Source organism: Simplicispira sedimenti (assembly GCF_022760965.1).
GTDB classification, from domain to species: Bacteria; Pseudomonadota; Gammaproteobacteria; order Burkholderiales; family Burkholderiaceae_C; genus Simplicispira; species Simplicispira sedimenti.
Genome location: NZ_JAKVIJ010000010.1, coordinates 1 through 57,163, shown reverse-complemented (window position 1 = coordinate 57,163; position 57,163 = coordinate 1). Strand labels below are relative to the sequence as shown.

The following is a 57,163-nucleotide window of genomic DNA, read 5'->3' as shown; positions in this document are numbered from 1 at the left end:
TTGGCGCGCATGGAGGCCCAGTCCACCTTGCGCAGCGAGGTGATGCGCACCTCGTGCTGCACACCCGCCATGTCAAAACGCAGGGTGTCGCCCAGCTTCAGGCCCAGCGTCTTGGCCAGGCCCTCTTCGACGCTGGCGCCGTCCTGTTCGCCGGGCGTCCAGCGGCCGGCCACCACCTGGTTGTGCGGTGGCTGCTCCTGGGCGTTGGAGAGGTTGAATTCACGCTCCACCAGGCGCTGGGCGCGGTCTTCGGTGTAACTCTCGGGGGTGATGGCCCGGCCATTCACGGCGACCAGGCGGCCACGGATCATGGGGTACCAGTCGTAGCGGCGCACGCCCGCATCGTCCAGCGTCTGGCGGAAGGGTTCTGCCTGGTCGGGCTGGATGTTGATGACGAAGCGGTTGGGCGCATCGGGCGGCGTGGCCTGGCGCCAGCTGGCGATGAGGTCGGTGCGCAGCAGCACCAGCAGCACCAGCGCCAGCAGCCCCACGGCCAGGCTGCTGACCTGCACCACGGCATAGGCCGGGCGCGCGGCGATCTGGCGCGTGGCCAGCACCAGCCAGCGCGGTGCGGTGGCCTCATTCACACTGCGGCGCAGCGCATGCACGGCCAGCCAGCTCAGCAGGGCAAACAGGCCCGCCGCCACACCAAAGCCCCCCACGGCGATGAGCCCCAGCCGGAGGTCGCTGCTGACCACCAGCAGCAGGGCCGCAAAACCCGCCACACCCAAGCCCAGCACGGCCAGCGAGGCCGGGCGCAGCGCGCCCATGTCGCGCCGGATGACGCGCAGCGGCGGCACCTGGGCCAGTTGCAGCACGGGCGGCAGGCCAAAGGCAGCCAGCAGGGTCAGGCCCACGCCCAAGCCCAGGCCCAGCGGCCACAGGCTGGGCGCGGGCAGCCCACTTTCCACCAGCCCGGCCAGCAGCAGCACGAACACATGGTGCACGCCATAGCCCAGCAGCAAGCCGGCCAGGCTGGCAGCCAGGCCCACCAGCAAGAATTCGACCGCATAGCTGCCCGCAATGGCGCGCTGGCTCAGGCCCAGCACGCGCAGCATGGCCGATGCATCCAGGTGCCCGGCCGCAAAGCCGCGCGCCGCCAGAGCCACCGCCACGGCGGACAGCAGCGCGGCCAGCAGCGCCACGAGGCTGAGGAATTTCTGCGCACGCTCCAGCGTCTGCGTCATCTCGGGGCGGCCCGATTCGATGGATTCGAGCCGCACACCGCGCACGCCAGGGCGCTGCACCTCCTGCTCGGCCCAGGTGGTGAACTGGCGCACGGCCGCAGCTTCGCCGGCCACGGCAAAGCGGTAGGTCAGGCGGCTGGCCGGCTGCACCAGGCCGGTGGCGGCCACGTCGGCGGCGTTGACCATGACGCGCGGCGCAAAGGCCATGAAGCCTGCACCCCGGTCGGGCTCGATGACGATGATGCGCGCGATGCGCAGGCTCGCGTCACCCAGCAGCAGCGGGTCACCCATGCGCAGGCCCAGCGCGTCGAGCAGTGGCGCATCGACCCAGACCTCCCCAGGCGCGGGAATATCGCGGGTGTTGGCGGAAGCGCCGCCGGGCGCTGCGGCCACCTTCAGGTTGCCACGCAGCGGGTAGCCCGGCTCCACGCTCTTGAAGGCCACCAGGCGGGCAGCGCCGCCAAACTCATCCCCGGCGCGCCCCATGGTGGGAAAGCCCACCGTGGTCACGGTCTGCAGGCCCAGGGCGCGGGCGCGTTCGACAAAGGCCGCGGGCGTGGCGTTGTCGCTGGCCACCACGGCGTCGCCGCCCAGAATCTGCAGTGCATCGCGCTGCAGCCCACCGTTCAGCCGGTCGGCAAAAAAGGCCACCGAGGTGAGCGCGGCGACCGCCAGCGTCACAGCCACGGCCAGCAGGCGCAGCTCGCCGGCGCGCCAGTCACGCCACAGGGTGCGCCAGCCCAGAGAGAAAAGGGAAACGTTCATCCGCGCTACCTTAGCGCAAGTGGGGGAAGTCACTCCCAGCGCATGGCCGCAATGTCGTGCACCACGATGGGGTAATTCATCCACACCCCGCGCAAGCCTTTGCGCGCCACCGTGGCGACCTGGGGCGCAAAAATCCACGCGTTGACGGCGTCGTCGGCCAGATGGCGCTGCATTTGCGCAAACAGACGGCTGCGCTCGCGGGGGTTGCCCGCCAGCGCATGGCGCCCTGCCAGGTGGCGAAAGGCTGGGCTGTCGTAGCCAAAGTAGTAGTCGGGGTCGGTGTAGATGAGGTAGTCCAGAGATTCGACATGGGTGATCAGCGTCAGATCGAACTGCCCCTTGAACACCCCGCCCAACCATTGCGACCATTCCACCATTTCTGTGCGCGCCTCAATGCCGACCTTGGCCAGATCGGCGGCGATGAGGGGGCCGCCCTCACGGGCATAGGGCGTGGGCGGGAGCGTCAGCGTCAGTCGCAGAGGCAAGGCCACGCCCGCCTCTTTCAGCAGGCCGCGCGCTCGCTCGGGGGAATAGGGGTACACGCCTGCCAGGTGCACATACCCCGGATCGGTGGGCGCAAAGTGGCTGCCAATGGCACGCGCCCGGCCTTGCAGTACCTTGCGGATAAAGGCTTCGCGGTCGATGGCATGGGAGATGGCCCGACGCACGCGCACATCGTTCAGGGGTGTGCGCCGGTGGTTGATGGCCACCATGCCCTTGCCCGTCGAAGAGCCCACCAGCACCTGGTAGCGGCTGTCGCCCTGAAAGTGGCCTACGTCCTGCGTTGCCAGGTTGAAGAACAGGTCCATGGCCCCCGAACGGAACGCGGCCTCCTGGGCCTTGGGGTCTGGGATGAAATGGAACACCACACGCTCGATGGATGCCTGGGTCGGGTCGCGGTAGGTGTCGGCCCTGACCAGCGTGATGGATGTCCCACGGCTCCATTGCACGAAGCGGTAGGGGCCCGTGCCCACGGGGTGGCTGCTTGCCTGGGCAGCGCTGGCCGGGTGCAGGATCACCGCCGGGCCCTCGCCAAGGCGGAACAGCAAGTGAACATCTGGCCGCTCCAGGGCCAGCACCACGGTGTGGGCATCAGGGGTCTCGATGCGGGCGATGTTGTCGAACAAGGCCTTGCGCGCCTTGTTGGTGGAACCAGGGGCCTTGGCGCGCTCGAAGCTGAAGCGCACGGCCTGCGCATCCAACACCGCACCATCGTGAAAGCGCACCCCTCGCCGCAGCTTGAACACATGGACCAGGCCGCTGGCATCCTGGCTCCAGGATTGGGCCAGCAGGGGTTTGACCTGGCCGTTTTCGTCGATGCGGGTCAGGCCCTCCAGCACGTTGTAGTGCACCACCTCGCCAATCGAAGCCGCGGCACCCATGGTGGGGTCCAAGCCATCGGGCTCCAAGGAGAGGCTGATGGACACCGATGATCCCGCACGCTGCTGGGCGAGTGCACCCCATGGCAAAGCCAGACACAAACCCAGCCCCACCATCCACGCGGCGAGCCACCCAGGAGCACGGAAGAAGTGGGACAAAGCGCTTGTTCCTTGACGATTTCGCCCAGATGCTCGCACAAAGCGAGTCAAGGCACACAAATGGCTACAAAGTGTGACATAGAATGAATTTTGCCCATTGGGCCCTGACCTCGCCTCTGGAGCCATGCCCTCACTCCGTGTTCTGCGCCAACGCAAAGCTCCCCCCTGGTTCTGGTGGGGGCTGGGGTTGGGGCTGCTATTGCTGGCGCTGGCGGTGTGGGCGCTGCTGTCCACCTACCGTGAGCGCGAGCAGCGCTTTCGCCATCAGGTCGAGGGGGAGTTGCAGGCCATCGGCCAGTTGCAGGTGCGCAGCGTGGCCGAATGGCGTGAGCGCCAGACCTCCCAGGCCATGGGACTGGCAGACGATTCGGCCTTCGCCCAACTGGTGGCGCGCTGGATCCAGCTTCCGGGGCTGGAACAAGAGGCCCCCGTGCGCGAGCGCTTGCGCATCCTGGAGGAGCGCTCGCTCTACACAGCGGCCTACCTGATGGACGCGCGGGGCAACTTGCTGCTGACATCCGGGGGCGAGGTTTTGGGCCTGGCTCCACAGGCCGAGATCAATGCCCTGACACGGGCGCTGGCCCAAGACGAGCCGGTATTGGTGGAGCCACGCGGCGATGCGTTCTTTGCCTTCCCGTTCTTCAGCGTGCTGGTGCCGCTCTACGATGGCTCCACCGCTCTGGGAGGCATCTGGCTGGTGAAAGACGTGCGTGCCACGCTCTACCCCATTCTGGATTTCTGGCCCACCCGCAGCCAGACTGCGGAGTCTTTTCTGGTTCAGCGCACCGGGGAGGAAGTGTTGGTACTCAGCCCACTGAAGCACCGCCCCGACCCACCCATGACCCTGCGCCTGTCCATGTCGCACACCGACAACCCTGCCGTACAGGCTTTTTCGGGCAGCCGGGGCATTGTGTATGGGCGCGATGACCGAGGCCAGCCCGTTCTGGCCGCCGTGAACGCCGTTCCGGATACGCCCTGGGTGCTGATATCACAGGTCCATGTGAAAGAGGCCTTGGGTGGCCACTTGCAGCGCGAATGGCTGGCCCTGAGCCTGCCGGTGAGCCTGGTGGTGGTGCTGGCGGGCTTGGCCACCACCTACTGGCAATGGCGCGCACGTCGGCGCGAGAGCGCCCTCAAGCAGGAACTGGAACGCAACATGCGCTGGCTGGAAAGCGCCCAGCAGGCCGCCTCGGTGGGCTTTTTTGCCTGGGATGCGCAGAACCAGGAGTTTTTTCTCTCGCGCATCGCGCGCCAGATCTACGGCCTGCCCGCAACGGGCCGCATCGGGCTGCGCACCTGGGTGGATGCACTGCACCCAGACGACCGCAAGAGCGTGCTGGCACGGCACGGAAAATCGCTGGAAGAACGCCTGCCCTTGAGCGCGCAGTACCGCATCGTGCGCCCCTGCGACCGGCAGCAGCGCTGGATTCAGGTGTGGGGCGAGTTCGAAGGCCAAGCGACGCCGGGCGGCAATGCCTGGTTGACCGGAACCGTGCAGGACATAACCGAACGCAAGCAGACGGAGGAGCAACTCGCAAGCTACCGTGCCGCGCTGGAAACCCAGGTGCGCATGGACCCCTTGACCCTGGTGGCCAACCGCCGTGCGCTCGACGAAACCCTGGCCAGCGAGTGCAAGCGGGCCCTGCGTGGTGGCGCGCCGCTGGCGCTGCTGATGATCGACGTGGACCACTTCAAGGCCTACAACGATCACTACGGCCACGTGCAGGGCGACCAGTGCCTGCGCCAGGTGGCCCAGGCGCTGTCAGCCTCCGTGGGGCGGGAGGGGGAAATGGTGGCCCGCTATGGCGGCGAAGAGTTTGCCGTCTTGCTGCCGCACACAACGCTGGAACAGGCTGTGGAACAGGCCGAGCGCGTACGCCATTCCATCAGCGCACTGGGATTGGCCCACGCTTGCGCGCCCGGTGGTCAGCATGTGACGGTGAGCATTGGCGTGGCCTGCCTTGAGCCCCACCACCACGCACTGGCGAACCCATCCGCCGACGTCGGCGTTGCAGCGCATGCGCTGCTGGAGCAGGCCGACAGCGCGCTCTACGAGGCCAAGAAAGCAGGCCGGGACAGGGTGACCGCCTACACTGCGCCCCCCGTCCCACACGCCGTGGAGGCGTGAAACGCGTCAGGTGTTCTTGCTCACCGTGATGGTCGGAAACTTGGCTGAGAAATCCTTGGACTGCAAGGCAATGCGGGCTGCCACATCGCGCGCCACCTGGCGGTAGATGCCCGCCGCCTCGCTCTGCGGATCGGCCACCACGGTCGGCTGGCCACTGTCGGCCTGCTGGCGGATCTTCAGATCCAGCGGCAGCGCTCCCAGGTAGTGCATGCCCAGCTCCTGCGCCAGGCGCCGCCCGCCGCCCTCGCCAAAGATGTGCTCTGCGTGCCCGCAGTTCGAGCACACATGCACGGCCATGTTTTCCACCAAGCCCAGAATGGGCACACCCACCTTCTCGAACATCGTGATGCCCTTGCGTGCATCCAGCAGTGCAATGTCCTGCGGCGTGGTCACGATCACCGCGCCGGTAATGGGCACGCGCTGACTCAGGGTGAGCTGGATATCGCCCGTACCGGGCGGCATGTCCACCACCAGGTAGTCCACGTCCTTCCAGTGGGTCTGGCGCAGCAGTTGTTCCAGCGCCTGCGTCGCCATGGGGCCGCGCCAGATCATGGCCTGGTCCGGGTTCACGAGAAAGCCGATGGACATGACCTGCACACCATGGTTGACCAGCGGCTCCATGGTCTTGCCGTCCAGGCTGTCGGGCCTGCGGTCAATGCCCATCATCATGGGCTGGCTGGGGCCGTAGATATCGGCGTCCAGCAAGCCCACGGTCGCGCCTTCGGCGGCCAGAGCCAGCGCCAGATTCGCGGCGGTGGTGCTCTTGCCCACCCCGCCCTTGCCCGAGGCCACGGCCACGATGTTCTTCACACCGGGCAAGAGCTGCACGCCGCGTTGCACCGCATGGGCCACCACCTTGGTGACCACCTCGACTTGCACGCTGCGAACGCCCTCGACCGAGCGTGCCGCCGCTTCCAGGCTGGCGCGCAGCGCGGGCTCCTGGCTGCGTGCAGGGTAGCCCAGCTCCACCTGAAAAGACACTGCGTCGCCGTCGATGCGCAGATCGCGCAAGGCACGCGTGCTGACAAAATCCTTGCCGGTACCGGGGTCCTGCACGGCGCCCAGGGCCGCCATGAGCCCTTGTTCATTGATAGCCATCCGATGTACTCCTGTGGGTGCGGTAGTCTATCCAAGCGCCCCGCGACCCCACTGCCTGCATGACAATGCGGCCCCGCCCAATAGACCCGCCCAAGGAATCCCGTGAAGTTCAAGATGTCGCCCAACTCGCTGTTTGCCGTGCTGCTGCGCTCGCCGTGGTGGATCAGCTTTGCGCTGGTGGGCGTGCTCTCCTTGGCTGCGGTAGCCTTGCTGCCGCGTGACTATGCGTGGGCCGGTGCACTGGGCACCTTCCCGTTTTTTGTGGTCGGCTGCATGGCCGCCTGGCGCCAGTGGCGCGCGCCCAGCGCCGCGCGCGTGGCCGCCATGCACGCCCAATTGCAGACCTGGCCCTGGCGCGCATTTGCCGATGCGCTGGAGGCCGCGTGGCGTGCCGACGGCCATGGTGTGGAACGCCTTGCCGCAGGCGGCGCAGCCGACTTCGTGCTGACCAAGGGCGGGCAGACGCTGCTGGCCAGTGCCCGGCGCTGGAAGGCTGCCAACCACGGCGTGGAGCCGCTGCGCGAGCTGCACGCCGCCATGCAGGCGCGCGGCGCCCAGGGCGGCCTGTACCTGCTGGCCCAGGGCAGCCTGAGCGACAACGCCCGCCTTTTCGCGCGCGACCATGGCATCACCGTGGTGCAGGGCGACGCGCTGGCCGGTCTGCTGCTCGCGGCGCGCTGATCTGCGGCATCCGCGCAACGTCCATGGGGTTTCCCCAAGACCGGGGGCCCGCGCCCTCACGCACACTCGGGACAGGCTCCGTCCATGGAGTCGCGTGTACCTGCCTGCCCCACCATGCCGCTGCCACCCACCGACCCATCCGCACCACGCACCGGGCTGCTGCTGACCGGCGGCGGCGCACGTGCTGCCTATCAGGTGGGCGTGCTCGAAGCCATCGCTGATCTGCGCCTGGCCTGCGGTGCAGGCAAGGAGCCCAACCCCTTCCCCATCGTCACAGGCACCTCGGCTGGCGCCATCAACGCCGCCGCGCTGGCCTGCGGCGCCGACCAGTTCGACCGCGCGGTGCGCCGCATCGCGCGCGTGTGGAGCAACTTCCACGCACACAACGTGTACCGTGCCGACTCCATCAGCGTGATGCGCAGTGGCGCGCGCTGGCTCACGCTGCTGTCGCTGGGCTGGGTGCTGGCGCGCTGGCGCCGCATGCGCCCGCGCTCATTGCTGGACAACGATCCGCTGGCACATCTGCTCGTCAAGATGGTGCCGCTGGTGCGCCTGCCGCGACTGATCCGCCAGGGCCACCTGCAGGCGCTGGCCGTCACCGCATCGAGCTACAGCTCGGGCGAGCACGTGACCTTCTTTGAGGCCGGGGAGCGCCAGGACCCCTGGGTGCGCTCGCAGCGCCGCGCCGTGCGCGACCGCATCACGCACGAGCACCTGCTGGCTTCGGCGGCCATTCCCTTCGTGTTCCCGGCCACGGCGATCGACATCGAAGGCCACACCGAATACTTCGGCGACGGCTCCATGCGCCAGTCGGCCCCCATCGCGCCGGCCATCCACCTGGGCGCCGAGCGCGTGCTGGTGGTGGGCGCAGGCCGCATGCACGAGCCCAAGGGCGACGTGACGGCGGCGCTCTCCACCGGCTACCCCTCGCTGGCGCAGATCGCCGGCCACGCGCTGTCGAACATCTTCCTCGACGCGCTGTGGGTGGACGTGGAGCGCATGCAGCGCATCAACCAGACGATCTCGCTGATCCCGCCCGAGGCGCGCGCGCGCAGCAGCCTGCGGCCCATCGAGCTGCTGGTGATCGCGCCGTCGGAGCGCCTGGACGCCGTGGCCGCGCGCCATGTGGCCGACCTGCCCACCCCCGTGCGCACCATGCTGGGGGCTCTGGGGGTGTCGTCGAAAAGCCAGGACGTGCGCAGCGCCGCGCTGGCCAGCTACCTGCTGTTCGAGCAGAACTACACGCGCGACCTCATGGCCCTGGGCCGGGCCGACACGCTGGCGCAGCGCGCAGCCGTGTGCCGCTTCTTTGGCTGGACGGACACGGGCGCCGAGCTGCCCCAGCGCCCCAAGGCCTGACCTGGGCGCAGCGACCCAGGCACGCGCTCACTTCTTCAACCAACCTAAACCCTTGGCGTGCAAGCTCTGCACGTACAGGCGCTCGGGCGTTTCGGTGATGGCGGTGGTTTCGGGGTAGGCGCCCGTGGGATCCTGCAGGTCGGCCACGACTTTGCCGTCCTCGGTGAAGGCGATCACATGACCGTAGGCCTTGGGGATGGGCCACAGCGCGCGCGGCAGGCGCAACGTCAGCGCGCGCAGCCAGGGCTTGCCGGCCATGCCGTCGATGGTGGGGTTGCGCGGCTTGGCGAAGCCCAGCCAGATCTTGCCGTCCAGCCCGCGCATCAGGTTGTCGGGGTAGCCGGGCAGGTTGTCCAGCAGCACCTGGGCCTGTGCATTCCCACCCTGGGCGATGTCGAGATCCTGCGCGCCCACGGCGATTTTCCAGACGCGGTACTTGCCGGTTTCGTTGACGAACAGGTGCTGCTCGTCGCTGCTCAGCGCCACGCCGTTGGCGAAGCTCAGGCCCCTGGCCACCACGCGCACGGCGCGGCTGGCGGGGTCGTACTCCAGCACGCGGCCGGTGGCGGACTGCTCCAGGATGTCGAGCACGCTGGCCTCGAAGGTGCCGCCCCAGTCCTTGGGCGCGAAGCGGGTGGAGGCGTCGCTGAGGTAGATCTTGCCGTTCCTGGCCACCACCACGCCGTCGGCGTAACGGATCGGATCGTCGCCGATGCGGTCGGCCAGCACCTGCACCTGGCCCTGCGGCGAAACCGACAGCAGGCCCTTGACGGCATCGGCCGCGATGAGGTTCCCGGCCGCGTCGAAATCGAAGCCCAGCACCCGGCCGCCGGTGTTGATGAAGACCTCCTGCGCCGAGCCGTCCGGGCTCATGCGCAGGATGTTGCCGCTGAGCACCGTGGTGTAGAGCTTGCCGTCCTTGCCGATGGCGATGTGCTCGGGGCCGATCTCGCCGCGCAGGTCGATCATCTGCAGGTTCGCCAGGCGCTGGTTGGGTGCGTGCGGCCCTTGGTAGCCCGGCGCGGGCGGGGCCTGCCAGGCCACGGGGGCGATGGGCACGGGCCAGGCCAGCAGATAGGCCAGGCCGGCCACTACCACGGCTCCCAGGCCGATGAACAGCTTCTTGAACATGCGCGTCTCCTCCAGGGTGTTTCTGGCGCGCATTGTGCCCAGGGCTGCCAGCCCTTGCCCAGCCAGCGCTGACGCCTGGGCGACGGACCCGTAAAATTACAGGCTCCGCCAAAAAAGGCGAATCCGCTTTTGAGAGCCGCTCCATGCCCGCACGCAAACTCTTCGTCACCACCGCCCTGCCCTACGCCAACGGCAACTTCCACATCGGCCACATCATGGAATACATCCAGGCCGACATCTGGGTGCGCACGCAGCGGCTGCTGGGCAACGAGGTGAACTTCGTCGGCGCCGACGACACGCACGGCGCGCCTATCATGATCGCCGCCGAGAAGGCTGGCAAGACGCCGCAGCAGTTCGTGGCCGACATCGCCGCCGGGCGCCAGCAGTACCTCGACGGTTTCCACATCCAGTTCGACAACTGGCACAGCACCGACGCGCCCGAGAACCACCAGCTCGCGCAGCAGATCTACCTGGACCTCAAGGCCAACGGCCTGATCGAGACGCGCACCATCGAGCAGTTCTTCGACCCCGAGAAGAACATGTTCCTGCCCGACCGCTTCATCAAGGGCGAGTGCCCCAAGTGCCACGCCAAGGACCAGTACGGCGACAACTGCGAGGTCTGCGGCGCCGTCTATGCGCCCACCGACCTCATCAACCCCTATTCGGCCCTCTCGGGCGCCAAGCCGGTGCTCAAGCACTCGGAGCACTTCTTCTTCAAGCTGTCGGACCCGCGCTGCGTGGCCTTCCTGGAAGACTGGACGCAGGACGGCCGCCTGCAGAGCGAGGTGGCGAACAAGGTGCGCGAATGGTTCACCGTGCGCACCAACCCCGACGGCAGCACCAGCGAGGGCCTGGGCGACTGGGACATTTCACGCGACGCGCCCTACTTCGGCATCGAGATCCCCGACGCGCCGGGAAAGTATTTCTATGTGTGGCTCGACGCGCCCATCGGGTATCTCGCCTCGCTGAAGAACCTGCTGGACAAGCGCGGCCAGGACTACGAGGCCTACATGGCCGACCCGCAGCTGGAGCAGTACCACTTCATCGGCAAGGACATCGTCACGTTCCACACGCTGTTCTGGCCCGCCACGCTGAAGTTCAGCGGCCGCAAGGTGCCCGATTCGGTGTTCGTGCACGGCTTCCTCACGGTGAACAACGGCGAGAAGATGAGCAAGAGCCGCGGCACCGGCCTGGACCCGCTCAAGTACCTGGGCCTGGGCATGAACGCCGAGTGGCTGCGCTACTACCTGGCCACCAAGCTGAGCAGCCGCAACGAAGACATCGACTTCAACGCCGAAGACTTCATGCTGCGCGTCAACAGCGACCTGATCGGCAAGTACGTCAACATCGCCAGCCGTGCGGCCGGCTTCATCAGCAAGCGCTTCGGCGGCCAGCTCGGCGAAGTCTCGGCCGACGGCGATGCGCTGCTGGAGCACCTGCGCACCGTGGCGCCCACCATCATCGAGCTGATGGCCGAGCGCGAGTACGGCAAGGCCCTGCGCGAGACCATGCTGCTGACCGATCGCGTGAACGCCTACGTGGACCAGAACAAGCCCTGGGAGCTGGCCAAGCAGGAGGGCATGGAAGGCCGCCTGCAGGACGTGTGCACCACCTGCATCGAGGCCTTCCGCCTGCTCACCATCCTGCTCAAGCCCGTGTTGCCGGCGCTGGCCGCGCAGGTCGAGGCCTTCCTGAAGGTCCAGCCCTTCACCTTCGCCGACGCGCAGACCGCGCTCGGCAAGGGCCATGGGATCGGCGAATACAAGCACCTGATGCAGCGCGTGGACGTGAAGCAGCTTGAAGCATTGTTCGAGCCCCCAGCCCAGACGGTACAAGCGCCAGCAGCTACCGAAACCGTAGCACCCGGCGGCGAGGAACTGGCCCCCACCATCACCATCGACGACTTCGCCAAGATCGACCTGCGCATCGCGCAGATCGTCAACTGCGAGGCCGTGGAAGGTTCCACCAAACTGCTGCGCCTCACACTCGACGTGGGCGAGGGCCGCACGCGCAACGTCTTCAGCGGCATCGCCAGCAGCTACCAGCCCGCCGACCTGGTGGGCAAGCTGACCGTAGTGGTGGCCAACCTGGCCCCGCGCAAGATGAAGTTCGGCGTGTCCGAGGGCATGGTGCTGGCGGGCAGCCATGCGGACGAGAAGACGAACCCCGGCATCTATGTGCTGAACCCGTGGCCCGGCGCCCAGCCTGGCATGCGCGTGCGCTGACTTCAGCGAGCCGAACACACACGGCTTGCCACTGGCTGACAACCCGGCCTAGCCGGGCTACGGACTTACGGCAATTGCAGCGCCGCACGCGCGGCCTACACTGGGGTGCCGAATGAACCATCCAGCCCCCCAGCGCACGATCCGCACGCACGACCACTGCCCCTGCAGCCCGCCAGCACCGTTGCACTGATCGCCTCGATCCCTGGTTGCACCGGTCTGGAGTTGTCTGCATGTCTGTCTCGTTCGCCTTCCGCCCACGCATTCTGGATGCCCTCAAGGGCTACACACGTGCCCGCTGGTTTGCCGACATGGGCGCGGGCATCACCGTGGGCATCGTGGCGTTGCCGCTGGCCATGGCCTTTGCCATCGCCAGCGGGCTCAAGCCCGAGGCCGGGCTGTGGACCGCCATCATCGGGGGCTTTCTCGTCTCGCTGCTGGGTGGCACCAACGTGCAGATCGGCGGGCCCGCCGGGGCCTTCATCGTGATCGTCTATGGCATCGTCGAGCGCCACGGTGTGGCGGGCCTCCTGATCTCCACCACCTGCGCCGGTCTGTTGCTGTTTGCGCTGGGCTTGCTTAGGCTGGGCAACCTGGTGCGCTTTGTGCCGGTGAGCATCGTCATTGGCTTCACCAACGGCATTGCGGTGCTGATTGCGCTGTCGCAGGTGAAAGACGCGCTGGGCCTGTCCATCGCCAAGATGCCGGGTGATTTTGTGGCGCAGGTGCAGGTGCTGGCTCAACACATCGGCAGCATCAATCCCTACGCCCTCGGGTTGGCGGGCGCCTGCCTGGGCGGGCTGTTTCTCTGGCCCGTGCTGTTTGTGCGGCACAACACGCTGCTGCTGCGCCTGGCCGATGGCAAGACCGTGCGCTCGTTTGCACGCATTCCCGCTCCGGTGGTCGCGCTGGTCTCGCTTACCGCACTAGCGAGTTTCACGAACATGCCAGTGGAAACCATTGGCACACGCTTTGGCGGCATTCCACAAAGCCTGCCCAGCATCGAGCTGCCGACCTTGTCATGGGACACCGTGCGCCAGCTCGTGATTCCCACGCTGACCATTGCGCTGCTGGGCGCCATCGAGTCGCTGCTGTGCGCGCGCGTGGCCGACCAGCTCGGCACGGGTGAACACCACCGCAAGCACGACCCCAACCAGGAACTGATGGCGCAGGGCGTCGCCAACTTTGTGGTGCCGTTTTTTGGCGGCATGCCGGTCACGGGCACCATTGCGCGCACGGTGACCAACCTGCGCTCCGGTGCCACCTCGCCCATCGCGGGCATCGTGCATGCGGCAACGCTGTGCGCCATCGTGTTGCTGGCTGCACCGCTGGCGCTGCACATTCCGCTGGCGGTACTGGCAGGCATCCTGCTGTATGTGGCCTGGAACATGGGCGAGTGGCACGAGTTCGGGCGCCTGCGGCATTTCAGCAACCACTACCGGCTGCTGATGCTGGGCACCTTCTTCCTGACCGTGGTGTTCGACCTGACGGTGGCGGTAGAGGTCGGCCTGGTGCTGGCCTGCGTGCTGTTCGTGCGGCGCATGAGCGCGCTGTTCCGCGCCGACCCCTTGCCGCTGGATGCAGAAGCACCCAGCACGCGCCTGGGCTGGAGCCTGCACGGCGCACTGTTCTTTGGCGCGGCCGCCAAGATCGACCCTCTGGTGCAGGCCATCGAAGCGGCGCCGCACGGTGTGCAGGTGAGGCTGGACATGCGCCACCTGTTTGCGCTGGACACCACCGGGCTTGATGGCCTGGAGCAAATCCTCAAGGCGGTGGCCCAGCGTGGCGGCCACCTGACGGTACACGACCCACAGGAGCAGGCACGCTCGCTGATGGAGCGCTCGGGGTTCATCGCCAGGCTGGCCGGGCAGGGCCCGCCAGCAGCACCCGCTTCAGGACAGGAGCCGCTGTCGGGTACTGCCTAAGGCCGCAGCAGCCACGTAGGCGGCGGGCGCAGCCACAGGCTGCGCTGCGGCGGCATCCGCATCCACCTGGAACACGGCCACCGCCTGCACCAGCTCCTGGGCCTGGGTGCTCAGGCCGGTGGCTGCGGCGGCGATCTGCTCCACCAGTGCGGCGTTCTGCTGCGTCACATGGTCCATCTGGGCAATGGCCTCGCCAATCTGGGCCACGCCCGAGCGCTGCTCGGCGCTGGCGCTACTGATCTCGCCCACCAGGGCCGTGACCCGGCGAATGGACTGCACCACTTCCTGCATGGTGGCGCCTGCCTTGTCCACCAGCTCCGAGCCCTGCGCCACGCGCTCCACGCTGGCGGAGATCAGGCCCTTGATCTCGCGCGCAGCCTCGGCGCTGCGCCCGGCCAGGGCCCGCACCTCACTGGCCACCACGGCAAAACCGCGCCCCTGCTCACCCGCGCGCGCCGCTTCCACGGCGGCGTTCAGGGCCAGGATGTTGGTCTGGAAGGCAATGCCGTCGATCACGCCGATGATGTCGGCGATCTTCTGGCTGGAGGTGTTGATGTCGCGCATGGTGTCCACCACCTGCCCGACCACGGCGCCGCCGCGCTCTGCCACGGCACTGGCATCGCGCGCCAGGGTGTTGGCCTGCTGGGCGTTGTCGGCGTTGTGCACCACCGCATCGCGCAGCTCTTGCATGGAGGCCGAGGTTTCCTGCAGCGCACCGGCCTGGGCCTCGGTGCGGTTGGACAGGTCCATGTTGCCTTGCGCGATCTCGGTGCTGCCGCCCAGCACGTTTTGCGCCCCCTGGCGCACATGCGTGACCACACGCGCCAGCCCGCCCTGCATGTCCTTCAGGGCCAGCAGCAACTGCGCCACCTCGTTGCGGCCCTGCGCATCGATGGGCTCCTGCAGCTTGCCCGCGGCCACCGAACGGGCCACACGCACTGCCTGGCGCAAAGGTCCGGTGATGGAACGAATGATCCACCAGGCCAACAAGCCCCCCAGCACCATGACCACCAGCGTGGTGGCCAGCAACATGCCGCGCACGCTGTTGGCAGCGCGCTCGGTGGCGCCCGTGGCCTGGCCGAGTTGCTGTTGCTGCTGCAGCAGCAGGGCGTCCATGGCGCTGAAATAGGCCTGCTGGGCGGGGTGCATCTTGCCCACCAGCAGATCCTTGGCGTCAAACACCTGGCCTGAGCCCGCCAGCTCCTGGGTTTCGTTCTGCAGCGGCTCATAGGCCCTGCGCGCAGCCTGCACCTGCTGCAGCGCGGCCTGCGCTGCGCTGTCGTCCGCCAGGAGCTTTTCCAGCTCGCCAAAGCGCTGGTCAATGCGCTTTTGCACGCGCCCTATGCTCTGGGCCTCGGCCAGGATGGCGGCGGTGTCGCTCATCAGAATCATGTTGCGCACGCTGCTGGAGATGGTCTGCACATCTTCCTTGATGGAGCTGCCCACCACCATGCGCGGAATGCGCGCGTTGGCCACGTCACCAAACAACCCGGTCATGGTGGACACCTGCACCCAGACCACCGCCACCATGGCAAGAATCATCAGGCCCAGGATCCCAAAACCCAACTCCAGCCGGGTGGAAATCCGCAAATCATCGATGCGCATGGTGTCGTCCTCCTGGCGGTAGGCACCGCCCCATGTTGGCAAAGCCGCCGCAGCCACCCATCACGGCGGCCCAGGGCTCCCTGCAGGCTCTCTCAGAACCTGCGTTCAGCGGCGAAAGCGCCCGCCGGTGCCGACGATGGAAAGATCGGCAAAGTCCAAACCTGTGTGGTCGCTGGGGCTGTAGTCCAGCACCAGGCCGCCCAGGTCGAGGCGGCCCAGGTTGTCCAGCGCCTGATGCAGGCTGGCGCGGCTCGGCTTGGCGCCCGCGCGGCGCAGGCCCTCGACCAGCACCTTGGCCGAAGCAAATCCTTCGAGCATGGCGGGGCTCACCTCGTCCACCCCCTTGGCCTTGGCCAACTGGGTGGCCTCCTTGACCAAGCCAAAGTTCAGGCTGGCAGGCATGACCTGGCTGACGATGACGCCCTGCGCCTGGTCTCCCAGCAGCTTGATGAAGCCCCCGGAGGCATTGTTGGACAGCGTGAGGTACTGCCCGCCCACACGGGCCGCCTTGAGGCTGCGGATCCCCTCCACCACCGCGGTGCCCGAGCCGATGATGAGCACGGCCTGCGGCTCCGCCGCCTGCAATGCAGGCAACAGCGGCGCAAAGTCGGGCTTGGTGCGGTCGAACTTGGCCACGGCCACGGGCTCCAGCCCGGCCGCCTTGAGGCCGTTGCGCGCGCCCTGCAGACCGTCGGCACCGAAGCTGTCGTCCACGTGCACCACCGCCACTTTGCGCACGCCAATGGACGTGAGGTGCGCCATGGCACGCTCGGCCTCGCGCTGGTAGGTAGCGCGCACATTGAAGATGTAGGGCTTGACCGGCTGGTGCAGCACCATGGCACCGGTGGACGGACCAATGAGCGCCACCCGATGCTGCTCCAGCACCGCATTGATGGCCTCGGTGTGCGGTGTGCCCCGGCTCATGAACAAGGCCAGCACGCCACGCTCCTCGATCAGGGTGCGGGCATTGGCCTCGGCCTTCTTGACGTCGAAGGCGTCGTCCAGGGTGATGATTTCGATCTTTTCGCCGCCCACGCCGCCCTTGGCGTTGACATGGTCCAGGTAGAGCTGCGCGCCCTGCATGGATTCCTTGACCGTGGCCGCCACCGTTCCGGTGACGCCCACGGTCTGCCCGATGCGCAATTGCGCGAAGGCGGCGCTGGCAGCCAGGGCCAGCGCACACGCCACCACCAGGGTTTTGACGTGCGGCGCGGTCATGGCTACATCATCCCCAGCATGCGCGGGAACCACAGGCTCAGGCCCGGCCAGTAGGTGACCACCGCCAGGAAGCCCAGCATGGCCAGCAACCAGGGCCACACGGCCACCGTCAGCTCGGTGATGCCCATCTTCGTAATGCCCGAGGCCACGTACAGGTTAAGGCCCACCGGCGGGTGGCACATGCCCACCTCCATGTTCACCACCATGATGATGCCGAAGTGCACCGGGTCAATGCCCAGCTTCATCGCGACCGGGAACAGGATGGGCGCGAAGATCAGCACGATGGAGGACGGCTCCATGAAGTTGCCCGCCAGCAGCAGGATCACGTTCACGGCCAGCAGGAAGGTGATGACACCCAGACCATTGCCCAGCATCCAGTCGGCCAGGGCCTGCGGGATGTTCTCGTTGGTCATGATGAAGCTGAACAGCACCGCGTTGGTGATGATGTACAGCAGCATGGCGCTCATGTTGGCCGAGTTGAGCAGCACCTTGGGCACGTCCTTGAGACCCATGTCCTTGTAGATGAACACGGCCACGAAGAAGGCGTACACCGCGCTCATGGCCGCCGCTTCGGTGGGCGTGAAGACACCAGCGTAGATGCCGCCCATCACGATCACGATCAACAGCAAGCCCCATGCCGATGCGCGGAAGGCCTTCCAGCGCTCGCCCCAGCTGGCCTTGGGCAAGCGCGGGTAGTTGAACTTGCGTGCACGCCAGTAGGTCACCCCACCGAGCACACCCGCCAGCGCCAGACCCGGCACCACGCCAGCCATGAACAAGGCGCCCACCGAGGTGTTGGTGGCCACCGAGTACATCACCATCACGATGGAAGGCGGAATCAGGATACCCAAGGCGCCCGAGGTGGTGATGACCCCCGCACCGAACTTGTTGGGAAACCCTGCCTTGACCATGGCCGGCAGCAGGATGGAGCCAATGGCCACCACCGTGGCCGGGCTGGAGCCCGACACCGCAGCAAACAGGGCGCAGGCCACAACACCGCCCAGGCCCAGGCCACCGTACCAGTGGCCCACCATGGCAGTGGCAAAGTTGATCATGCGCCGGGCCACGCCACCGTGGGTGAGGAAGTTGCCCGCCAGGATGAAGAAAGGGATCGCCATGATCTCGAACTTCTCGATGCCGGTGAACAGCTTGAGCGCCACCGACTCCAGCGGCACATTGGTAAAGCCGAACAGGAAGGTCAGTACCGTCAGGCCGAGCGAAATCGAGATCGGCATGCCGGTGAGCATGAGCACCAGCAGGATGAGGAAGATGATGGTGGCGTTCATTTCAGGCCCCCTTCCTTGTGGGCAGTGTCTGCGGGGTGCAGGTTGTCTTTCATGGCGTAGGGGTTGATGTCCTGCGCGGCAGCTTCTTCTGCACTCTCTTCCAGTCCGTCCACATGACCATGGTCGTGGTGCGGCAGTTCACCCGTACGGATGAAGCCCACCAACACCTGCAGAAAGCGGAAACACATCAGGCTGGTGCCCAGCGGAATGGCGCTGTACACAACCCAGGTGGGCCACTCCAGGTCGGGGGTGGTGGGGCCTTCGATCAGGTCGTCCACCGGCAGGCCGAAGAGCTTGTACAGCCCGTAGTGCGCCCCGTTCTCCCACACGAAGTGCGAGCCCAGGTAGGCCACGATGGCGGTGAACACAGCCCCCGCCGCCAGGCCAAAAATGATGAACTTGCCGCGGTTGGCATCGCTCAGGCGGTTGATGAGCACATCGACCCCCACGTGGATGCCGGTGCGCACCCCGTAGGCCGCGCCAAACTTCGCCATCCACACAAACATGATGATGGTCAGCTCCTGCGCCCAGGTCATGTTGATGGACAACAACCAGTCCTGCACGCCCGGAATGGCAAAGCCAGCCCCGTAGCGGTGCAGCACCGCGAGAAAAACGATGAGCGTGGCTCCGCCCATCAGGAAGGTGATGAACCACTCTTCCAGGTGATCAAGAAATTTCATGGGAATTCTCCAGGGGAGATCGTTGTGTGGATCGCTGCTGCGCGCCCACAGGCATCGCGGTCAATCCGGCGCACTTGCCATGAGGTGCGCCCTGCGGCAGCGGTGCGACTGCACACCGCTGCCAGGGGTATCACAGAATCAGAGCTTGGCCGGATCGAAGCCGGTGGCCTTGTACACCTCTTGGATGGTTTCCTTGCCCACGCGGCTGGACATCTTTTCGTGCACGGGCACCAGGGCCTTCTTCAGCGCCGTGCGCTCTTCCTTGGTGGGGGTGTAGATGGCGGTCTTGCCGCTCTTCTTCACGCCTTCGAGCGCCTGGTCGTTGTCGTCCTGGGCAATCTGGTTGGCGTAGAAGGTGGCCTGCTTCATGGCCTGGTTCAGTTGGTCACGCACATCGGCAGGCAGGCCGTCCCAGAACTTCTTGTTCACGATCACGGCGTAGCCCAGGTAGCCGTGGTTGGTCAGGCTCAGGTGCTTTTGCACCTCGTGCATCTTCTGGGTGTAGAAGTTGGAAGGCGGGTTCTCGGTGCCATCGACCACGCCCGTCTGCAGCGCCTGGTAGGTTTCGCCAAAGGCCATGACCTGGGGAATGCCACCCAGGGCGCGGATCTGCTCCTCGATCACCTTGGACGACTGGATACGGTACTTCAAACCCTTGTAGTCGGCCACGCTCTTGAGCGGCTTGTTGGCCGAGAAGACCTTGAAGCCATTGTCCCAATAAGCCAGGCCAGTAATACCCCGAGCCTCCAACTTCTTGAGCAGCTTTTCGCCCACCGGACCGTTGGTGACCTTGTGCAGATCGTCGCGATCATCAAAGATGAAGGGCAGGTCGAACACCTCGAACTCCTTCACCCCCAAAGGGCCGAACTTGGCCAGCGAAGGCGCCAGCATCTGCACCGAGCCCATTTGCAGGGCTTCCATTTCTTCCTTGTCCTTGTACAGCGCGCTGTTGGCGTACACCTCGACCTTGACCTTGCCACCAGTCAGCTCTGCAGCCTTCTTGGCAAAGAACTCTGCCGCCTTGCCCTTGGGCGTGTCCTGAGCGACCACGTGGCTGAACTTGATGACGACCTGCTGGGCCTGGGCCACCGTGGCACCAAACGCCACCAGCGCGCACACGAGTACCTTTTTCACCGGAAATTGCATGACTGACTCCTTGGATGGAAACGGATGACAACGGAGCGCACTGTAGGCCGCATGTCACGGCTTTGTAACTGTGGCGTTCCACAGCTAGGGTTAACCCGCGCTTTTGCTGGCCAGCAGGGTGTGCACCCTGTCGATCCACTGGCGTCCGATGCGCCCTTGCAGACCCAGTGACACCTCCTGCGTCGCCTGGCGCAGGCGCTGGCGCTGGTCTTCGTCGGGCACATGGATGCGTGTGCCCCCACGCAGGCGCAGGTGCGCCAGGGCCTCGTCGTTCTCGTACTGGGCAATGGTGTTGCCCCAGTCCAGCGCCTCGGTCATGGCCTGCCGGACCAGGGCACGGTCGGCCTGGGGCAGGTGGTTCCAGAAGCGCTGGTTCACCACCACGCAATAGCCCAGGTAGCCATGGCGGGTCAGGCTCAGGTCGGTCTGCACCTCGTGCATGCGCTGCGTCCAGAGGTTGGACACCGGGTTCTCCGTCCCGTCCACCACGCCCGTGGCCAGGGCACGGCGGGTTTCTCCAAAGCCCAGCACCACCGGCTTGGCACCCAGGGCGCGCATCTGGTGGGCAATCACGCGCGAGCTCTGGATGCGCATGCGCAGACCGACAAAGTCCTGCGGCGCCAGCAACGGTCGGTTGGCGCTCATGTGCTTGAAGCCGTTGTCCAGGTAACCCAGCCCCACCATGCGCTGGCGCTCCAGCGCGGCGAGCAGCTCCCTGCCAATCGCGCTGTGCATCACGCGGTGCACCTGCTCCTTGGAGTCGAACAGGAACGGCAGATCAAACAGCTCGAACTCCGGGAAACCCACGCGCCCGAACTTGGACAGCGAAGGGGCCAGCATATCCACCGCCCCCAGTTGCAGCGCCTGGATCTCGTCGGCGTCGCCAAACAGCGCCGAGTTGGGGTAGATGACCACCTGGATACGCCCCTGACTGAGCGACTGCACGCGCTCACGGAAGCGCTCCAGCGCCAGGCCCTTGGGCGTTTGCCGCGCCACCACGTGGGACAGGCGGATGGTCACCACCCCTTGCGCAGCCCCCAGCGCAGGGACACCCGCCAAGGCCAGTGCCTGCAGACAACGGCGGCGAGGAATGGCGGCGGCGCGCATGGCCGGTATTATGGCCACGCTGCCCGAGTGACGGCAGCCTGCACGCCGCCATGCCCCTGCCCTCCCAATCCTCTGACGACTTTGCCCTGCTGCACGCCAGCAAACGCACCCTGAGCGACCGGGGCCGCTGGACCGTGCTGTGGATGATGGGCCTGGTGGTGCTGGTCGTCTCGGCCGTGATGGCGCTGGTGTGGTACCTCAACAGCTTCGAGACCGAGGAAGAAGAGCGCCGCCGGGGCGCCGACGCCCAGTGGCTGGAGCAAAGCGTGCAGTTCCACTTTCGCCGCCTGGAAGACGACCTCGCCGCACTGGCGCGGCAGTCCGCGCTCGATGGCCCGCAGGCCTTGCGCGCTGCGGGCCAGGGTGAAGGCGACAGCGCGCCCGCAGGCATGCTGTGGCGCACACCCGGTGTGGTGCTGGCCCATGCCTGGCTGGCCACGCAGGGCACCAGCGCAGGCGACGTGCGCGCCTGGCAGAACGACCAGGCAGAGCACGACGACAACTTCCAGGCCCTGAAGACGCTGCAGGACATCGTCAGTGGGCTGCGCCGCTCCAGCTACGCCGGGCCCATGCGTCGCTTCGATGGCCGCACCACCGACCGCGTCTGGCTCGCGGTGCCCTACTTCGACGGCAGCCGACTGATGGGCATCTATGTGGCCGCGCTGTCCACCCAGGCGGCGGTGGACGCCTTGCTGCCGCCGTGGTTCCTGCAAAGCCAGACCGTGCGCCTGGTCGTGGACGCCGTGGACACGCCCCCCACCGACCAGGCGCAAGGCCCCTACCGCACGGTGATGAACCTGCCCGGCACCGACCTGATGCTGGAAGTGGTGCCCCAGGGGCCGCAGACCTCGACCGTGCCGCGCATCTTCTTTGTCGTGGCGCTGCTGTTTCTGCTGGGCATGCTGGCCAGCCTGGCCGCGCTGCGGCGCGACTTCATCAAGCGCCAGCAGGTGCAGCAGCGCCTGCAGGCCGAGGTGGCACTGCGCTCGGCCATGGAGCGCTCGGTCACCATCGGCATGCGCGCCTGGGACATGACGGGCAAGATCCTCTACGTGAACCAGGCCTTCTGCTCCATGGTGGGCTACAGCGCACAAGAGCTGCGCGGCGCCCGAGCCCCCTTGCCCTACTGGCCCGCCGACCAGGCCGACGAGCTGGCACTGCTGCACCGCGCGGTCATCAGCCAGGGCACGCAGGCCCAGGGCATCGAGGTGCAGTTCCAGCACCGCAGCGGCCACCGCGTGGACGTGCTGATCCACGAAGCACCGCTGACTGCCGCCGACGGCAGCCAGTTGGGCTGGATGAGCTCGGTGCTCGACATCAGCGAGCGCAAGCGCGCCCAGCAACTGGCCGCACTGCAGCAGGAAAAGCTCGAAGCCTCGGGCCGCCTGGTGGCCGTGGGCGAGGTGGCATCCACCCTGGCGCACGAACTCAACCAGCCGCTGGGCGCGCTGGCCAGTTTTGCCAACGGCCTGCTCAACCGGCTGCGCGACGGCAACATTACGCCCGAGGAACTGCACACCGTGGTGCAGCGCATGGCCCAGCTCGCCGAACGTGCCGGGGGCGTGATCCAGCGCGTCAACGCCTTTGCGCGCCGGCGCGAATTGAACCTGGACAGCGTGGATCTCACGGCCCTGGTGCGCCGCGCCGTGTCTTCCGTGCAGGAGGCGCACGCCACCCCCGTGGTGCTGGAACTGCCCGCCCAGCCGGTCTGGGTGCAAGGCGACGCCCTGCTGCTGGAACACCTGGTGCACAACCTGTGCGGCAATGCGCTCGACTGGGCGCAGCGCGGCACCGCACGCCCCCAGGTCCAGGTGCGGCTGCGCCCCAATGCCAACGTGCTGGTCACCCTGGCGGTGGCCGACAGCGGCCCTGGCGTGCCCGAGGCCGAACGCGCGCGCATCTTCGACGCCTTCTTCAGCACCAAGGACGGCGGCATGGGCATGGGGCTGGCGATTTGCCGCTCCATCACCGAGGCGCACCACGGGCGCATCTTCGTCGGCCAGGATGAAAGCCTGGGTGGCGCGCTGTTCACCGTTCAGTTACCCTTGGCCCCCGCCCCTGCAACCGCCCCCTGCCCCACGCCATGACCAACGAACTGCGCGCCGTGGACATCCATATCGTGGACGACGACGCCGACGTGCGCGACGGCCTGGCCTGGCTGTTCGACTCGCGCGGCTACCAGTCTCGCACCTGGGACAGCGGCGCCGCGCTGCTGGAGGCGGCCCGCCAGCGCCAGGGCGACTGGGGCCTGGCGGTGGTGCTGCTGGACGTGCGCATGCAGCCGCTGTCGGGCCCGGTCACCTTCGAGCAGCTCAAGGCCCTGGGCTGCCCCTGGCCGGTGCTGTTTCTCACCGGCCATGGCGACGTGGGCACGGCCGTGGGCGCCGTCAAGAACGGCGCCTGGGACTTTCTGGAAAAGCCCTTCCAGGACAACATGCTGGTGGACCGCGTCGAACAGGCCATGCAGGCCGCCTGCGCGCAGACCGATGCGGAGCGCGAGGCCCAGCGCCTGCGCCAGGCCCTGGCCAGCCTGAGCCCGCGCGAGCGCGAAGTGCTCGACCAGCTGATCCTGGGCCACTACAACAAGAACATCGCCGACCACCTGGGCATCACCCAGCGCACGGTGGAATTCCACCGTGCCAACATCTTCGAGAAAATGGGCGTCGAATCGGCCATCGAACTGGCGCACAAGCTCGGTCGGCTGGAACCCATGCCCGGCGGCGAATCCAAGTAAAAACGGGCTCTAGCGCCCGTATTTATTGCGCAAACAGCTATTGTTTTGATAGCACACATCAGGCCTGGGCCTGGCTGCGCCACGCCTGCGGTGTGCCGCCCGTCCAGCGCCGGAACGCCCGCCAGAAGGTGCTGGGCTCGGCAAAACCCAAGGATTGGCCAATGTCGCCCAGCGCCCTGTCGGTGTGCGCCACCGCATGCAGGGCGGCGTCGCGCCGGGCCTCGTCCAGCAGGGCCGAAAAGCTCAGGCCCTGCGCCTGCATGCGCCGCGCCAGCGTGCGCTCGCTCAGACCCAGGGCCTGCGCCGCCTGTACCCGCGTGGGCAGGCCCAAGGGCAGCCGACGCACGATCCAGGCGCGCAACTGGGGCGCCAAGGGCTCGGCGCTGGACAGGGCCTGCAAGCGCGCCTGGGCGTATTGGTGGTGCATCTGCGCCAGTTGTGCATCGGCCTGCGGCAAGGGGGCGTCCAGCACCGCGTTGTCCAGCAGCACGCCGCTGAAGGCCTGCTCGAACTCCACCGGGCAGGCGAACACCTCGCGGTACACCACCAGCGGCCCGATCTGTGCCTGACTGAACTGCACACGCTGGGGGACCACCGGCTGCGCCGTGACCCAGCGCGCAAACGCCACCACCGCCGCCAGCACCGCCTCGATCTGGTGCGGGCTGAAGGCCAGCGCCCCCTGGCGCGGGTGGTACACCACCCAGCTGGCGGACTCGCCCGCAATCGTCTGAAACCGGCCGCCGTCCGAAATCAGGCGCTGGTACTGTTGCACCAGGGCAATGGCCGCGCGCAGGCTGGGGGCCGACTGCAGCAGAAAGCTCACCACATTGAAGCTCGCCGGGCCCACCACCGCCCCGGCGCGCAAGCCAAAGCTGGCGTCCTGCGTGCACTGCGCGGCCGCGCGCCACAGCCGCGTGATGTGGTCAATGGGCCAGCGCTCGGCCTGCAGTTCCTCGGGCGCAATGCCCGCCACCGCCAGCACCTGGGCGCGCTCCACCCCCTGGCGCTGCGCCGCTGCGAGCACCGTGTTGACCCAGCTCATCGAGACCGTGGCCTGCAAAGTCAATTCGACTGTCCTTCAAAGTCAATCTTGCCGCATCATAAGCCGCTATCTTTTGGGCACAACAGCAAAGCAGAACAGGGCGAAGCACAGCGCCCGCACCGGAGACACGCCCGCATGGCACACACCCATTCTTCCGACATCCTGGTCATCGGCGGCGGCCTGGCCGGCATCGTCACCGCCCTGGAGGCGCTGCGCCAAGGCCAGCGCGTGACGCTGGTGGATCGCGACACGCCCGAGCGCCTGGGCGGGCTGGCCCTGTGGGCTTTTGGCGGCATGGCCCTGGTGGGCACGCCGCTGCAGGCCCGCATGAAGATTCCCGACACGCCCGAACGCGCCCTGGCCGACTGGCTGCGCTTTGGCGAGATCGCCCCCGACGACACCTACCCCCAGCAGTGGGCGCGCTACTACGTGGAGCACTCGCGCAGCCAGGTGTACGACTGGCTCATTGGCGAAGGCGTGAAGTTCATGCCCGCCGTGAACTGGGTGGAGCGCGGCATGCACGGCGACGGCAACAGCGTGCCGCGCTACCACATCGTGTGGGGCACCTCGCGCGAACTCACGCGGCGCATGGTCGCGCAGATGCGCGCTGCCGACAGCGGTGGCCGCCTGACGGTGCTGCACGGCCACCGCGTATCCCAGCTCGACCATGCGGGCGGGCGCATTGCGGGCGCCGTGGCGGTGAGCGAGGCCACGGGCACCGAAGTGCGCCTGCAAGCCCCGGTGGTGGTGCTGGCCATGGGCGGCATCAATGGCAGCCACGCCGAGACCCGGCGCAACTGGCCCCGGCACCGCCCCCTGCCCACCACCATGCTCAACGGCGCCCACCCCTTTGCCGACGGTGCGCTGCACCACGCCGCTGCAGACACCTTGGGCGCACAGATCACACACGCGGGCGAGATGTGGAACTACGCGGCAGGCTTTCCGCACCCGTTTCCGCACTTCGAGGGGCACGGCCTCTCGACCATTCCCTGCAAATCGGCGCTGTGGCTCAACCACCGGGGCGAGCGCATCGGCCCCGAGCCGCTGGTCACCGGCTTTGACACGCACTGGCTGTGCCAGCGCGTGGCCGCGCAAGAGAAACCCTGGACCTGGCATTTGCTGAACTGGCGCATCGCCGCCAAGGAATTCGCCATTTCGGGCGCCGAGCACAACCAGCGCATCCGAGACATGCAGTTCCCGCTGTTCCTCAAGGAGACGCTGCTGGGCAACCACCGGCTGGTCAAGCAAATGGCCGCCGAGAGCCGCCACTTCCTGGTGGACGACACGCTGGCCGGCCTGGCCGCCAAGATGAACGCGCTGACCGCCTCGCACGACGTGAATCCGCAAGTGCTGCAGGCCACGGCCGACGCCTTTGACGCCAACTTTGCGGCAGGCGCCAAGCTGCACAACGACGACCAGATCCGCCGCATCCTGCACGCACGCCAGTGGGGGCCGGACAAGCTGCGCACCTGCCAGCCCGCGCCACTGCAGATGCAGGGCGCCAGGCCGTTCATCGCCATCCAGATGCAGCTCATCACGCGCAAGAGCCTGGGCGGGCTGCGCACCGACCTGCACAGCCGCGTGCTCGATGGCGCGGGCTCCCCCATCAGCGGCCTGTACTGCGTGGGCGAGGCCGCGGGCTTTGGCGGCGGCGGGGCCAGCGGCAAACGCTCGCTGGAAGGCACCTTCCTGCCCGGCTGCATCCTCACGGCGCGTGCGGCGGCGCGGCATATCACTGCCGGTTGATGCACCTGGAATTTTTGAGCAAAAACAGGCTGCAACGCTTACACATTAAGCGCTATAAGCTATCAAAACAGTAGCAATCACCACCGACAGTACCCGCTGCATTGGCCACCCTCACACCGCACCGAAAGTCCCGCAATGATCCACGCCCCCTTGCCCGAGCACATCCCGCAAACCCTGCGCGACTGCTTTACCGAGCAGCGCGCCGCCTTCCAGCAGGCACGCAACCCCAGCCTGCAGGAGCGCCGCCAGGACCTGCGCGCGCTGCACCGGCTGCTGCTGGAAAACCGCGAGGCCCTGGTCGCCGCCGTCAACCAGGACTTTGGCTGCCGCAGCCGCTTCGAGACCCTGATGACCGAGCTGTTGCAAGGCCAGGAAGCGGCGCTGGACGCCATCCGGCATGTGCCGCACTGGATGAAGAAGCAAAGGCGCGCGCTCGACGTTACCCAGTACCCACTGGCCAGCGCCTACGTCGTGCCACAGCCGCTGGGTGTGGTCGGCATCGTCGTGCCGTGGAACTTTCCGATCGCCATGACAGTGCAGCCCATGATCGGCGCGCTGGCCGCGGGCAACCGCGTGATGGTCAAGATGTCGGAAAACTCGGCCCACCTGGCCCGGCTGCTGCAAAGCCTGCTGCCGCGCTACTTTGCTGCCGACAAGGTGAGCCTGTTCCAGGACGCAGGGGACGACGGCCAGAGCATCGGCCCGCTGTTCACGCAGTTGCCGTTCAACCACCTGTTCTTCACCGGCTCGCCGCAAACAGGCAAGGCCGTCATGGCCAACTGCGCCGCCAACCTGACGCCGGTGACGCTGGAGCTGGGCGGCAAGTCCCCCGCCATCGTCGCGCCCGACTACCCGCTGGAAAAGGCGGCCGAGCGCATCCTGTGGGTCAAGATGCTCAACGCCGGGCAGATTTGCACCAACGTAGATTACCTGTTCCTGCCCGAAGGCCAGGAGCAGGCCTTCGTCACGCAGGCGCAGCGCATCGTCGCGCAGCGCTACCCAGATCTGCTGGGCGGCGACTACACCGCCATCATCGACCAGCGCCAGTACGACCGCCTGCAGACCATGCTGGCCGACGCCGTGCAACAAGGCGCGCAGGCCGTGCCGCTGGCCCCCGGCCAGACGGGCGATGCGGCACGGCGCATCATGGCGCCCATCGCACTGTTGAACGTGCACGACGGAATGCAGGTCATGCAGCGCGAGATTTTTGGCCCGCTGCTGCCCATCCGCACCTACCGCCACAAAGAAGAGGTGGTGCAGTACATCAACGACCGCCCCCATCCCCTGGCGCTGTACCTGTTCAGCCACGAGCACGGCCTGCAGGACTATTACCTGCGCCAAACGCTCTCGGGCGGCGTCACGCTCAACGACACGCTGCTGCACGCGGGCCAGCACAGCCTGCCCTTTGGCGGCGTGGGCCACAGCGGCATGGGCCACTACCACGGGCGCGAGGGTTTCCTCACGTTTTCCAAGCTGCGCCCGGTGTTCCGGCAGGGGCCGCTGCGCACGGTGGACTTTCTGCAGCCGCCCTATGCCGGTCTGGCGAGCAAGCTGCTGAACGTCATGCTCTGGCGCAACCGCTGAGGCACGCCTGCAACCACAAGACAAGAACACCCAAGGAGACACACCGTGCAAGGCGATTTGATCTCAGGCGTGCTGCTGCCGCTCATCCTGGCATTCATCATGTTTTCCCTCGGCCTGGGGCTGACCGTGGACGACTTCCGGCGCATCTTCACCCAGCCACGCGCGCTGCTGGTGGGGGTGGTGTGCCACTTTGTGCTGCTGCCGCTGGCCTGCTTTCTGTTGCTCAGCGCCTGGGGCATGACCGGCGTGTTTGCCGTGGGCTTCATGGTGCTGGCGGCCTGCCCCACGGGCAGCACCTCCAACCTGCTCACCTACCTGGCCCGCGGCGACGTGGCCCTGGCGCTGAGCTTTACCGCCGTGGCCAGCGTGGCCACCATCTTCACCCTGCCGCTGGTGGTGACCTGGGCGCTGGGCCACTACCTGGGCGCGGCCCGGGCGGTCGATGTGCCCGTGGGCCTGATGATGGGCCAGGTGGCCATGGTGCTGGGCCTGCCGGTGAGCGCCGGCATGTGGGCACGCCACCGCTGGGGCGCCTGGGCGCGGGCCTTCGAGCCGCGCGCCACCCGCATTGCCACAGTGCTGTTCGTGCTCATCGTGGTGTTGGCGGTGCTCAAGAACTGGGCCTTGCTGCGCGACAACTTCAGCACCCTGGCGCCGTTTGCGCTGCTGCTGAACCTCAGCATGCTGGCCGTGGGCTTTGCCGTGGCGCGTGCCGTGCGGCTTTCGCGCAGCCAGTCGGTCACGCTGGGCATTGAAACGGCGGTGCAGAACGCCGCGCTGGCGCTGGTGATTGCCAGCACCGTACTCAAGGACGACGCCATGGCCATTCCCGGTGCGCTCTATGGCGTGCTGATGTACGCCGGTGGCCTGCTGTTTGCCCTGGCCATGCGGCGCCTGCTGCCCCCGGTGGCCGCGCCCGCCCATTGATTGATTGATTTGCAGGAGTTGTTCCCATGACCACCCCCCCCATGAATGGCGCCCAGGCGCTGATGAAAACCCTGGTCGATGCCGGCATCGAGGTCTGCTTCACCAACCCCGGCACCAGCGAAATGCACTTTGTGGCCGCGCTGGACAGCGAACCGAAGATGCGCGCCGTGCTGGCCCTGTTTGAAGGCGTGGCCACGGGCGCTGCCGACGGCTACGCCCGCATGGCCGACAAGCCCGCCGCCACACTCTTGCACCTGGGCTGCGGCCTGGGCAACGGCCTGGCCAACCTGCACAACGCGCGCAAGGGCAAGGTTCCTGTGGTCAACATCGTGGGCGACCATGCCACCACCCACACGCAGTACGACGCGCAACTGCAAAGCGACATCGAAACCGTGGCGCGCAACGTATCGCCGGGCTTTGTGCGCACCTCGCAAAGCACGGCGGCGCTGTGCCAGGACGCGACGGACGCCATCACCGCCGCACGCGGCCTGCCGGGCCAGGTGGCCACACTGATTCTGCCCGCCGACGTGTCCTGGGGCGAAGGCGGCGTGCCCTGCCCCCCGCCACCCGCCACCACGCCCCCGGCGGCCGACGATGCCACGGTGGAGCGTATCGCCCAGGTCGTGCGCTCGGGCAAAAAGACCGCGCTGCTGCTGGGCGGGCAGGCGCTGCGCGAGCCCAGCCTGCTGGCCGCCGCGCGCATTGCCGCGCACTGCGGCGCGCAGCTGCTGGCCGAAGTCTTCCCCAACCGGCTGGAGCGCGGCGCGGGCCTGCCCGCCGTGGAGCGCATTGCCTACCTCGCGGAAATGGCGGGCGTGCAGCTCGCGCCCATCGAGCACCTGATCCTGGTGGACGCCAAGGCGCCCGTGTCCTTCTTTGCCTACCCCGGCAAGAAGAGCTACCTGGTGCCCGACACCTGCGCCGTGCACGAGCTCTCCACCCCCGCACAGGATGCGCGCGCCAGCCTGGACAAGCTGGTGCAGGCCCTGGGCGCAGCGCAGGCCCAGCCTGCACTGCAGGCCCCGCATCGCCCCGACCGCCCGCGTGGCGCGCTCACGGCCCCCAAGGTGTGCAAGGCCGTGGGCCACCTGCTGCCCGAGAACGCCATCCTGATCGACGAGGCCATCACCTCCGGCCTCATGCTCAATGTGATGACCGCTGGCGGCCCGCGCCACGACCTCATCACCCTCACGGGCGGCGCCATCGGCCAGGGCCTGCCGGGCGCCGTGGGCGCGGCCATTGCCTGCCCGCAACGCCCGGTGATTGCGCTGATTGGCGACGGTACGGCCATGTACACCATCCAGGCGCTGTGGACCATGGCCCGCGAGGGGCTCAACGTGACGGCCATCATCTTCAACAACGCGTCGTACTCGGTGCTGAACGTGGAGCTGGAACGCGTGGGCGCCGAAGAGCCTGGCCCCAAGGCCAAGTCGCAGCTCGACCTGAAGGGCCCGGTGCTGAACTTCGCCCAGCTCGCCCAGGGCATGGGCGTGCACGCGGTGCGCACCGATGCAGCGGAGGGCTTTTGCAAGGCGCTGGAGTACGCGCTGGCACACCCCGGCCCCCACCTCATCGAGGCCGTGGTGCCCGAGTCGCTGTCCGGCGCCAAGCGCAAGGTGCTGCCCTGGCTGCTGCGCTCGCTGCCCAGCCTGCCGCAGCCGGTGGCGCGGGTGCTCAAACGCAAGATTGCGCCCTGAGCAGGCGGACGGCGAATTGCGCCTGCGATCGCGCTACTGCGCCAGGTCCAGGCGCCCCGCCACCAGCCTGAGCACCCGGTCGCACCGCGCGGCAAGCTGCTCGTCGTGCGTCACCATGACGAACGCCGTGCCCTGCTCCCGCGCCAGTTGCAGCATGAGCTGGAACACGCTCTCTGCCGTGGCGCGGTCCAGGTTGCCCGTGGGCTCGTCGGCCAGCACGCAGGCCGGCTGGGTGACCAGGGCACGGGCGATGGCCACGCGCTGGCGCTCGCCGCCCGACAGCTCGGCCGGGCGGTGCTGCACACGCCCGGCCAGGCCCACCTGGGCCAGCATCTGCTCCGCGCGGCGCGAGCATTCCTCGTAAGGCAGGCGCCGGATGCGCAGCGGCATGGCCACGTTGTCCAGCGCGCTGAACTCGGGCAGCAGGTGGTGGAACTGATAGACAAAACCCAGGTGTTGGTTGCGCAAATCACCCTGCTGCGCCGCCGACAGTTGCGCCAGGTTCTGCCCATGCAGGTGCACGCTGCCCGAGGTGGGCGCGTCCAGCGCGCCCAGCAGGTGCAAGAGCGTGCTCTTGCCCGAGCCCGAGGCGCCGACGATGGCCAGCGTCTCGCCCGCGCGCACTTCCAGGTCCACGCCCTGCAGCACGGTCACGTCAAGCCGCCCCTCGGTGAAGCGCTTGGTCAGGCCCCGGGCCTGCAGCACGACTTGGTTTTTGAAGCCATTTTGGCCTCCAGCGCTTGCTGGATAAGCGCTGCCAGCTACATTATTCATAGCGAAGAGCCTCGGCAGGGTTGACGCGGCTGGCGCGCCAGCTCGGGTACAGCGTGGCCACGAAGGCCAGCACCAGCGAGATCACGCCCACCGGCACGATGTCGGCAGGCTGCGGGTCGCTGGGCATGCGGCTGATGAGGTAGATGTCCTTGGGCAAAAAGCTGGCGCTCAGCATTTGCTCGATGGCGGGCACGATCACGTCGATGTTGAAGGCGATGGAGAGGCCCAGCAGCAGCCCGGCCAGCGTACCGATGACGCCCACCATCGCGCCCTGCACCACGAAGATGCCCATGATGCTGCGCGGGCTCGCGCCCAGGGTGCGCAGGATGGCGATGTCGGCACGCTTGTCCTGCACCGTCATCACCAGCGTGGACACCAGGTTGAACGCCGCCACGGCCACGATCAGCGTGAGGATGATGAACATCATGCGTTTTTCCAGCTGCACAGCGGCGAACCAGGTGCGGTTCTGCTGCGTCCAGTCGCGGATGCGCAGATCGCCGCTCAGGCTGCCCGCCAGGTCCAGCGCCACGCTGCGCGCCTCGTGCAGGTTGCGCAGCTTCAGGCGGATGCCCGTGGGCCCTTCAAGGCGGAAGATGCGCTGCGCGTCCTCGTGGTGCAGCAGCACCAGGGTGGAGTCGTATTCGTAGTGGCCCGAATCGAAGGTGCCCGCCACCAGCATCTGCTTGATGCGCGGCACCACGCCCGCGGGCGTGACCTGGCCGGTGGGCGCGATCAGCGTGACCACATCGCCCCGGCGCACGCCCAGCATGCGCGCCAGCTCGCCGCCCAGCACCACGCGGAACTCGCCCGGCACCAGTTGCGCCAGCGCCTCGCCCTGGCTGCCCGCCACCAGGTCGGTGACCTCGGGCTCGCGCGCCGGGTCGATGCCGCGCACCAGCGCACCCTTCATGTCCTCGCCGCGCGCCAGCAGTGCCTGCGCCGAGACAAACGGCGCCGCGCCCACCACCTGCGGGTGCTGGCGTGCCTCCGTCAACGTGCGCTGCACATCGGGCATGGCCGCGCCGCCGGGCGCAAAAATCTCGATGTGCGAGACCACGCTGAGCATGCGGTCGCGCACTTCTTTCTGAAAACCGTTCATCACCGACAGCACGATGATGAGCGCCGCCACCCCGAGCGCGATGCCCAGCATGGACACGCCCGAGATGAAAGAAATAAAGCCATTGCGCCGCGTGGCGCGGCCCGCGCGCGTGTAGCGCCAGCCCAGGGCCAGTTCGTAGGGGATCTGCATGAGAGCGCGATTGTGGCATCCCGCAAAATACCCGGCATGCCGGACACCCCGCACCTCATCATTCCCTACGCCGCCCACCCCAGCGACGCCTGCCGCCAGGCCTTGCAGAACCTGCGCCTGCCGCACCTGGACGCGCTGCTCCAGCGCCTGACACTTCAGGACAACACCCAAAGCCCCGACGACGCCCTGAGCGCCCCGCACGAGCGCGCGCAGGCCCGCGCCCTGGGCCTGCCCGATGGCGACGGGCGCACGCCCTGGGCCGCCTGGGAGCTGCACCAGCGCGGGCGCACGCAGGACGCCCTGCACAGCGCCTGGGCTTTTGTCACGCCCTGCCACTGGCAGGTACGCACCGACCACGTCACGCTGTCCGACCCGGCCGCGCTGCGCCTGGACGAGGCGGCCTCGCGCGCGCTGCTGGAGGTGCTGGCGCCCTGGTTCGCGCAGGACGGCGTCACCCTGCACTACGACCGCCCCACACGCTGGCTGGCCCAGGGCGACACGCTGGCCGACCTGGCCACCGCCTCGGTCGAGCGCGTGCTGCACCGCGATGTGTCGCACTGGCTGCCGGGCGAGCACAAGGCCCACCCGATGCGCCGCCTGCACAGCGAGATGCAGATGCTGCTCTACACCCACCCCTGGAACGACGCCCGCGAAGCCCAGGGCCTGCCGCCGGTCAACGCCTTCTGGGTGCATGGCGCGGGCCGCCTGGACACACCGCCCCCCTCCACCGCCACGGTGCCCCAGGTCGATGCCCGCCTGCAGGACGCCGCCCTGCGTGGCGACTGGCCCGCCTGGGCGCAGGCCTGGCAAACGCTGGACGCCACGGCCCTGGCCGCCCTGCACCAGCAAGCGACGCAAGGCCACGGCGTGCGGCTGACGCTGTGTGGCGAGCGCGGCGCACTCACCTGGCAGCAGGTGCCGCGCAGCCTGGTGCAAAAAATTATGAGTATTTTCCGGCCACAGCGCTTTGCTGACGTGTGCGAGCAGCTATGAAAATAATAGCAAGAGACATTCCGCCCCGCGCCGCCTGGGCGCTGGAGCAGGCCGGCCTGCACCCGCTGCTGGCGCGTCTGTACGCTGCACGCGGCGTGCACACCAGCGACGAGCTGGACGACAGCCTGTCCCGCCTGCTGCCGCCCAGCGGCCTGCAAGGCGTGCAGCAGGCGGCCCAGTTGCTGGCCGACGCCATCGCCAGCGACCAGCGCCTGTGCATCGTGGCCGACTACGACTGCGACGGTGCCACCGCCTGCGCCGTGGCCGTGCGCGGCCTGCGCCTGCTGGGCGCGCGGCATGTGGACTACCTGGTGCCCGACCGCGTGGTGGACGGCTACGGCCTCACCCCGCCTATCGCCCGGCGCGTGAAGGAACGCGGCGCCGACCTGCTCATCACCGTGGACAACGGCATCGCCAGCTGCGAGGGCGTGGCCCAGGCCAAGGCGCTGGGCCTGGCGGTGCTGGTCACCGACCACCACCTGCCCGGCGCCGAACTGCCGCAGGCCAACGCCATCGTCAACCCCAACCAGCCGGGCTGCACGTTCCCGAGCAAATCCATCGCCGGGGTGGGCGTGATGTTCTACGTGCTCATGCAACTGCGCGCCGAACTGCGCCAGCGCGGCGTGTTCGACGCCGCCCAGCAGCCGCGCCTGGAGCCCCTGCTGCCCCTGGTCGCCCTGGGCACCGTGGCCGATGTGGTGCGGCTCGACGCCAACAACCGCCGCCTGGTGGCGCAGGGCCTCAAGCGCATCCGCGCGGGCCAGATGCCGCCGGGCATTGCCGCGCTGTTGCGCGTGGCTGGGCGCCAGGCCCCGCTGGCCACCACCTTCGACTTCGGCTTTGCGCTGGGTCCGCGCATCAACGCCGCCGGGCGCCTGGCCGACATGACGCTGGGCATCGAATGCCTGCTGACCGACGACGCCGCGCACGCCGACCACCTGGCGCAGCAGCTCGACGCCATCAACCGCGAACGCCGCGAGATCGAGGGCGGCATGCGCGAGCAGGCCCTGCTGCTGGCCGAAGATCTGTTTGGCGCGCAGGACGAGCCACCGCCCGCCGTCAGCGTGTTCGACCCGGACTTTCACGAAGGCGTGGTCGGCATCGTCGCCTCACGCATCAAGGACAAACTGCACCGCCCCACCTTCGTCTTTGCCGCCAGCGGTGCACCGGGCAAGGAACACGAGCTCAAGGGCTCGGGCCGCTCCATTGCGGGCTTTCATTTGCGCGACGCGCTGGACCTGGTGGCCAAGCGCCACCCTGGCGTGCTGCTGCGCTTTGGCGGCCACGCCATGGCCGCGGGCTGCACCGTGCCCGCCGAGCGCTTTGCCGACTTCGAGCAGGCCCTGGCCCAGGTCGCCCGCGAATGGCTGGACGCCGCCACCCTCACACGCCGCCTGGAGACCGACGGCCCCCTGGCCCCCGAGTGGCGCCGCGCCGACCTGGCCGACACACTGCAGCGCGAGGTCTGGGGCCAGGGCTTTGCGCCGCCCGTGTTCAGCGAGGAAGTGGACATCCTCAGCCAACGCCTGGTGGGCGAACGCCACCTCTCGCTCAAACTGCGCCACCGGGGCGAGCCGGTGGACGGCATCTGGTTCGGCCGCACCGAGCCCCTGCCCGCACGCGCCCTGCTCGCCTGGCGCCTGGACGTCAACGAATGGCGCGGCGAGCGCAAGGTGCAGTTTGTGGTGGAAGGCGCGCAGGAATAGGGCCAGCCCATACCAGCGACTGCCTGCGCACCATCGGCAGAACATTGCAAAACATACCCTACCCACCTATACCATATAGAATGCCACGCCATGAGCCACACCATCCGTGACAAAGCCAAGCTGCTGGCCCGCGTACGCCGCATCCAGGGCCAGGTACAGGCCCTGGAGCGCGCGCTCGAAGCTGGAAAGGGCTGCGCCGAAATCCTGCACCAGATCGCCGCCGTGCGCGGCGCCACCAGCGGCCTGATGACCGTGGTGCTGGAAGAACACGTGCGCGCGCACATCGCAGACCCCGCGATCACCAGCGCCGCCGAACGCACTCAGGGCGCCGACGAGCTGATCGAGGTGCTGCGCTCCTACCTCAAATGAACCATGCACACTGACCATCTCTCCCCCTGGCAGCACGATCACCGCTTCGACACCGGCAACGCAGCCGCAGAGCGCGGCACGCGGGTGGTTGTGGCCATCACCGTCGTGGCCATGGTGGTGGAAATCACGGCGGGCTGGTGGTTCAATTCGATGGCCTTGCTGGCCGACGGCTGGCACATGAGCTCCCACGCTTTCGCCATTGGCTTGTCCGCCCTGGCCTATGCCGCCGCGCGCCGCTATGCCAACGATCCGCGCTTTGCCTTTGGCACTTGGAAAATCGAAATCCTGGGCGGTTTTGCCAGCGCCACCTTCCTGCTCGGTGTGGCGCTGATGATGGTGGTCGGCTCGGTCGAACGCATATTCTCCCCACAGACCATCCAGTACCAGGAAGCCATCGTGGTGGCCATTCTCGGACTGACGGTCAACGTGGTGTGCGCGCTGATCCTGGGCAAGGCACACCACCACGGGCACGGACATGCACACGGCCATGACCACAGTCACGACCACGGCGCGCACGATCACGGCGCGCACCACCACGCACACCACGACCTAAACCTGAAATCTGCCTACCTGCACGTGCTGGCCGACGCGGCGACCTCGGTGCTGGCCATTGCGGCACTGCTGGGCGGCTGGATGCTGGGCTGGCAGTGGATGGACCCAGTCATGGGCATCGTGGGCGCCGTGCTGGTCGCCGTCTGGGCCAAGGGGCTGCTGGCCGACACCGCCAAGGTACTGCTGGACCGCGAGATGGACCACCCCGTGGTCGCTGAAATCCGGGAGGTGGTGGAAACCAGCCCCCAGGACGGCGACATCCGGGTCACCGACTTGCACGTCTGGCGCGTAGGCCAGCAGGCCTATGCCTGCGCCCTGACGGTGGTGACCCACGACCGCACACTCACCCCGGATACGCTGCGCCAGCGCCTGTCGGTGCATGAAGAGATCGTGCATGCCACCATTGAAATCCACATATGCACGGCAGATGGGCCACTCAAGCACGCAGGAGGCGCCAGAAAATCGCGCCCCAACCATGCCAGTGCTTGCGGGTGTTTGGTAGGCCCCCGGGGAGTCGAACCCCGCACCAACGGATTATGAGTCCGCTGCTCTAACCAAGCATGAGCTAGAGGCCCCCAGCGTCCGCCCCGGAGCAGGCCCGGTGCGGCGCGGAAAAACAGGCGTGGATTCTACCCGCCGCACCGCACGGCTCAGCGCTGGTGGCTCAGGGCGTTGGAAACCATGCGGGAGGTGATGTCCACGATCTGGATCATCTTGTCGTACGGCATGCGCGTGGGGCCGATCACGCCCAGGGTGCCAACCACCTGGCCATCGACCTCGTACGGGGCGCTGACGACCGAGAGGTCTTCGAACGGTACGACCTGGCTCTCGCCCCCGATGAAGATGCGCACGCCCTGGGCCTGGCTGGAGACGTCGAGCAGGCGCAGGATCTGGGTCTTTTGCTCGAACAGCTCGAAGGCACGGCGCAGGTTGCCCATGTCGCGCGAGAATTCGCTGACGGCGAGCAGTTTGCTTTCACCTGCAAAGACCACCTCTTCCTGCGCTTCATGCAACGCCTCTGAGCTGACATTGACGGCCGCCCGCATCAGGGCGGCGATTTCGCCCTGGAGCGACTCAACCTCGGTGCGCAGGCGCTCGCGCACCATTTCGATGGCCATGCCCGCGTAGTGGGCGTTGAGGTAGTTGGCCGCCTCGGTCAGTTGCGACTGGGTGAAGTCGGTTTCCGAAACGATGACGCGGTTCTGCACATCGCCGTCGGGGGACACGATGATGACCAGGTAGCGTTGCTGCGACAGCCGCAGGAATTCGATCTGCCGAAACACCGAGGTACGCCGCGGCGCCATGACCACGCCAACAAACTGCGACAGGTTGGAAAGCATCTGCGCGGCGTTGGCAATGACTTTTTGCGGGGGCTCGGGCGCGAGTTGCGGCGAGGTGATGTGCTCGCGCTGCACGGTGAGCATGGTGTCCACGAACAGACGGTAACCCTTGGCGGTGGGGATGCGTCCGGCGGAGGTGTGCGGGCTGACGATGAGGCCCAGCTCCTCCAGATCGGCCATCACATTGCGGATGGTGGCGGGCGACAGGTCCAGGCCCGAGGCCCGCGACAGCGTTCGCGAGCCCACGGGTTGGCCCTCGTCGATATAACGCTCCACCAGCGTCTTGAGCAACAACTTGGCACGGTCATCGAGCATGTCACGATTTTAATGATGTAATTTCGGCATGAAACTCCACTTTCGCCATGTGGCCTTGGTAGGCAAGTACCAATACCCTGCCGCCAGCACGGCCGCCTGCGGTGCCCGCAAGGTGCTGGACGACATTGCCCACTTCCTGCACGCCCAAGGCTGCGAGGTGGCGCTGGAGGCGCAAACCGCCGCCACCTCGGGTCTGACGCAGTGCGACACGCTGGACGTCGAAGCCATCGGCAAGCAGTGCGACCTGGGCCTGGTGGTGGGGGGCGACGGCACCATGCTCAGCATCGGGCGCCAGCTTGCACGCTTTGGCACGCCGCTCATCGGCATCAACCAGGGGCGGTTGGGGTTCGTCACCGACATTCCGCTGGAGAACTACCGCGCCACGCTCACGCCCATGCTGCGCGGCGAGTACGAGGAAGACCACCGCCCTCTGATGCATGCCCAGGTGCAGCGCGAGGGGCGTGTGGTGTTCGACGCATTGGCCATGAACGATGTGGTGCTCAACCGGGGCGCCACATCGGGCATGGTGGAGGTGCGCGTGGAGGTGGATGGCCATTTCGTGGCCAACCAGCGTGCCGACGGCCTGATCGTGGCCTCGCCTACGGGGTCCACGGCGTATGCACTGTCGGCGGGCGGGCCCATGCTGCACCCCTCCATTCCAGGCTGGGTGCTGGTGCCGATTGCGCCGCACACGCTGTCCAACCGGCCCATTGTGCTGGCCGACGTGGCCGAGGTGGCCATCGAACTGGTCAGCGGGCGCGATGCCAGCGCCAACTTTGACATGCAGTCGCTGGCATCCCTGCTGCATGGCGACCGCATCATCGTGCGCCGCTCGGAATTCAGCGTGCGCTTCTTGCACCCTCGGGGGTGGAATTACTTCGACACCTTGCGCAAGAAGCTGCGCTGGAATGAAGGAGGATCCTGAGCATGGCGCTCAAACGCATCGTTTTGCGTGATTTCGTGATCGTCCAGACGCTGGAGCTGGATCTGCATGAGGGCTTCACTGCACTGACCGGCGAAACGGGCGCGGGCAAGTCCATCCTCATCGAGGCCTTGCAACTCATCCTGGGTGGGCGCTCCGATGCGGCAGTGGTGCGCGAAGGCGCACAGCGCGCCGACCTGTGCGCCGAGTTCGACGGTGCAGAGCCCCTCACGCCCTGGCTGGAAGAATCCGGGTTCGATGCCCAGCCGGAGTTGCTGCTGCGACGCACCATCGACGCCACCGGCAAGAGCCGCGCCTGGATCAACGGCCTGCCCGCTACCGCCGCGCAGTTGCGCCACCTGGGTGAGCGGCTGATCGACATCCACGGCCAGCACGCCTGGCAGAGCTTGACCCGTGCCGACGCGGTGCGTGACCTGCTGGATGCCTACGCGGGCGCGTCGCCGCACGAAGTGACGGTCTGCTGGGCGCGCTGGCGCGAGGCACTGCGGGCCTGCGCGCAGGCCCGCAGTGCCCAGGACCAGTTGCAGCAAGAGCGCGAACGGCTGCAATGGCAACTGTCCGAAATGGACAAGCTCTCGCCCGCCGAAGGCGAGTGGGACAGCCTGAATGCCCAGCACACCCGGCTCACGCACGCCCAGTCGCTGCTGGAATCTGCCCAGTCCGCCGTGAACCTGCTCGATGCGGAAGATGGTGGTGCACGCGCAGGGCTGTCGCGGGCACTGGACACCCTGCAACGCCAGGAGCACCTGGAGCCTGCGTTCAAGGAGCTGGCTGGCACACTGGCTTCGGCCCTGGCGCTGACGGACGACGCTTTGCACGGTCTGCATAGCTACCTGGACCACACCGAGCTCGACCCCGACCGGCTCGCGCAGCTGGACGCCCGCGTGGCCCAATGGCTGGCGCTGGCACGCCGCCACAAACGCCCCGCAGAAGAACTGCCCGCGCTGCGCCAATCCTGGGAACAGGCCCTGCAACAACTGGACGCCGCCAGCGACCTGGCCACGCTGGAGCAGGCCGTGCAGCAGCATGCCAAGGCCTACCAGGCAGCAGCCCAGGCGCTGTCGCGCCAGCGCAGCAAGGCAGCCCCCCGGCTGTCGGCAGAAATCACCGCAGCCATGCAAGAGCTGGGCATGGCAGGCGGCCAGTTTGTGGTGCAGGTATGCCAAGCCGCCGAACCCGCAGCCCATGGGCTGGACGACATCGACTTTCTGGTGGCAGGCCATCCTGGCGCCACCCCCCGGCCCATTGGCAAGATCGCCTCGGGCGGTGAGCTCTCGCGCATCTCGCTGGCCATAGCCGTGGCCACCAGCACCTTGGGCAGCGCAGACACGCTGATCTTCGACGAGGTGGACGCGGGCGTGGGCGGTGCCGTGGCCGCCAGCGTAGGCCGCTTGATGCGCCAGATCGGGCAGGACCGGCAGGTGCTGGCGGTCACCCATCTGCCACAGGTGGCTGCCAGCGCACACCACCACCTGGTGGTGACCAAGCGGCGTGGCGAGCCCACCACCAGCGCTGTGGCCGCGGTCGAGGACGACGATCGGGTCGCGGAAATTGCCCGCATGCTGGGTGGCGACAAGCCCACCGCCCGCTCCCTGGCCCACGCCCGCGAAATGCTGGACACCACGGCACCCCGCCGCAAGCAGGCCTGAAAGAACACCCCACCATGGAAATCGTGCTCATCACCGGCATGTCGGGCTCGGGCAAATCCATTGCGCTGCGCGCGCTGGAAGACGCGGGCTACTACTGCGTGGACAACCTGCCGCCCGAGCTACTGCTGTCGTTTGTGGCGCTGGAACACACGCACCACGGCAACCGGCTGGCCATTGCCATGGATGTGCGCAGCGCCACCTCCTTGCCGCTGGTGCCCTCCAAGCTGCAGGAACTGCGCCGCCAGGGTTGCGCCGTGCACTCGATTTTTCTCGATGCCACCACCGGCACGCTGGTCCGGCGCTTTTCGGAAACGCGCCGCCGCCATCCACTGTCTGGCGGCAGGCAGGACGACGGGCGGCTGGCGCTGGTGCAGGTCATCGAGCTGGAACGCGAGCTGCTGGCCGAATTGCGCGAACAGGCCCAGGTCATCGACACCAGCAACCTGCGCGGATCGCAATTGCAGGCCTACATCAAGGACTTGATCGGCACCGACAAAGGCGGGCTGTCGCTGGTGTTCCAGTCTTTCGCCTTCAAGCACGGCGTACCTGTGGATGCCGACTACGTGTTCGACGTGCGCATGTTGCCCAACCCGCACTACGAAAACGATCTGCGCGATCTCACCGGGCTGGATGCGCCGGTGGCCGATTTTCTGAAGCAGCAACCCGAAGTGGACGTGATGGAGCAGCACATTGCCGCCTTCCTGGAACACTGGCTGCCCGCCATGGCACGCAACCACCGCAGCTATGTGACCGTGGCCATTGGTTGCACGGGTGGCCAGCACCGTTCGGTTTATCTGGTGGAGCGACTGGCCGCGCGCTTTGCCAGCCAGTGGCCCACGCTGCGCCGCCACCGCGAGCTGGACGGCCGCTAAGCCCGCTACGCTGCGCCCGACTGCAGCAGTTTGCGCACCGGTGCGGCCAGCCCCAGCGCGGCTGTCTCTGCCAAGGCGTACCAACCGCCAGGCACAGGCATGGCAGGCGGCTGCGCCACCGTGGCCACCACGCGGTGCAGGTACAGGTCACGGTGGGTCAGTACATGCAGCATGGAAGGGTGTTCCTGCTGCAACTGGGCCTGCGCACCTTCCAGCCAGGCCATCAGCGCTTCGCGCTCCTCGAACACCGGCAGGCTGTACAAGCCCGCCCAGATACCGCGTTCAGGACGGCGCTCCAGCCACACCTGGCCCTGGGCATCCTGCAATTGCAGCAACCACCATGCCTGGGCCTTGCGCACCAGCTTGCGTGTGCGCACCGGGTACTGCTCGGGGGTGCCTTTGGCCCGAGCCACACAGTGCGCCTGCAAGGGGCACGCCTCACACCGGGGCTGGCGGGGCAAGCACACCATGGCCCCCAGATCCATCATTCCCTGGGTGTAGCGCGGCATGGATTCATCCAACTGCTGGGTCGGCAGCAAGTCCTGGGCATGCTGCCAGAGTGCGCGCTCCTGCGCCGCCTGCGCCAAGTCGCCATCAAAGCCCAACAGGCGAGTCAGAACACGGCGCACGTTGGCGTCCAGAATGGGAGCCCGCTGGCCAAAACAGAATGCGGCAATCGCGCCTGCGGTAGAGCGACCTATGCCTGGCAGGGCCGACAGTTCTGCCACCGTGGCGGGAAAACGGCCTCCGTGCACCTGCACCACCTGCTGCGCACAACGGTGCAGATTGCGGGCACGGCTGTAGTAGCCCAGCCCGCTCCACAAGGCCAACACATCGTCCGGCGGCGCCGCTGCCAGCGCATGCACATCAGGAAACTGCGCCAGGAAACGTGCGTAGTAGTCCAGCACCGTAGCCACCTGCGTCTGCTGCAGCATGATTTCGGAGAGCCAAACGCGATAAGGATCACGGGTGCACTGCCAGGGCAGGCTGGAGCGGCCATGTTCGGCCTGCCAGCACACCACCAGGGGTGCCACTGGCGGGAGGGCGCCACTCATGCTGGGGCAAAGATATCGTGGTGCTCGACCTCGGCCGGATCTTCGGCCAGGGCCATGAGCTGCTCGGTCAGCTGCAGCAGATGGTCGTCCAGCCGCTGCAGTTCGGCCTCGCCTTCCTCGATCTCGGTGATGCGCTCTTCCAGGCCGGTAGCGGCCTGCTGGATGCGGTCCACCGCCTCGATGCGGCGCGCAAAGCTGCGCTTGCGCTCACGCAGTTGGGCATCAAGCTGGGCCGTGGCGGACTTGCTCCACAGTTCCAGGTCGTTGGCCACCGATTCGTACACCGAGCGCAAGCGGATGGACAGCGCGCGCCCCAGCCGTTCGGCAAATTCCGGCTGCAACAGTTTGAGCGTATTGCCCATGCCCAGGTACTGCAGGTGTCCTTGCTCGATGCGCGCAATTTCGTTACCGAATTCCTGAAGCTGGGGCGCCGCAGGAACCTGCAGCGAAAAGCCAAACTCGGCATTGAGCTGACGAAACGTGCCTTCCAACATGGCCTGGATTTCCGTGGCAGCGGACTGCACACCATCGAGCGTGTCCTGCAACTTACGGAAAACCTCTTCATACTGCTTGCGCACACCCAGCTTGAGACCCTTTTGCTGCAGGCTGGCCATCAGCGGCGCCAGTTGCTCCTTGAGGGCCTTGCTGCCGAGCTTGTGGAACACATCGCGCAAGAGCTTGATGTGCACGGCCCGCACGGCATGGATACGCGTGGTGCTCAGGTCAAACTCGCGCTGTTCCTGCTCGATGCGGTTGCGCATGGCCAGGATGACGGACGAATTCTTGCCGCGCAGGCTGCGCAGTTCCAGCATCTGCTCGTCCAAGTCCCGCCGACGGATGTTGAGCACCCGCGCAGTTTCAGTGCGCAGGCTGGCAATGCCTGCACTGATGGCCGAACGCAGAATGGCCTGGCGCTGGCCCATGATGCCGCGCCCGAGCGCCTCTTCCAGTACCGGCAGGCCGCTGGCCTCCAACATGACGTCGTCGCACTGGATCTTGGCCACCAGCCCCTTTTGGGCCGAGACGGGCAGCACCTGGTCCAATCGCACGCCCAACATTTCGGCGGAGGTCTGGCGCTGGCGCTCCAGTTGGTCCTGGATTTGCTGGGCCGAGTTGAGCGTGTCCCAGAGGGTGTCGATCTTGTTGAGCACCACCAGGCGCGCGTCGGCCCCTTGCGATGCGGCTGCCAGATGCTCGCGCCAGATGCTCAGGTCCGAGCGGGTCACGCCCGTGTCCGCACCCAGAATGAACACCACTGCATGGGCCTGGGGAATCAGGTTGACGGTCAGTTCAGGCTCGGCACCCACAGCGTTGAGGCCCGGCGTGTCCAGAATGACCAAGCCCTGCTTGAGCAACGGATGGGGCAGGTTGATGATGGCGTGACGCCACAGAGGCACCTCGACCATGCCCTGCGCATCGAGCGACGGGTTGTCATCGGGCATGTCGTCATGCCAGAAGCCCATGGCCCGTGCATCGTCCACGCTGACCTTGCGCACCTGCGCCACTTTTTCGAGCGCACGCGAAATCTGATCGGCATCCCCTACCTGCAAGGGCACCTCGACCCAACGCTCGGGCTTGAGCCGCCACTCGGCCAGCCCCTGCATCTGCAGGCGCGTTTCAATGGGAAGAAGGCGCAGGCAATGAGGAACCTGCGGGTCGTAGCCCAGCTCGGTGGGGCACATTGTGGTGCGCCCCGCACTGGCCGGCATGATGCGCCTGCCGTAGTCGGCAAAGAAGATGGCGTTGATCAGCTCGGACTTGCCTCGCGAGAACTCGGCCACGAAGGCCACCATGATGCGGTCGGACCGCAGTTGCCCTTCGAGCCGTTGCAAACGCTCCTGGACGGCGGCATCCATGAGATCGTGCGCAGACATCCACTCGCCCAGCTGCTTGAGTTGCCGGGCGAATTCGCGCCGCCAGACGCCGTGCTGCTCGAACTGCTCGTTGAAGGAGGGTCCCACTTTGCTCCCGATGGTCTATGGATAGGCTGCCACGAATAGGCACAAAATATAGCACCGGACGCAGCCATTGCGCCCTGCACCACGAGGAAACGTGGTTTCAGCGCCTCAAATCAGGGACGCTGACAGCGTGGACAAAAGAAGCTGCTGCGCTGCCCCTGCCGCTCCATGCGCACCTGGGTGCCGCACACCCTGCAGGGCAGGCCCTCCCGGCCATACACCTGTGCATGCTGCTGAAATTCCCCGGCGTGGCCATGTGCGCTGGCGAAGTCCCGCAAGGTGCTCCCCCCCAGATTCACCGCCTCGGCCAACACTTCCCGGATGGCCGCATGGAGCCGGTGCGCCCGTGCGGGACCGATGCGCAAGGCGGGGGTGCTGGGTCGGATGCCCGCTCGGAACAAGGCCTCACACGCATAGATGTTGCCCACACCAACCACCACGCGCCCCGACAGCAGAAGTTGCTTGATCGCCTGGCGGCTGTGGCGCAGCGCGAGCAGCCAGTTACGCATTTGAAAATCGTCCGACAGGGGTTCCACCCCCAGGCCGCCCAGCAGCTTGCACGCCATCGGATCCTGCAAACTGGCCACATGGACCACGGCGCCGAAGCGCCGCGGATCATGCAAACGCAGCGTCCCCCGGTCGGTGCAAGCATCGAAATGGTCGTGTGGGCCCGGCTCAGTAGGTTGCACCAGCCAGCGCAGGCTGCCGGACATGCCCAGGTGCACGATCAGGCAGCCTTCGTCCAACTCCAGCAACAGGTACTTGCCACGTCGCCCCACGGCGGTGAAGGCACGCCCGACCAAGCGGGCTGGGTCACAGCCCAGTGGCCAACGCAAGGGTTTGCCAAGCACCACCGCTCGTATCCGCGCTCCCACCAAGGCGGTAGCAATGCCACGGCGAGTGACTTCCACTTCGGGCAACTCCGGCATAAAGGTACTCCCCTTGCCCACCACGGGCATGGATTATTATGGTTTGATGCTCCATATTCTTCGCATTCTGGCGACCTTCTTGCCGGGCGCACTCGTGGCGAGCGCCTGTCTCGCAGCACCCCCACAAACACCCCAGCACCAGACTGCCGCCCCAGGGGACAGGCCGATCGCTTCGGCGCTGCTGGATGCCACCCTGTTTTACGAAATACTGCTGGGAGAAATCGTCACACGCGAAGGTGATCCCGGCACCGGGTATGCACTGGTTCTGGAGGCAGCCCGCCGCAGCAACGACGAGCGGCTGTTCCAACGTGCCACGGACATCGCCCTGCAGGCGCGTGCGGGAGACCAGGCACTGGCTGCCGCCCAGGCCTGGAAGCAGGCGACACCGCAGTCCACCGACGCCAACCGCTATGTGCTGCAGATCCTGATCGCCCTCAACCGCATCGACGACATTCCTACCCCCCTGCGCGAGATGCTGGACCAGACGCCGGACGCCGAAAAGCCGGGAATGCTGCTGGCCTTGCCACAGTTGTTGCGCAGAGCGCCAGACAAGGCGCAAGCCGCGCGCATGCTCGAAAAGGCACTGAACACTGAACTGCGCGCCGAGGGGGCAACCGCCGCCGCTGCCTGGACCGCCATCGGACGCATGCGCCTGCAGGCCCAAGACGCCACCGGAGCCCTGGATGCGGCGCGGCGGGGGCAGGCGTCACATGCACAAGCCGACGGTCCTGCCGTGCTCGCCCTGGAGCTGATGGAGAACGGCACTGCCGATGCCGAGCCCTTATTGACCGCCTACCTGCAGCAACGTCCCAGCCCTGAAGTGCGCATGGCCTATGCCCGGCTGTTGCTTGAACAACAGCGCTACCCCGAGGCCCGCAGCCAATTGAAGGCCGTGACCACCGAAAAGCCCGACCTGCCCCAGGCTTGGCTCGCGCAGGCGGCGCTTCAGGTACAAGACCAGCAGTACGAGGCCGCCGAAGCATCGCTGGGTGAACTGCTGCGCCTCGCAAAGTCATCGCCGGACAATGAAACGCTGCGTGCCAGCCTGACGCAGGCCTACCTGTTGCATGCTCAGATCGCGGAAAAACGCGGGGACTATGCGGCGGCTGAGCAATGGTTGCAGCGCATCGAAGACGGCAAAGAGCTTTTCAGCGCCCAAACCCGGCGCGCATCCTTGCTGGCCCGCCAGGGCAAGCTCAAGGAAGCACGCGCCCTGTTGCAGAGCCTGCCCGCCGAGACCGATGAGGCCCGGCGCATGAACCAACAAGCCGAGGTGCAATTACTGCGCGATGCACGTGCATACCGCGAGGCCTACACACTGCAGGGAAAGCTGGTCAAGGCCACCCCCGATGACGACGATCTGGAGTACGAGCTGGCCATGCTGGCAGACAAACTGGGGCGGCACGACGAAATGGAGCGCCTGTTGCGCAAGGTGATTGCCCGCAACCCCAACTACCAACATGCGCTCAACGCCCTGGGCTACTCGCTGGCCGACCGTGGAGTGCAACTCGAAGAAGCCAGGCTCCTGATCGAGCGCGCCCTGAGCCTGGCCCCCAACGACCCCTTCATCACCGACAGCCTGGGCTGGATCGAGTACCGCATGGGCAATATGCCCCAGGCGCGCCAGTTGCTGGAACGCGCCTACCGGCTACGCCCCGACGCAGAAATTGCGGCGCACCTGGGTGAAGTGCTCTGGGTCTTGGGCGAAAAAGAGGCGGCGCGGAAGCTCTGGAAGGAAAGCGCCAGGCTCAATGCCGACAATGAGGTGCTGCGCGAAACCCTCAAGCGCCTGGGTGTCAAGCCCTGAGAAGGCGTGAGAGTCTCCCTCATGTCTCCCTGGAACCGGCGCGCCCTCTGCCAGGCCGGGCTGTATGCCCTGTCGTCGGTGTGGCTGGTGGGCTGTGCGCAGCCACAGAGCCGGAGTGCGCATACGCCGTCCACCGGCCCCTGGAGTGGACGCATCCATCTGCGTGTGGACGACCCTGATGCTCCTCGCTCCTTCGCCGCCCTTTTCGACCTGCAGGGCTCCGCAGACAACGGCCGCCTGGAACTGTCCACCCCTCTGGGCACCCTGCTGGCGCGTCTTCAATGGTCCGTGGGCGAAGCCTCCATTGAAACAGCCCAGGAACGCCGCAGCGCAGCAACACTTTCAGCCCTGCTGCGCGAGGTGACGGGCGAAGCCCTGCCCATTGATGCGCTGTTCGACTGGCTCTCAGGAGTGCCCACCTTGGCTGGCGGTTGGCAGGCAGACCTGCAGCAACTGGACGAAGGACGCCTGAGTGCCACACGCACCCAACCACCACCAGCCGCCATGCTGCGCATACTGTTGAACCCCTGACACCGCCCTGCCTTCTTTTGCGATGCTGTCCCTTTACGACGTTCCAGCCCCCGCCAAACTGAATCTCTTTCTGCACATCACCGGGCGCAGGGACGATGGCTACCACCTGCTGCAATCGGTTTTCATGCTGATCGACTGGTGCGACACACTGCACTTCTCGCTGCGCAGGGACGGCCAGCTCACGCGGGAAGACCTGGGCCCCGCACTGCCCCCAGACGATTTGACGCTGCGCGCTGCGCGCGCGCTGCAGCAGAGCACGGGCTGCTCCCTGGGCGCGCACATCGGCGTGCTCAAGCGCGTTCCGGCGCAGGCGGGCATGGGCGGGGGCTCCTCGGACGCCGCCACCACGCTGCTGGCACTCAACCGCCTCTGGAAGCTGGGCCTGCGCACGCCGCAACTGCAGGCCATTGCGGTGCGCCTGGGTGCCGACGTGCCGTTTTTCCTGTGCGGCCACCATGCCTGGGTCGAGGGCATTGGCGAGCGCATCACACCTCTTACAGGTGCGAGCGCACTGCCGACTGCGCGCTTTGCCGTGGTCAAACCCGCGGCCGGCATCGAGACTGCAAAAATTTTTGCATCCCCCGTTTTGAAACGCGATTCAGATAGTGCTACAATCATAGGCTTTGCTGCAGCACACTACGACTTTGGTCGTAATGACTTGCAAAGCATCGCGCAGGCACTGTGCCCCGATGTGCAACAAGCCCTCGATTGGCTCCAGGCACGCGGATTACATGGTAGAATGACGGGCTCTGGAAGTGCAGTGTTTGCACAAATGCCACATGCAGTGGATCTTAGCGGTGCTCCTGGCACCTGGCAGGTCAAGGCATGCGAGAATCTGACGCAGCATCCTCTGGCAGGATGGGCAGAGGATTGAAGTTTCGGTGGTTTGCCGCTTCGGCAAGTCACCTGTGTAGGGGAGTCGCCAAGTTGGTAAAGGCACCGGATTTTGATTCCGGCATGCGAGGGTTCGAGTCCTTCCTCCCCTGCCAAATCCTCATCGCGCACAGGCAAATCATTTCAGACCGCTGGGACGCTCATGCAGGCCAACCAACCCGACTTCATGGTTTTCACCGGCAATGCCAATCCCGCATTGGCGGCTGAAATTGCCCAACACCTCCATATTTCCCTCGGCGCAGCCCACGTAGGCCGCTTTTCCGACGGCGAAGTCACCGTGGAGGTCAACCAGAACGTGCGCGCCCGCGACGTGTTCGTGGTGCAGTCCACCTGCGCGCCCACCAACGAAAACCTCATGGAACTGCTGATCATGGTCGATGCGCTCAAGCGCGCCTCGGCCGAACGCATCAGTGCCGTGATTCCCTATTTTGGCTACGCCCGCCAGGATCGCCGTCCGCGCTCCACGCGTGTGCCTATCTCGGCCAAAGTCGTCGCCAACATGCTTCAGGCCGTGGGCGTGGCCCGCGTGCTGACCATGGACCTGCACGCCGACCAGATCCAAGGCTTTTTCGACATTCCGGTGGACAACATCTACGCGTCCCCCGTGCTGCTGGGTGATCTGCGCCAGAAGGACTACGACGACCTGATCGTCGTCTCGCCCGACGTGGGCGGCGTAGTGCGCGCACGCGCACTGGCCAAGCAACTGGGGTGCGACCTGGCCATCATCGACAAGCGCCGCCCCAAGGCCAACGTATCCGAAGTGATGCATGTGATCGGCGACATCGAAGGGCGCAACTGCGTGATCATGGACGACATGATCGACACCGCCGGTACGCTGGTCAAAGCTGCCGAGGTGCTGAAGGAGCGCGGTGCCAAGAAGGTGTACGCCTACTGCACACACCCCATTTTTTCTGGCCCCGCCATCGAGCGCATCGCCCAGGGCGCTGCCCTTGACGAAGTCGTGGTCACCAACACCATTCCCTTGAGCGAAGCTGCACGCGGCTGCGCCAAGATCCGCCAGCTCTCCGTGGCCCCGCTGATCGCCGAAACGATCCAGCGCATTGCCAAGGGAGACTCGGTGATGAGTCTGTTTGCCGACCAGGACAACCTGTTCTGACCGCGCGAACAACACGCAGGGCGTCCCTCGGGGCGCCTTTTTTGTCAAACGGAGGTGGCACTGGTCGCGGTGCTCCTCGAACGGAGAATCCTCATGCAATTCGTCGCTTTTGAGCGCGCCAAGCAAGGCACGGGTGCGAGCCGCCGCCTGCGCAATTCGGGCCGTACGCCCGGTATCGTTTATGGCGCTGGCGCCCAGCCCGTGGCCATCGAAGTGGACCACAACGCCCTGTGGCACGCCCTGAAGAAAGAAGCCTTCCACTCCAGCGTGCTGGACATGGAACTGAACGGCCAGACCAGCAAGGTGCTGCTGCGCGACGTGCAATACCACCCCTTCAAGCAACTGGTGCTGCACATCGACTTCCAGCGCGTGGACGAAAAGACCAAGCTGCATATGAAGGTGCCCCTGCACTACAGCGGCGCTGAAGAGTCGCCCGCCGTCAAGGTGGACAAGTGCCTGGTCACCCCCGTGATGACCGAATTGGACGTTTCCTGCATGCCTTCGGACCTGCCCGAATTCATCGCCGTGGACCTGTCCAACCTGCAGAAGAACGTTTCCCTGCACCTCAAGGACATCAAGCTGCCCAAGGGCGTGAGCGCGGTGACCCGTGGCGCCAAGAACAACCCCGTTCTGGTCTCCGTGGTGGCCCCGGCCGTGGAAGTTGCTGCCCCTGCCGCAGACGCCGCTGCCGCCCCCGCCAAGGGCAAGGGCAAGGGCAAGAAGTAATTCTTGCTCACAGCCCCGGCAGTCACCCCTGTGTGGCTGCCCTGTGCACAACGGCCCACCTTTGCGTGGGCCGTTGGCTTTTGTGCCATCTGATAATTGCAGCCATGATCAAGCTCTTTGTGGGCCTGGGCAATCCAGGGTCCGAATACGAAGCCACCCGCCACAACGCAGGGTTCTGGTGGATCGACGCGCTGGCGCGCGAACTCAAGGTACAGCTGCAACCCGAGCGCGGCTACTGGGGCCTGGCGGCACGCGCCACGGTGCACGGCCAGCATGTGTGGCTGCTGGAGCCACAGACCTACATGAACCTGTCGGGCAAATCGGTGGCCGCACTGGCGCGTTTCTTCAAGATCGCACCCGAGGAAATTCTGGTGGCGCACGACGAACTGGACATCGCCCCAGGGCAGGTCAAACTCAAGCGCGGTGGCGGCCACGCCGGGCACAACGGCCTGCGCGACATCCACGCACAACTGGGCTCACCCGACTACTGGCGCCTGCGCATCGGCATTGGCCACCCAGGCGACAAGTCCGAGGTGGCAAACTGGGTGCTCAAGAAACCGGCCTCCGACCAGCGCACACTCATCGAAGACAGCATCACCCACAGCCTGAAGGCCTGGCCCGCCCTGCTGGCCGGGGACATGGACAAGGCCACGCTGCTGGTACACACCACCAAGGCCCCGCGCCCCAAGCCGCCACGCCCCGCCACGGGCGCCCCTGAAGCCAGCGTCTGACGCTATAAATTTAGGAGCGCATTGCGCTTATTGGACGGGCGCCACAGGCCATTGAGCACCCATCAGTCACCAATCCGCACCGCCGCCTGGAGGCGGTGGAATTTTTGCCACAGGGTTTCGCGGCTTTCTACGTGCTGGGGATCGACCGGAATGCAGGACACAGGGCAGACCTGCATGCACTGGGGTTCGTCAAAATGCCCCACGCATTCGGTGCATTTGCTGGGGTCGATCTCATAGATCTTTTCACCCAGATAGATGGCCTGGTTGGGGCACTCGGGTTCGCAGACATCACAGTTGATGCATTCGTCGGTGATCATCAATGCCATGGAGCGCTCCGCAAGACCGGGCCTGCGCATGTCTGTCATGCCCGCAGCGGCCCGGGGCGCCATTATCGCGCGCCGCCGATACCCTGCCTGGCAGTAGGGCACCGCCAGGCAGAGGGGCCTTTTACTGCGCCCCGCCCAGTTGCGGCATCTGCATGGTCTTGCCGTTGAGGCGCACCTGCCCCGCATCGACCTGCACGCTGCTGGCGATATGGTCGGTCTCCTGGGTCAAAAAGCCCTGGGCCTGCGCCATGCCCAGCAATGCGTTCAATTCGTCCGGCGCCGGCACCGGCTTGCCCACGGCCTCGGCGATGAGGGGGATCCAGGCCTTGGGCAGGCGCACGCTGGCGTCCAGCGCACTGTGCTTCAGCAGCGCAGGGCCCCAGCCTCTTTCCTCCACCAGGGTCTGGTCTGGCGCGCTCTTGATCTGGGCCCCGTATTTCAGGCTGCCTTCCTTGCCACCCACGGTCGCCTTGATTTCCACGGCATAGGCGGGCAGCGCCGCCAGCAGGCGCGGCGCAGCCTGGGCCAGGGTGGCCAGCCACGGCGCCTCGGGCGCGAAGGCGGCCTTGGCATCGGCCGCCGCGCTGGCGCGGTAGGCGCCCACCAGGGCCTGCTGGAACAGGCGCACGGCTTCCACATCGATGCGGCTTACCTCCTCACGCAGGCTGAAGCTGTCCAGCGCCATGGGGCCGATCTTGCCCTTGGACTGCATGGTCACGTTCCAGCCGAACACGGCGTCCTTGCGCTCGATGGCGGCCTTGAAGTCCATGTCCTGCAAGGCCACCAGCGCCTTGGGTTGGGCGCCCTGCTCTTGCAGCTCCACTGTCAGCTTGTCGAGGCGGCCCTGCGAGGTGCCCGGCGCCAGCAGCCACAGACCGTCTTCGATGCGCACATCGAAATCACCACGCAGCCCCACAAAGGCCATGGCCATGGTGGAGGCCACCTCGGGCTCCTGGCCTGCCTCGTCCTCGTCATCGGCCAGCGCTTCCTTCGGGTCTTCGTGGACGCGCAAGGTCAGCTCGGGCCACTGCATGTCGCCGCGCAGGCGCGTGCGATCGGCGCTGAGCGCCATGTCGTAGCGCAGCGCCTTCCAGCGGATCAGGTTTTCGCCCTCGGACACCTCTCCAGCAGGCACGTCCAGCACCAGGTCGTTGCTGCCCGTCCAGTGGTGCACCACCGTCAGGGTGGGGGCGCTGGTGCGCTCCAGCAGCTTGCGCGCGTGCTCGTCCAGGCCGTCCAGGGCCATGCGCGTTTCGACCACGGCAGCAGCCAGCCTGAAGCCCGCCAGCGGGCCATGGCGCACGGTGCTGTCCAGGCGCAAGCGCAGCGGGGTTGCGGGCACCGGGGCCGCGCCGTCCTCGGCAGGCTCGGCGGGGGGCGTCCACTGCAGCACGGTCTGGGCCTGCGAGGTCCAGAAGCCCCGCTGGTACTGCTGCGACACCACGCCATCGGCGCCCATCACCTTGCGTACCACTTCCAGGGCCTCCTGGTAACGCTGCTGCGCCCGCTCGCCGGCATACCAGGTAGCACCGCCATACAAGGCGCCCAGCAGTACGACCGCAGAGCCCAAGGCAATTTTCTTGTTCATGGATGGATCCCTCCCAAATCAGCCCCGGAGCCCCCTCGGCCCCGAAGAACCGGCGAGCGTACCAGCGAGCGGGCCCTTAACCCCGGTCACAGGCCATCCAATGTGCAAGAAATTGTTGCGCTGCGGAATATTGAACGAAAATGGGCCCCAGCGCCCTTACTACATGCGCAAGTAGCTATGTTTTTGATAGCGAATCAATTGCGCTGCGCCGTGGCCAGCCGGACCGCCAGCCCCAGGAACACCAGCCCTGCCACGCGGTTGAGCAGCGTTTGTGCCCGCGCCGACCGCATCAGCAGCGTGCCGAACACGCCCGAGAAGCAGGCAACGGCACCGAACACCAGCATGGTGGCCAGCATGAACACCAGGCCCAGCACCATCAGTTGCAGCGCCACGCTACCCCGCGCAGGGTCGGCAAACTGCGGCAGAAAGGCCAGGAAGAAGATCAGCACCTTGGGATTGGTGAGGTTCATCACGATGCCCCGGCCCACCATCTTCCACCAGCCCGGCGCCTGGGTTGCGGGTGCCGAGCCTTCGGGCCCTTGCGCCGTGGCCGCGGGGGCACGCAACGCCTGCCAGGCCAACCACGCCAGGTAGGCCGCCCCGCAGAACTTGAGCACCGTGAATGCCATGCTGGATGCCGCAAACACCGCCGCCAAGCCCAGCGCCACAGCGGCCGTGTGGCCCACGATGCCAAGGCACAAACCCAACACCACGGCCAGCCCCAGGCGCCAGCCCCGCTGCACCGACTGGACCAGCACAAAAATGTTGTCCGGCCCCGGCGTCAGCGCCAGAACAACCGCAACACCAAAGAAGGTGACAAGGGTTTCGATGGAGGGCATGGCAATCGCTTTCAAAAGGCATGGGGCAAGCGCCCATTGTGCATTGCCGCCCAGCCACGCATGGCTTCGTAGCAACGCGCCACAACGGGTTCATGCGTTCATTTGTCTGGTTCAGCGAACAGGGCTTTGAGCAACTGCTCCGACTGACGAAGACCTTCATCGGTGAACGCGATGGACTTTTCCTTTCCCACTGGATCGGAGATGTAGCCCTTTTCATGCAGCCGCGCCATGGCATCCCAATCGAACGACTTCCACGCACGGGTTCCGTCGTGAAGCCCCAGACGCAGAAGCGCCAGAACCGCTTGGTCAATACGTTCTGTGTCCAGTTTCATCTGGTATCTCTCGGCGTCCAACGTAGAAGTCACCGGCGCTGCGCGGCTTTATCGCGCAGCGTCCGTGTGGACTGCCGGGTTATGCAGCATTTTTGGTATCTGTGAGGGTGCATGACCAATCACACTGCGACTTCAACCACCATACCACTATGATCAGAAAGATTCGCTTTGTCAGCGGGCCATGCGGCGACAACCGAAGTGATGTTTGCCCACTCGACTGGCAGCGCGATATGATCAATAGGCAGGATCGGCAAGAGTCCTGCTGGAAAACGCTCAGGCTCCGTCGCGCAAAAGACCCCAACGCTAGAAAAAGCAGTTCGTAAAGCTGCAATTCCCAGCTTTGAGCCGTAACGGCGACCGTCTGCCATATCGGTATTTAGGTCGCCGGCGATTCACAGTGGGGTGTCCGGGTAGTTCTCTCGTAGTTCCAACCACTCAGCACCTTGCATTGGAATGATTCGCTCATGCTCCGACCAGCCAGCAATTTTTCGGTCGTCTTTCCAAGGAAGAACCGTTCCGTAGACCAGCAATGATTTCGTTTCCCCGAGATCAATCAACGCCATCACCGAGCGCTCGTTGTCGCCTGAATCAAGCACTAGTCTTTTGATAATCGGGTACTTGCTCCAAATCGAGACCCAGCGACTCCCCGGCCGAATTTTCCACCAGTTCTTCGGTCGTGGTTCCGAGTGGACAACATTGGCGCAATTTGCAGGAACAAGATCGTCATGGGTCTCGGTGAGAACCCATATGTCGGCGCTATTGTTGGCAAGTACCTGCCGCAATGAATCGAGCCTCGACTCGTCTGCATACTCTACGTTCCAGGTTCCGATTCGCATGATTCCTCCGCTGATTGATAACCTCATGACGCTGAACTAACCTCCGCACTTCCGGAAAATTATTGTGACTCAGCGCACCTTTTCTTGATTAGTGCCATAGCACGCCCACGCCAGAATCCAGGAGAAACAAAGCCGCTGGAAATTCCCCCATGTGCAAATCGTTCAACGCGAAACGATTCTGGGGTCGACATGGGAAGGCCGGTGAGCAACAGAAATGCTTGTGCCACTTGGTCTTCAAGTTCTGAAGTGGTTGTGGGGCGCGGGATTTCAGAAAAATGTTCGTGCATTTCCATCCACAGGTATGTATCGCCGCGCAGACCATACTGTTCCGGTTCTACCTCGAATAAGTCGCCGATGTAGTGGCATCTACTCATGTGCCACCCGAACTGTCAAAAGCAAAGATGAACGTGGGGATCAAGGCGCGCATGATGCATAACACCTGAGTTAAGCCGCGCCGCGAAGCGGCGTCGGCTTGGATGATGGGATGGACTCCCCCGTTTGTTTGCGCGAAATTGGCGCACTGGTCTTCATTGGCGTGGGGATCAGGTCTTCAAACGAAAGGAGTCCGACATGCATGCTACTACCGTGGCCGTCGACTTGGCCAAATCCGTTTTCCAGATCGCCGTTGCCGATGAGCAATGGCACATCGTCGATACCCAGCGCCTGACCCGCTCGCAATTCGAGCGCTGGTTTGTCAACCGATCCGTGGGCCTGGTCATCATGGAAGCCTGCGGCTCGGCCCACCACTGGGCGCGCTGGCTGGGTAGCCTGGGCATTGAAGTGCGCCTGCTGCCCGCCCAGTACGTACGTGCCTATGTGCGGCGCAACAAGACCGATGCCACCGACGCTGCGGCCTTGCTCGAAGCGGCCCGTGCCTCCGATCTTCGCCCCGTGCGCGTAAAGTCTGTGGAGCAGCAGGCCCTGCAAGGGCTGCACCGCATCCGTTCCTTGTGGATGGGCACCCGCACCTCGCGTATCAATGCCCTGCGGGGCTTTTGCCGGGAGTTTGGCATCGCCATTCCAGTAGGAGCGCGCACCGGCATCGAAGTCATCGGCCGCGTACTGGCCGATCCGCAGTCGGCGGTGCCTGATCTGATCCGCCACACGGCTTCGCAATTGCTCGAAGAGATCCGTTTGCTGGAAGCGCGTATCGCCCAGGTGGAGCGGCAGTTGAGCATGGCCGCCCAGCAAAGCCCAGCCTGCACCCTGCTGCTGTCGGTGCCCGGTATCGGGCTGCTCACGGCCACCGCGATGGTGGCAGCCACCTCGGGGGATGTGACGCACTTTGCGGACGCACGCCACTTCTCCAGCTGGTTTGGCCTGACGCCCCGCGAGTACAGCTCGGGCGGTAGCCGCTATCTGGGCCGCATCTCCAAGAAAGGAGACCGCTACTTGCGCATGCTGCTCACTCACGGTGCGCGCAGTGTGTTGCGAGCGGCCAAGGTGGCCGAAGGGGCGGGCAAGGAGATACAGGGCGTGCGCCGCTGGGCGCTGGATGTGCAGGGGCGCAGCAACCACAACAAGGCCACCTGCGCGCTGGCGAACAAGCTGGCGCGCATTTGCTATGCGACGCTGCGCGATCACGAGCCATTCGATGAAGCAGCCCGGTTGAACAGAAAAGAGAATCGCCAGAGCTTTGCGATGCCCGACTGAACCGGTACAGCCAGTCAGCACGCCAGACCAGCAATTCCTTCACCACTTGCGACGGGTTTGATCGACCATCATGGCCAATCGGGTTCCTCCCACACCGCACTACGCCGATAACTCTTCCGGCAGCTTGCCTGCCGCTTGCAACGTGTGGCGACGCGGTGACGCAGATTCCATGTCGGCACGGACCACCACAGAGTCCACAACAGATGCCGGATATACGACTGCAGGTTCTTTACCCCTTGGTCCCCAATCGGTCAGGCTCTTGCTGTTGTGGGG

The 57,163-nt window shown here is 66.3% G+C and carries 47 protein-coding genes, 2 tRNA genes and 1 pseudogene (1 of these 50 cut by a window edge); 26 read left to right on the top strand and 24 right to left on the bottom strand.

Going from position 1 to position 57,163, the window contains the following annotated elements; translation table 11 throughout:
• Together MJ602_RS11875 and MJ602_RS11870 are read right to left on the bottom strand one after the other, a co-directional pair.
• A protein-coding gene (locus MJ602_RS11875; RefSeq protein WP_243021008.1) for an ABC transporter permease crosses the window boundary here: on the bottom strand, positions 1-1,952 show its 5' portion. 568 nt of this gene lie to the left of the window's left edge; the window shows 1,952 of its 2,520 coding nt (coding positions 1-1,952); it begins with the start codon at positions 1,950-1,952; the stop codon falls past the left edge of the window.
• A gap of 29 nt (positions 1,953-1,981) precedes the next feature.
• Positions 1,982-3,490 carry an ABC transporter substrate-binding protein gene (locus tag MJ602_RS11870; RefSeq protein ID WP_243021007.1) on the bottom strand — a complete coding sequence of 503 codons (1,509 nt, stop codon included), beginning with the start codon at positions 3,488-3,490 and terminating at the stop codon, positions 1,982-1,984.
• A gap of 124 nt (positions 3,491-3,614) precedes the next feature.
• On the opposite strand from MJ602_RS11870, the gene MJ602_RS11865 reads away from it, so the two are divergent.
• Positions 3,615-5,618: a diguanylate cyclase gene (locus tag MJ602_RS11865; protein WP_243021006.1), complete on the top strand. Its 2,004-nt coding sequence runs from the start codon at positions 3,615-3,617 to the stop codon at positions 5,616-5,618.
• Positions 5,619-5,624: 6 nt separating this feature from the next.
• On the opposite strand, the gene apbC is transcribed toward MJ602_RS11865, so the two are convergent.
• Entirely contained in the window at positions 5,625-6,716 is a 1,092-nt protein-coding gene (apbC, locus tag MJ602_RS11860) for an iron-sulfur cluster carrier protein ApbC (protein ID WP_243021005.1), read from the bottom strand.
• A 102-nt stretch (positions 6,717-6,818) separates the two neighbouring features.
• On the opposite strand from apbC, the gene MJ602_RS11855 reads away from it, so the two are divergent.
• On the top strand, positions 6,819-7,397 hold the full coding sequence (locus tag MJ602_RS11855) for a restriction endonuclease (protein ID WP_423246707.1): 579 nt from the start codon (positions 6,819-6,821) through the stop codon (positions 7,395-7,397).
• A 114-nt stretch (positions 7,398-7,511) separates the two neighbouring features.
• On the top strand, positions 7,512-8,756 hold the full coding sequence (locus MJ602_RS11850; RefSeq protein ID WP_243021004.1) for a patatin-like phospholipase family protein: 1,245 nt from the start codon (positions 7,512-7,514) through the stop codon (positions 8,754-8,756).
• A gap of 27 nt (positions 8,757-8,783) precedes the next feature.
• Here MJ602_RS11850 and MJ602_RS11845 read toward each other — a convergent pair whose 3' ends face one another.
• The gene (locus MJ602_RS11845) at positions 8,784-9,887 is read right to left on the bottom strand and encodes an SMP-30/gluconolactonase/LRE family protein (protein WP_243021003.1); all 1,104 of its coding nucleotides are present in this window, start codon (positions 9,885-9,887) and stop codon (positions 8,784-8,786) included.
• Between the two features lie 143 nt (positions 9,888-10,030).
• Between MJ602_RS11845 and metG the strand changes: the two genes are divergently transcribed.
• Both metG and MJ602_RS11835 read left to right on the top strand, forming a co-directional pair.
• Positions 10,031-12,112: a methionine--tRNA ligase gene (gene metG, locus MJ602_RS11840; protein WP_243021002.1), complete on the top strand. Its 2,082-nt coding sequence runs from the start codon at positions 10,031-10,033 to the stop codon at positions 12,110-12,112.
• Positions 12,113-12,342: 230 nt separating this feature from the next.
• Positions 12,343-14,034 (top strand): SulP family inorganic anion transporter, encoded by a 1,692-nt coding sequence (locus MJ602_RS11835; protein ID WP_243021001.1) that lies wholly within the window; start codon positions 12,343-12,345, stop codon positions 14,032-14,034.
• Here MJ602_RS11835 and MJ602_RS11830 read toward each other — a convergent pair.
• The 6 genes from MJ602_RS11830 to MJ602_RS11805 all read right to left on the bottom strand — a co-directional run bounded on the left by MJ602_RS11830 (position 14,002) and on the right by MJ602_RS11805 (position 21,076).
• Complete coding sequence (locus tag MJ602_RS11830; RefSeq protein WP_243021000.1) at positions 14,002-15,639, bottom strand: methyl-accepting chemotaxis protein; 1,638 nt, start codon at positions 15,637-15,639, stop codon at positions 14,002-14,004. The two genes, MJ602_RS11835 and MJ602_RS11830, sit on opposite strands and share 33 nt — an antisense overlap.
• Positions 15,640-15,744: 105 nt before the next feature.
• Positions 15,745-16,857 carry an ABC transporter substrate-binding protein gene (locus MJ602_RS11825; RefSeq protein WP_243020999.1) on the bottom strand — a complete coding sequence of 371 codons (1,113 nt, stop codon included), beginning with the start codon at positions 16,855-16,857 and terminating at the stop codon, positions 15,745-15,747.
• A gap of 2 nt (positions 16,858-16,859) precedes the next feature.
• On the bottom strand, positions 16,860-18,143 hold the full coding sequence (locus MJ602_RS11820) for a TRAP transporter large permease (RefSeq protein ID WP_243020998.1): 1,284 nt from the start codon (positions 18,141-18,143) through the stop codon (positions 16,860-16,862).
• Entirely contained in the window at positions 18,140-18,823 is a 684-nt protein-coding gene (locus MJ602_RS11815; protein WP_243020997.1) for a TRAP transporter small permease, read from the bottom strand. Before MJ602_RS11815 ends, MJ602_RS11820 begins: the two co-directional genes overlap by 4 nt.
• Before the next feature lie 138 nt (positions 18,824-18,961).
• A complete protein-coding gene (locus tag MJ602_RS11810; protein ID WP_243020996.1) occupies positions 18,962-19,969 on the bottom strand; it encodes a TRAP transporter substrate-binding protein in 1,008 nt (335 codons plus the stop codon).
• 90 nt (positions 19,970-20,059) lie between these two features.
• Positions 20,060-21,076: a DctP family TRAP transporter solute-binding subunit gene (locus MJ602_RS11805; protein WP_243020995.1), complete on the bottom strand. Its 1,017-nt coding sequence runs from the start codon at positions 21,074-21,076 to the stop codon at positions 20,060-20,062.
• A 50-nt stretch (positions 21,077-21,126) separates the two neighbouring features.
• Between MJ602_RS11805 and MJ602_RS11800 the strand changes: the two genes are divergently transcribed.
• Both MJ602_RS11800 and MJ602_RS16835 read left to right on the top strand, forming a co-directional pair.
• Positions 21,127-23,163, top strand: coding sequence for a sensor histidine kinase (locus tag MJ602_RS11800; protein ID WP_243020994.1), 2,037 nt, complete (start codon positions 21,127-21,129; stop codon positions 23,161-23,163).
• Positions 23,160-23,810, top strand: coding sequence for a response regulator transcription factor (locus MJ602_RS16835; RefSeq protein ID WP_243020993.1), 651 nt, complete (start codon positions 23,160-23,162; stop codon positions 23,808-23,810). Before MJ602_RS11800 ends, MJ602_RS16835 begins: the two co-directional genes overlap by 4 nt.
• 58 nt (positions 23,811-23,868) lie before the next feature.
• Here the strand turns inward: MJ602_RS16835 and MJ602_RS11790 are convergent, their stop codons facing one another.
• Positions 23,869-24,876 (bottom strand): AraC family transcriptional regulator, encoded by a 1,008-nt coding sequence (locus MJ602_RS11790; protein ID WP_243020992.1) that lies wholly within the window; start codon positions 24,874-24,876, stop codon positions 23,869-23,871.
• A 111-nt stretch (positions 24,877-24,987) separates the two neighbouring features.
• Between MJ602_RS11790 and MJ602_RS11785 the strand changes: the two genes are divergently transcribed.
• The 4 genes from MJ602_RS11785 (at position 24,988) to MJ602_RS11770 (ending at position 30,806) form a co-directional block, all read left to right on the top strand.
• Complete coding sequence (locus tag MJ602_RS11785; protein ID WP_243020991.1) at positions 24,988-26,598, top strand: FAD-dependent oxidoreductase; 1,611 nt, start codon at positions 24,988-24,990, stop codon at positions 26,596-26,598.
• Positions 26,599-26,733: 135 nt separating this feature from the next.
• Positions 26,734-28,182, top strand: a complete 1,449-nt coding sequence (locus MJ602_RS11780; RefSeq protein ID WP_243020990.1) for a coniferyl aldehyde dehydrogenase — start codon at positions 26,734-26,736, stop codon at positions 28,180-28,182.
• Positions 28,183-28,227: 45 nt separating this feature from the next.
• Positions 28,228-29,109 carry a bile acid:sodium symporter family protein gene (locus MJ602_RS11775; protein ID WP_243020989.1) on the top strand — a complete coding sequence of 294 codons (882 nt, stop codon included), beginning with the start codon at positions 28,228-28,230 and terminating at the stop codon, positions 29,107-29,109.
• A 41-nt stretch (positions 29,110-29,150) separates the two neighbouring features.
• Entirely contained in the window at positions 29,151-30,806 is a 1,656-nt protein-coding gene (locus MJ602_RS11770; protein ID WP_243021080.1) for an acetolactate synthase large subunit, read from the top strand.
• A 33-nt stretch (positions 30,807-30,839) separates the two neighbouring features.
• Here the strand turns inward: MJ602_RS11770 and lolD are convergent, their stop codons facing one another.
• Positions 30,840-31,580 carry a lipoprotein-releasing ABC transporter ATP-binding protein LolD gene (gene lolD / locus MJ602_RS11765; protein WP_423246706.1) on the bottom strand — a complete coding sequence of 247 codons (741 nt, stop codon included), beginning with the start codon at positions 31,578-31,580 and terminating at the stop codon, positions 30,840-30,842.
• The gene (locus MJ602_RS11760; RefSeq protein ID WP_243020987.1) at positions 31,573-32,829 is read right to left on the bottom strand and encodes a lipoprotein-releasing ABC transporter permease subunit; all 1,257 of its coding nucleotides are present in this window, start codon (positions 32,827-32,829) and stop codon (positions 31,573-31,575) included. The genes lolD and MJ602_RS11760 overlap by 8 nt, the downstream gene beginning before the upstream one ends.
• A gap of 36 nt (positions 32,830-32,865) precedes the next feature.
• Between MJ602_RS11760 and MJ602_RS11755 the strand changes: the two genes are divergently transcribed.
• From MJ602_RS11755 to dmeF, 4 genes and pseudogenes are all read left to right on the top strand, one after another.
• Positions 32,866-33,822, top strand: coding sequence for a phosphoglycerate mutase (locus tag MJ602_RS11755; RefSeq protein WP_243020986.1), 957 nt, complete (start codon positions 32,866-32,868; stop codon positions 33,820-33,822).
• Positions 33,819-35,528: a single-stranded-DNA-specific exonuclease RecJ gene (gene recJ, locus MJ602_RS11750; protein ID WP_243020985.1), complete on the top strand. Its 1,710-nt coding sequence runs from the start codon at positions 33,819-33,821 to the stop codon at positions 35,526-35,528. The genes MJ602_RS11755 and recJ overlap by 4 nt, the downstream gene beginning before the upstream one ends.
• A gap of 90 nt (positions 35,529-35,618) precedes the next feature.
• Positions 35,619-35,897 carry a metal/formaldehyde-sensitive transcriptional repressor gene (locus MJ602_RS11745; RefSeq protein WP_243020984.1) on the top strand — a complete coding sequence of 93 codons (279 nt, stop codon included), beginning with the start codon at positions 35,619-35,621 and terminating at the stop codon, positions 35,895-35,897.
• A 3-nt stretch (positions 35,898-35,900) separates the two neighbouring features.
• Positions 35,901-36,869: pseudogene (gene dmeF / locus MJ602_RS11740) on the top strand (CDF family Co(II)/Ni(II) efflux transporter DmeF); the annotation flags it as partial.
• Positions 36,870-36,945: 76 nt separating this feature from the next.
• Here dmeF and MJ602_RS11735 read toward each other — a convergent pair.
• Both MJ602_RS11735 and hrcA read right to left on the bottom strand, forming a co-directional pair.
• Positions 36,946-37,024 (bottom strand) — tRNA-Ile (locus tag MJ602_RS11735).
• Positions 37,025-37,099: 75 nt separating this feature from the next.
• Complete coding sequence (gene hrcA / locus MJ602_RS11730; RefSeq protein WP_243020983.1) at positions 37,100-38,104, bottom strand: heat-inducible transcriptional repressor HrcA; 1,005 nt, start codon at positions 38,102-38,104, stop codon at positions 37,100-37,102.
• Positions 38,105-38,132: 28 nt separating this feature from the next.
• Between hrcA and MJ602_RS11725 the strand changes: the two genes are divergently transcribed.
• From MJ602_RS11725 to rapZ, 3 genes are read left to right on the top strand one after another with little or no spacing between them, the layout of a single operon-like run.
• Positions 38,133-39,029 carry an NAD kinase gene (locus tag MJ602_RS11725; RefSeq protein ID WP_243020982.1) on the top strand — a complete coding sequence of 299 codons (897 nt, stop codon included), beginning with the start codon at positions 38,133-38,135 and terminating at the stop codon, positions 39,027-39,029.
• Between the two features lie 2 nt (positions 39,030-39,031).
• Positions 39,032-40,696, top strand: coding sequence for a DNA repair protein RecN (gene recN, locus MJ602_RS11720; RefSeq protein ID WP_243020981.1), 1,665 nt, complete (start codon positions 39,032-39,034; stop codon positions 40,694-40,696).
• A gap of 14 nt (positions 40,697-40,710) precedes the next feature.
• Positions 40,711-41,568 carry an RNase adapter RapZ gene (rapZ, locus tag MJ602_RS11715; RefSeq protein ID WP_243020980.1) on the top strand — a complete coding sequence of 286 codons (858 nt, stop codon included), beginning with the start codon at positions 40,711-40,713 and terminating at the stop codon, positions 41,566-41,568.
• 5 nt (positions 41,569-41,573) lie between these two features.
• Here rapZ and mutY read toward each other — a convergent pair whose 3' ends face one another.
• The 3 genes from mutY to mutM form a co-directional block, all read right to left on the bottom strand.
• Positions 41,574-42,623 (bottom strand): A/G-specific adenine glycosylase, encoded by a 1,050-nt coding sequence (gene mutY / locus MJ602_RS11710; protein WP_243020979.1) that lies wholly within the window; start codon positions 42,621-42,623, stop codon positions 41,574-41,576.
• Positions 42,620-44,584: a dynamin family protein gene (locus tag MJ602_RS11705; RefSeq protein ID WP_243020978.1), complete on the bottom strand. Its 1,965-nt coding sequence runs from the start codon at positions 44,582-44,584 to the stop codon at positions 42,620-42,622. Before MJ602_RS11705 ends, mutY begins: the two co-directional genes overlap by 4 nt.
• A gap of 110 nt (positions 44,585-44,694) precedes the next feature.
• Positions 44,695-45,510, bottom strand: coding sequence for a bifunctional DNA-formamidopyrimidine glycosylase/DNA-(apurinic or apyrimidinic site) lyase (mutM, locus tag MJ602_RS11700; RefSeq protein ID WP_243020977.1), 816 nt, complete (start codon positions 45,508-45,510; stop codon positions 44,695-44,697).
• Positions 45,511-45,556: 46 nt separating this feature from the next.
• Here mutM and MJ602_RS11695 point away from each other — a divergent pair, with 46 nt between their 5' ends.
• The 7 genes from MJ602_RS11695 to pth all read left to right on the top strand — a co-directional run bounded on the left by MJ602_RS11695 (position 45,557) and on the right by pth (position 51,316).
• Positions 45,557-47,317, top strand: a complete 1,761-nt coding sequence (locus MJ602_RS11695) for a tetratricopeptide repeat protein (protein ID WP_243020976.1) — start codon at positions 45,557-45,559, stop codon at positions 47,315-47,317.
• Between the two features lie 21 nt (positions 47,318-47,338).
• Entirely contained in the window at positions 47,339-47,848 is a 510-nt protein-coding gene (locus tag MJ602_RS11690; protein ID WP_243020975.1) for a lipoprotein insertase outer membrane protein LolB, read from the top strand.
• Between the two features lie 22 nt (positions 47,849-47,870).
• A complete protein-coding gene (gene ispE / locus MJ602_RS11685; RefSeq protein ID WP_243020974.1) occupies positions 47,871-48,722 on the top strand; it encodes a 4-(cytidine 5'-diphospho)-2-C-methyl-D-erythritol kinase in 852 nt (283 codons plus the stop codon).
• Positions 48,723-48,760: 38 nt separating this feature from the next.
• Positions 48,761-48,837 (top strand) — tRNA-Gln (locus MJ602_RS11680).
• 47 nt (positions 48,838-48,884) lie between these two features.
• Complete coding sequence (locus MJ602_RS11675; protein WP_243020973.1) at positions 48,885-49,859, top strand: ribose-phosphate pyrophosphokinase; 975 nt, start codon at positions 48,885-48,887, stop codon at positions 49,857-49,859.
• A gap of 93 nt (positions 49,860-49,952) precedes the next feature.
• A complete protein-coding gene (locus tag MJ602_RS11670) occupies positions 49,953-50,585 on the top strand; it encodes a 50S ribosomal protein L25/general stress protein Ctc (protein WP_162017053.1) in 633 nt (210 codons plus the stop codon).
• 104 nt (positions 50,586-50,689) lie between these two features.
• Positions 50,690-51,316 carry an aminoacyl-tRNA hydrolase gene (pth, locus tag MJ602_RS11665; protein ID WP_243020972.1) on the top strand — a complete coding sequence of 209 codons (627 nt, stop codon included), beginning with the start codon at positions 50,690-50,692 and terminating at the stop codon, positions 51,314-51,316.
• A 62-nt stretch (positions 51,317-51,378) separates the two neighbouring features.
• Here pth and MJ602_RS11660 read toward each other — a convergent pair whose 3' ends face one another.
• The 6 genes from MJ602_RS11660 to MJ602_RS11635 form a co-directional block, all read right to left on the bottom strand.
• Entirely contained in the window at positions 51,379-51,642 is a 264-nt protein-coding gene (locus tag MJ602_RS11660; protein ID WP_243020971.1) for a YfhL family 4Fe-4S dicluster ferredoxin, read from the bottom strand.
• 121 nt (positions 51,643-51,763) lie between these two features.
• Complete coding sequence (locus MJ602_RS11655; protein WP_243020970.1) at positions 51,764-53,230, bottom strand: YdgA family protein; 1,467 nt, start codon at positions 53,228-53,230, stop codon at positions 51,764-51,766.
• A 194-nt stretch (positions 53,231-53,424) separates the two neighbouring features.
• Positions 53,425-54,069: a LysE family translocator gene (locus tag MJ602_RS11650; protein ID WP_162017057.1), complete on the bottom strand. Its 645-nt coding sequence runs from the start codon at positions 54,067-54,069 to the stop codon at positions 53,425-53,427.
• Between the two features lie 98 nt (positions 54,070-54,167).
• Positions 54,168-54,401: a DUF6429 family protein gene (locus tag MJ602_RS11645; RefSeq protein ID WP_243020969.1), complete on the bottom strand. Its 234-nt coding sequence runs from the start codon at positions 54,399-54,401 to the stop codon at positions 54,168-54,170.
• A gap of 119 nt (positions 54,402-54,520) precedes the next feature.
• The gene (locus tag MJ602_RS11640; protein ID WP_243020968.1) at positions 54,521-54,769 is read right to left on the bottom strand and encodes a hypothetical protein; all 249 of its coding nucleotides are present in this window, start codon (positions 54,767-54,769) and stop codon (positions 54,521-54,523) included.
• Positions 54,770-54,793: 24 nt separating this feature from the next.
• Positions 54,794-55,237 (bottom strand): endonuclease/exonuclease/phosphatase family protein, encoded by a 444-nt coding sequence (locus tag MJ602_RS11635; protein ID WP_243020967.1) that lies wholly within the window; start codon positions 55,235-55,237, stop codon positions 54,794-54,796.
• A gap of 570 nt (positions 55,238-55,807) precedes the next feature.
• On the opposite strand from MJ602_RS11635, the gene MJ602_RS11630 reads away from it, so the two are divergent.
• On the top strand, positions 55,808-56,890 hold the full coding sequence (locus MJ602_RS11630) for an IS110 family RNA-guided transposase (protein ID WP_243020966.1): 1,083 nt from the start codon (positions 55,808-55,810) through the stop codon (positions 56,888-56,890).
• Positions 56,891-57,163: the final 273 nt, after the last annotated feature.

Excerpts from the sequence above, each read along its gene's own strand:
- MJ602_RS11865 (WP_243021006.1), top strand. The coding sequence starts at position 3,615 with ATGCCCTCACTCCGTGTTCTGCGCCAACGCAAAGCTCCCCCCTGGTTC.
- apbC (WP_243021005.1), bottom strand. The coding sequence starts at position 6,716 with ATGGCTATCAATGAACAAGGGCTCATGGCGGCCCTGGGCGCCGTGCAG.
- MJ602_RS11850 (WP_243021004.1), top strand. The coding sequence starts at position 7,512 with ATGCCGCTGCCACCCACCGACCCATCCGCACCACGCACCGGGCTGCTG.
- MJ602_RS11845 (WP_243021003.1), bottom strand. The coding sequence starts at position 9,887 with ATGTTCAAGAAGCTGTTCATCGGCCTGGGAGCCGTGGTAGTGGCCGGC.
- metG (WP_243021002.1), top strand. The coding sequence starts at position 10,031 with ATGCCCGCACGCAAACTCTTCGTCACCACCGCCCTGCCCTACGCCAAC.
- MJ602_RS11835 (WP_243021001.1), top strand. The coding sequence starts at position 12,343 with ATGTCTGTCTCGTTCGCCTTCCGCCCACGCATTCTGGATGCCCTCAAG.
- MJ602_RS11830 (WP_243021000.1), bottom strand. The coding sequence starts at position 15,639 with ATGCGCATCGATGATTTGCGGATTTCCACCCGGCTGGAGTTGGGTTTT.
- MJ602_RS11825 (WP_243020999.1), bottom strand. The coding sequence starts at position 16,857 with ATGACCGCGCCGCACGTCAAAACCCTGGTGGTGGCGTGTGCGCTGGCC.
- MJ602_RS11820 (WP_243020998.1), bottom strand. The coding sequence starts at position 18,143 with ATGAACGCCACCATCATCTTCCTCATCCTGCTGGTGCTCATGCTCACC.
- MJ602_RS11815 (WP_243020997.1), bottom strand. The coding sequence starts at position 18,823 with ATGAAATTTCTTGATCACCTGGAAGAGTGGTTCATCACCTTCCTGATG.
- MJ602_RS11810 (WP_243020996.1), bottom strand. The coding sequence starts at position 19,969 with ATGCAATTTCCGGTGAAAAAGGTACTCGTGTGCGCGCTGGTGGCGTTT.
- MJ602_RS11805 (WP_243020995.1), bottom strand. The coding sequence starts at position 21,076 with ATGCGCGCCGCCGCCATTCCTCGCCGCCGTTGTCTGCAGGCACTGGCC.
- MJ602_RS11800 (WP_243020994.1), top strand. The coding sequence starts at position 21,127 with ATGCCCCTGCCCTCCCAATCCTCTGACGACTTTGCCCTGCTGCACGCC.
- MJ602_RS16835 (WP_243020993.1), top strand. The coding sequence starts at position 23,160 with ATGACCAACGAACTGCGCGCCGTGGACATCCATATCGTGGACGACGAC.
- MJ602_RS11785 (WP_243020991.1), top strand. The coding sequence starts at position 24,988 with ATGGCACACACCCATTCTTCCGACATCCTGGTCATCGGCGGCGGCCTG.
- MJ602_RS11780 (WP_243020990.1), top strand. The coding sequence starts at position 26,734 with ATGATCCACGCCCCCTTGCCCGAGCACATCCCGCAAACCCTGCGCGAC.
- MJ602_RS11770 (WP_243021080.1), top strand. The coding sequence starts at position 29,151 with ATGAATGGCGCCCAGGCGCTGATGAAAACCCTGGTCGATGCCGGCATC.
- lolD (WP_423246706.1), bottom strand. The coding sequence starts at position 31,580 with ATGAATAATGTAGCTGGCAGCGCTTATCCAGCAAGCGCTGGAGGCCAA.
- MJ602_RS11760 (WP_243020987.1), bottom strand. The coding sequence starts at position 32,829 with ATGCAGATCCCCTACGAACTGGCCCTGGGCTGGCGCTACACGCGCGCG.
- MJ602_RS11755 (WP_243020986.1), top strand. The coding sequence starts at position 32,866 with ATGCCGGACACCCCGCACCTCATCATTCCCTACGCCGCCCACCCCAGC.
- recJ (WP_243020985.1), top strand. The coding sequence starts at position 33,819 with ATGAAAATAATAGCAAGAGACATTCCGCCCCGCGCCGCCTGGGCGCTG.
- MJ602_RS11745 (WP_243020984.1), top strand. The coding sequence starts at position 35,619 with ATGAGCCACACCATCCGTGACAAAGCCAAGCTGCTGGCCCGCGTACGC.
- hrcA (WP_243020983.1), bottom strand. The coding sequence starts at position 38,104 with ATGCTCGATGACCGTGCCAAGTTGTTGCTCAAGACGCTGGTGGAGCGT.
- MJ602_RS11725 (WP_243020982.1), top strand. The coding sequence starts at position 38,133 with ATGAAACTCCACTTTCGCCATGTGGCCTTGGTAGGCAAGTACCAATAC.
- recN (WP_243020981.1), top strand. The coding sequence starts at position 39,032 with ATGGCGCTCAAACGCATCGTTTTGCGTGATTTCGTGATCGTCCAGACG.
- rapZ (WP_243020980.1), top strand. The coding sequence starts at position 40,711 with ATGGAAATCGTGCTCATCACCGGCATGTCGGGCTCGGGCAAATCCATT.
- mutY (WP_243020979.1), bottom strand. The coding sequence starts at position 42,623 with ATGAGTGGCGCCCTCCCGCCAGTGGCACCCCTGGTGGTGTGCTGGCAG.
- mutM (WP_243020977.1), bottom strand. The coding sequence starts at position 45,510 with ATGCCGGAGTTGCCCGAAGTGGAAGTCACTCGCCGTGGCATTGCTACC.
- MJ602_RS11695 (WP_243020976.1), top strand. The coding sequence starts at position 45,557 with ATGCTCCATATTCTTCGCATTCTGGCGACCTTCTTGCCGGGCGCACTC.
- MJ602_RS11690 (WP_243020975.1), top strand. The coding sequence starts at position 47,339 with ATGTCTCCCTGGAACCGGCGCGCCCTCTGCCAGGCCGGGCTGTATGCC.
- ispE (WP_243020974.1), top strand. The coding sequence starts at position 47,871 with ATGCTGTCCCTTTACGACGTTCCAGCCCCCGCCAAACTGAATCTCTTT.
- MJ602_RS11675 (WP_243020973.1), top strand. The coding sequence starts at position 48,885 with ATGCAGGCCAACCAACCCGACTTCATGGTTTTCACCGGCAATGCCAAT.
- MJ602_RS11670 (WP_162017053.1), top strand. The coding sequence starts at position 49,953 with ATGCAATTCGTCGCTTTTGAGCGCGCCAAGCAAGGCACGGGTGCGAGC.
- pth (WP_243020972.1), top strand. The coding sequence starts at position 50,690 with ATGATCAAGCTCTTTGTGGGCCTGGGCAATCCAGGGTCCGAATACGAA.
- MJ602_RS11660 (WP_243020971.1), bottom strand. The coding sequence starts at position 51,642 with ATGGCATTGATGATCACCGACGAATGCATCAACTGTGATGTCTGCGAA.
- MJ602_RS11655 (WP_243020970.1), bottom strand. The coding sequence starts at position 53,230 with ATGAACAAGAAAATTGCCTTGGGCTCTGCGGTCGTACTGCTGGGCGCC.
- MJ602_RS11650 (WP_162017057.1), bottom strand. The coding sequence starts at position 54,069 with ATGCCCTCCATCGAAACCCTTGTCACCTTCTTTGGTGTTGCGGTTGTT.
- MJ602_RS11645 (WP_243020969.1), bottom strand. The coding sequence starts at position 54,401 with ATGAAACTGGACACAGAACGTATTGACCAAGCGGTTCTGGCGCTTCTG.
- MJ602_RS11640 (WP_243020968.1), bottom strand. The coding sequence starts at position 54,769 with ATGGCAGACGGTCGCCGTTACGGCTCAAAGCTGGGAATTGCAGCTTTA.
- MJ602_RS11635 (WP_243020967.1), bottom strand. The coding sequence starts at position 55,237 with ATGCGAATCGGAACCTGGAACGTAGAGTATGCAGACGAGTCGAGGCTC.
- MJ602_RS11630 (WP_243020966.1), top strand. The coding sequence starts at position 55,808 with ATGCATGCTACTACCGTGGCCGTCGACTTGGCCAAATCCGTTTTCCAG.